We start from the raw sequence: 57,671 nt of genomic DNA on the forward strand, positions 1-57,671 counted from the left end.
GACCTATCCGCTGGACGTGCTGGGCGCGCAGACCGAAGGCATGATCGGCTACATGATCGAGCAGGAACTCGGCAACCTGCTGCCCTTCGAGCGCCCCTTCGCGACGCTGCTGACGATGGTCGAGGTCGATGCCAGGGATCCGGCCTTCAGCAATCCGACGAAGTTCATCGGCCCCGTTTACTCGAAGGAGGCGGCCGACAGGCTGGCCGCAGAGAGGGGCTGGGTCGTCAAGCCGGACGGCGACAAGTGGCGCCGCGTGGTCGCCTCGCCGGAGCCCAAGCGCATCTTCCAGTTGCGGCCCATCAAGTGGCTGGTCGAACACAACACCATCGTGATCGCGGCCGGTGGCGGCGGCATCCCGGCGGCCTATGGGCAGGGCGCCGACCACCACAAGCTCGCCGGCATCGAGTGCGTCATCGACAAGGACCTGGCCACCGAGTTGCTGGCGCGCGAACTTGGCGCGGACATGTACGTGATGCTGACCGATGCCCCTGCGGTCTACGTCGACTGGGGCAAGCCGGGGCAGCGCGCGATCCGGCGTGCCTCGCCGGACGCGCTGTCCGCCATGACCTTTGCCGCAGGCTCGATGGGCCCCAAGGTGGAGGCGGCCTGCCGCTTCGTGCGCTCGACCGGCAAGCGGGCGGCCATCGGCGAGCTGGCGGATCTCGGCCGCATCCTGGCGGGCGAGGCCGGCACGACCATATCCGCAGGTGCCGGGGCGATCGTGTACGCCTGATCACTTTGGTCGCGTGGAGGGATTGGGCGCTGGATGTGCGTGAGAGTGCCTCGATATGCCGGCTGCGACCTCTAACCGCGCGCTCCCGTACTGCCGGGAAAGTTGGCAATAGCGTCATGCATGCGAGCAACTCGATAGCGAAGAATGTGCAAAGGCATTGACAGTCCATCTCAGGAACCGCGATTCGAGCGCGAAGTTCCTTTCTACTATCTACTGATTGCCCTGGGACGGAGCGCGCCAGACCCGGTGACGTGCGCAGCGCCGCATGGTCATTGCGACAAGCGCGCTGCCATTTGGCCGGTATTTGTAATGTGGATGTCTCGGCGAAACGCCCGCGCCCAGGACAGTGAACATTGATTGTCTCTACACTGTGTATCGAGGACCGTCGCCTACCGGGATTCGCGGAGACGACGCACGCAGCCGCTGTGCTGGGCGGGGACCATTTCGTTACGCTCAAGTAGCCGCGTCGCGCCCACACAAGACCTGATGGCCGTTGGGATGATTGACTATGACTACCTTCGCCTTTTTGTCGGACACCAGTTTTCTCAAAGTTCCGCGGCAACGCGCCGACCGTCGCTATGCCGTGGCCGGAGTCGCTTGGGACGGCGCGGTGACGAACCGTCCGGGCGCGCGCTTTGGCCCGAGCGCCGTGCGCACCGCCAGCCACATGCTCTGTGACGGTATCCACCCGCACTTCGACGTCTCCTTGCTGGATGTGCTGACGGACTTGGGCGACCTCCCTTTGCCGAACACGAGCTTGGAATCGATGCGTGCCGTTATGGAGCCGCAGGTTCAGCAGATGATCCGACAGCACCACGTGGCTTGGATCGGCGGCGACCACTCCATCACGCTTTCCCTGTTGCGGGCGTACAAGGCGTGGCTTGGTCAGCCGCTTGCCGTCATTCATTTCGATGCCCACTGCGATACGTGGAAGGACCATTTCGGTGAGCCGAGTGGGCACGGTACATGGGTCTTTGAGGCTTTCCACGAAGGTCTGGTGGTCAAGGAGTGCTTTGTCCAATTGGGGATCCGCTCGGCAGGTACGCGGGAGGCGCGCGAGTTTGTCGCCGATCAGGGCGGTCTGATTTTCACTGCGCGCGAACTGCGCGGACTGGAGAATCCGTCGCAACTCAAAGCTGTGCTGGCAGATATACGCGGCCGGCTCGCCGCGCATGGCGCGCCGCCGTTGTATATGAGCCTCGACATCGATTGTCTGGATCCAGCATTCGCGCCGGGGACGGGTACGCCCGAGCCGGGCGGACTCACTGTCAACCAGATGCTCAGCTTGCTTGAGGAGTTGGCCGATATGCCCTTCGTCGGCATGGACTGCGTCGAAGTCGCTCCCGCCTATGACCACGCCGAGCTCACGAGCTACGCCGCAGCGGCGTTTGTGTGGACTTATCTATGTGGCCAAGTATTCCACCACCGCAAGGGCCGTGAAGCAACTCAACTTTGACCCGCGCCACCTCTTCAGCGGTCAATCCGAAGAGGAAGAAGTTGTGATCGCCGACCTCCTCGCGAATTTCGACGTTGGCGCCGCCCAGCTGTGAGCCGCCTGGGCTAGTCCCATCCGACATGTGTTGGTGCGCCGCATCCCTGAGGTCGCCTTCGACATCCCGGCTAAGGGAAGGGCTACGCCCGACGGGCGGGTCATTTCAGCGCCACCGCCGGGGCGGGAATTGCCGGCCCAACTGAACCAAAGTCCAGTGCCGGACCTGCGCGCATCGGCGTAGCATATGCATGATGGACCAGCCTGAAGCTTCAATCGCCGTGGTGGACGATGAACCGTCAGTGCGCGTGGCGATCGGGCGCATGCTTCGATCCGCAAATTTCCGCGTGTGTGAATACGCGAGTGGCGAATCTTTCCTGGAATCATTGAGCGGGCACTTGCCGCTGTCTGCCCTTCTTGACCTGCAGATGCCGGGGCTGTCGGGTTTTGATGTGCTGGAGCGCATGCGGGCTGCGAACGTTGACGTGCCTGTGATCGTGATCACCGCGAGTGACGACGCGAATCCTGATCGTGCCACCCGCACAATCGGCGTCAAAGCCTTGTTACGCAAGCCTTTCACAAGCGTTGAGCTGTGCCACGCGATTGGCATCGCGAGAGCCCACGGAGCTTGATTTGCTCGCTGGCCTGACGATGGCAAACCGCGGGGACGGGTGTTTTCCTTTTCCTAGGCCGGCAGTGGCTGAACAAGGCTCTGCGATGCGGATGAACCTGCTGGTCGGCCTCCCGCCGCAAGCAACTCGACGATTTCGCCTGAGCGCCGGCTGCGCCACGGGCATCCTCGCTTGGCTTCGGCGGCAAGGCCAGGATGCACCGACTGACGGGGACGTCGAACGCATGGGGCAGCGCGTTCCTCGCGCTGAGTCCCCGCGTGGGGCTGGCGCAAGGCCACCAAGCGCGCCTCGAAGCAGCCCATCGCCAAGGCAGCGCTGCACGTTCGCGCGTTTGCGGATCCGAGGACTAGCTGGCCCCATCCGGGCCTTCTTCGCCGGGGCGGACGACTCGGCCCCTGCTCGGCCGCTCGGCGGAACCGCGCACCTTCTTCGACCAACAGCGCGGGCTGGCGCACGCATACGCCGTGCTGGGCATGGCCATGAATGAACGGGCGGACGTTAGGCGAGCCCCCAGGAGGAGCGAGGTCGCGCGCACCGACGTGGCGCAGACCACGCTGGGGTTCAGCGATCACCAGATCCGCCCGCATCTGCGATCCGGCGATGCCGGACTGCATCAGGCCATCGTGCACCCGATGGTCGACCAGCTGGCGATCGAGGCGCTGGCGCGCATCGGCGCGGACAGCTCGCGCGCAGCGACGGGCTGGAACAGGAGCGTGCGCTGCTGGCGCGCCAGGGCGGCCGGATGGCCTCGTTCACGGGCGGCGAGGACCACAGCGATGCCGGCGGGCTGGCTCTTACCGGGTTCCACGGGGAATTCCCGTGGGACGGCTGCTGCTGTTCCTGAGTTTCGATTCGCGCGCCGACGAGCGACGGTTGGCAAGATGCGGCATCATGCATCGGTGCCACCAGGTTCCGCGAGCAACTCCGCCTGATCGCCGAAGCACTGTTTATTGGCCCGATGAACAACCTTCGCCCGCTGTCCGCCGTGGACAAGCCACCTGCCCACAGGCCAAGCCTGTGGACTGTCCAGTGTCAATCAGCTTGAGAACACGCGCGCCGCCTCCACGTCCCCATGACTCGGTTCAATGGAAGACATTCGCTGGATGTTGTACCAGGCGGATGTGCTCGTTGGGTGCCAGCTTTCGAATGGCATCATTCATCGCCTGCCGCAGTGCTTGGCCAGCGGGCGGAAGGTCTCTTCCGTGCTTTGTCACGAAGTACAGATTTCGCCTGAGTACGGGGTGCTGTAGCGGGCGAAACTTCAGTCCCGCATTGATCAGAGGCTGCGCAGCCATGGCTGGCAAAGTGGCGTACCCCAGGCTACGTACCAGCAATGGAAAGAGGGACGACATGGAACCGACTTCGTACGCAGGCTCAAGGCTGCTTCGCATCAGCTTGGGATTCATTTCGATCAATGCTTGTATGCCGTTGGCACGATCAAGTTTGACCACCGTGTTCGGGTCCAGCGCACTCCACTTGATGGGCCCCGTGGAATCATTCAGACAATGGTCCGCGCTGAAGACCGCCCCATAGGCGTCCGTCAGTACTAGGCTGGCCTCTAAGCCCTCAACGTCCTGGAAGAGCGTCGTCACAGCAAAGTCTGCTTCGCCGGCCAACACGCGTCTGCAGGCGCCTGCAGTCGTCTCATCGCACAGCCGCACTCTGATGCCGGGATAGATCTCGGCCATCTGGACAACGGCTGGCGCTAGGACATAGTTGATGAACGAAGCCGCAGCGGCCACCACCACAAAACCGCGTTGCCGGTTGGCAGTGTCCTGGAGTTCTTGCAGAGACTGCGAGAGTTCGCGCAGCAGGCGGTCCGTGGCGGGAAGGAACTTCTCGCCCTGTGCCGTGAGTGCCACCTCGCGCGTGGATCGATCCAGCAGACGGCATCCGATTTCGGACTCGAGCGCCTTGATAGCCGCAGTCAACGTGGACTGGGTCACGTGAAGCTTGACGGCCGCCCTTGTGAAGCTCGCCTCCCTGGCGACGGCAGCAAATGCTCTGAGCTGCTTGATAGTGAGGTTCATCTATCGATTCTATCGATGCAACCATCGAAATTATTCGTTGTATTGATTTTGCAGGGATGAGTAGACTGCACACCCTCCACCTGAAGGAAAGAAATGACAGAAGTGATCGATTGCCCCCCTGTCGTGCCCAAATACATTGACGGGGACGCTGCATGGACAGGGTCGGAGATGGCCAGCCGAGGTGAATGGATCGAGATGCTGACAGCCGCTGAACTCCAAGAGCTCGACGAGGCAATTCGTAGATTTAAGGCCTCCGGCGCTGAGCTCGGTGACATTTCCCCCGTTACTTTTGAGTTGCCCTTGCTGGCTCCTCGGCTCAGGGGCATCCTGAATGATGTCATCAATGGTCGAGGTTTCGTGATGCTGCGCGGCTTCGACGTCGATCGACACAGTGCCGAGGAAACGGCGATTGCGTACCTTGGCATCGGGGCACATCTCGGGAGCTTCAGGTCACAGAATGCAGCGGGCCATCTGCTAGGGCATGTGAAGGACACCGGAGCGGACGTCAGCACACCCTCGGTTCGCTTCTACCAGACCAACCGCGCCCTGGAATACCACACCGATTCTTGCGATATCGTGGGCCTTCTGTGTCTCAAGACATCGCGCGCCGGCGGGGAGAGTCGCATCGTGAGTTCGATTTCCATCTACAACAAGATGATACGTATCCGACCTGACCTGGTCGAACAGCTCTTCCACGCATTTCCGACGGACCGGCGAGGCGAGGTCCCCGAAGGCAGGTTGCCGTGGTTTGATATGCCGGTCTTCAACTGGCATGCCGGCCAGCTCACGACCATCTACGTGGGGCAGTACATCCGTAGCGCGCAGAAGAACTTTCCCGCGGCTCGGCGTCTTACCGAGAAAGAGATCGAGGCACTTGAACTGCTCGATGCGCTGACCAACGATCCGGACCTGAACCTGCAGATGGAATTCAGCCCCGGTGACATGCAGTTTCTGCACAACCACCAGATCCTGCACTCGCGCACGGACTTTGAAGACTGGCCGGAGCCCGCACGCAAGCGCCATTTGATGCGGCTCTGGCTGGCACCGAGGAACGCCCGTGCACTCCCCGAGTGTTTCTCGGCGCGGTACGGGTCTCTTGCTCCCGGCGATCGGGGGGGCATCATCACCAACCAGACCAGGTTGACCTTTGCGCTGAACGTGACTTGAAGCGGCCCGGGCGCTCTCCCGTTTCTGAAGGAAGTCGATGGACCGACGTACATTTTTAGTGGCAGCAACGGCGCTCGGCGCTTCCTGGACTTCGGGTCATGCTGCAGCGTCGCCTTGGCCGCAACAACCCGTGCGGCTGGTGAATTCCTATCCGCCAGGCGGTATCGTTGACATTTTGGCCCGTGCGCTTGCGAACGATCTGGGCAAGGCCATCGGCCAGCCTGTGGTCGTGGACAACAAGGCCGGTGCTGGCGGCAACATAGGGACTGCTTTCGTGGCCAAGGCCGTGGGTGATGCACACACGCTGCTGATGGGAGCCAGTGGGCCTTTGGCCATCAACGCATCACTTTACAAGAACGTCAATTTCGATCCGCAGAAGGACTTCACGCCCATCAGCCTCTTGGCTGCGACGCCGCTTGTCCTGGTGGTGTCCAAAAAGTCGGGGTTCGCAACCGTGAACGACCTCTCGAGCCGCCTGAAGGCAGGCAATCCCATGGCTTTCTACGGCTCTGCGGGTGCGGGGACGCCCCAACATCTGGCCGCCGAACTATTCCTGCAGAAGACGAAGCTGGTATCGACGCATGTTGCCTACAAGGGCGGCGCGCCGGCCGTCTTGGCCGTGCTGGGATCGGAAGTTTTGTATGCCTTTGAAAACTTGGCGCTGGTGAACCCGCATATCGCTTCGGGGGCCTTGACGGCCCTGGCTGTGACGAGCCTTGAGCGCGTGGACCTGCTGCCTGATGTTCCTACCGTTGCTGAAAGCGGTGTGCCAGGCTTCGAAGCCCAGGGCTGGTACGGCCTTCTGGCACCTGCGGGGATTCCTGCTGAAGTGACTGAGCGGCTAACTCAAGAGACTCTCAAAATCGCGCACTCTCCGAACTTCGAGAGACTGGTCGCCACTTTTGGCTCGCGCAGCGTGGCGCAGGGCCCCGCGGCGTTCGCCAAGCTGATCGCGGCTGACTCGGAAAAGTGGCGCAAGATCATTGTGGCGGGGAATATCAAGCCAGGCATTTAGATTGGAACTTATCCGTAAATAGGTAAACTGTCGATCCGAGCCGCATCTGGGTGCGGCGATGGATCAAGATCTTGGCGAAACGTATCGAGTCGTGGGTGGTAAGCGATGAGTTCTGGCAGCGGGTGGAGCCGCTGATTCCCGCGCGCTTGGCGGCAGAGAAAATCTAGCAAGCCAGGGGCCGGCCGACCACCAAAGCCGGCTCGACCGGTGTTTGAGGCGATCAGCTACGACCTCACGCCGGTGGCCGGCCTGGCGCTGGTAGGTCATCATCTGAATCGACTCGCGCCGGTGTTCAAGCAGCTCGATGCCGCATTGCCCGTGAAGAATGGCGTTGCCAACAGTGACATCCTGCGTAGTTACCTGGGCCTGCTGGTGCAAGGCAAGTCGGACTTCGATGCGATCGAGAACTTCCGCGGCGATGCCTTCTTCAAGCAGGCGCTGGGCATCGAGCTGCTGCCTTCCAGCCCGACGCTGCGCCAGCGCATGGACGCTCGCGCGGGCGACCTGTTTGACTTCCTGCCCCCGTTGATCGAGACGCTGCTGGCCAGCGCGCGGGCCGACTATGGTGTCTTGCCATGTGGCTGGCTGGCATTGGATGTCGACACGTTCACCATGGACAACGGTGACACCGCCAAGGACGGCGTGGGTCGTACCTATACCGGGGTCGATGGCTACTGCCCGCTGGCAGCGTACCTGGGCTCGCACGGGTTCTGCCTGGAGTTGGCGCTGCGCCCAGGGCGTGCAGCACTCGGCGTCGGAGACGTAATTCAACTTCGAGCGGGTGCTCCCGATGGCCCAACGCATGAGCGCGGAGGGCCCGAAGGCGCCGATCCTGGCGCGGCTGGACTCTGGCTTCGACTCCGCGGCGCTGATGCGTGAGATCGATTCGTACAACCGTGCCGGCATGCCTCAGCTGGACTGGCTGATCAAGTGGAACCCGCGCACGACCGATGTGGCGGCGCTGGCCGAGCGGCTTGAGTCCGACGCCACCACGCACTGGGAACATCCCCGCGAGGGCAAGCGCGTGGCGCAGTGGGATCAGGCGCTCCACATCAAAAGGCATCGAGCGGCCGCTGCGCCGGGTGCTGCGCCTGTCCGAGCGCACCATCGATGCGCAGGGCCAGTTGCTGATCGAGCCCAAGCTCACGCTGGACGGCTGGACCACCAGCCTGAGCGTCAAACAGTTCGATGCGAGGGCCATCATCGCGCTGTATGCCGACCACGGCACGCACGAGCAGTTCCCTTCCGAGTTCAAGGCCGACCTGAATCTGGAGCGGCTGCCCTCGGGCAAGTTCGACACCAACTATCTGGTGTGCGAGCTCGCGGGGTTGGCGATGAATATCCTGCGCCTGATGGGCCAGGCCGGGCTGTTGGGGCCCGATGCGCCAGTGCGTCACGCGGCCAAGCGCAGGCGCCTGAAGACGGTGATGCAGGAGCTCGTCTACCGCGCCGGGCGAATCATCGAGCACGGCCGGCGCATCATCCTCGGGCTCGGTGCCAACGATCGCGCGGCCAAGGCGTTCCAGCGGTTGCACGCGGAACTCTTCGCTGCCTGCGGCTGAGTGCAGCCGGCACCCACCACTCGGCCTCACGGATTTCAGAAGATCGCACTCAAGCGACGTTGCGGCGTGGGTCTGCGCACGCAAGACCAATCGGACTCGACCATCAACCCATGATGTCGACGGCTCTATCGCGTTGATTTCGGCATTGCCACCACTCGGGCTGTCGGATTGAGTGCTTCGGTCGCAACCGAGTAGCCCCAATGGGCCCGAAGAGCATTTCGGCTCACGGATCCAGGTCCATAGCCAGCTGTGACAGTGCTGCCCATCGGGGCGTAGTGCATTCAGTGCCGATGTCCAGCGCTTGCGTGTCGCAGTAGGCACCCTCGCCAGGATACCTTGACTTGTCGCTGCTTCGAGTTCGACCGCGCGGCCGCGACCATGGCCTGAATGACGCGGTCATGCACGATGAGAAGCCGGTGGTCGTAGAGCCACTGGCGGGCAAGGACAAGTAGCCGTTCGCGGTCGGTGCAGTGCGCGACTTCGTCACGCAGCACCCGCACCAAGGCACGGCGCTGGTGCTCGGTCATCCATTTGAAGCCCAGGCACTCGCACGCCTGCTGCTGGTGATCGAACAGGGTGCGTCCACGGGCGTACAGCGCGCGCAGCGAAACCAAGTCAGGTGCGGCAATGCCCAGTTCGTGGCCAAGTTGGCGAAGCAACTTGGGCGGCACGGCCCGCACGCTGTTCAGGGGTCGGCCGCTCATGCGCGCGAAGCCGATGTGCAGCGCCAAGCCCAGCTTGAGGCTGTCGCTGCGACGTCGCGCAAGCAACTCGTGCTCGGCGGGACTGAAGCTGAAAAACGCCCGCAACTCGAATTCGCTGAGCTCGCCCGGGATGTCGCGCAGGCCCAAGTACGACGTCTGCCAGCCTTGCATGGCCGCGCTCCTTGACGATTTGGGGGCCGGACACGATACGCCTCAGCGAAGTGAACAGTAATGCTCGCGAAATCAATGACTTACCGAACGCACCCCCGCGCCGTTGCTGGGGATTCATGCTATCACTTTTGACACCGAAAACAAATCGACCCCCACTAGCGAAAGGGTCCGCGCGCGCGGTTCAACCCGCACTCGGTCGCCTGTTTTAACCGCCTGCAACGGGTCCTCCGACCAGCCCTCGCTTATGGTCATGCGGGCCAGGACGGCGCCTTGCACCATCACCGGATTGAGCTTGCCGAACACCAAAGCCTTCGGGCCGAAGCCCTGCTGCAGCATGTCGTAGAAGGCCCAGCCCCCGGCCACGCCGCCCTTGGCGGTCGGGATGACGAGGATACGATCCTTGATCGACAGGCCCTCGGCGCTGTGGCCGATGCGCGAGATGACGCCGGTGGTGCGGTCCAGGTCGTAGCGCGGGCTGAAGCCCTCGCGCATCACGATGGCTTCCCCCTCGACCGCCTCGCCGAAGGCGCGAGTGAGCGCGATGGTGCGGCTCATTTCAGCTCTCCCGTGCAGGCGATGTCCACGCACTGCGCGGTGCGTCGCAGCACCGTGTTGAAGCGGTGCGCGGTGATGGTGTTCACCAGCTTGCCGGAGTTGGAGATCAGGTTGGTCCAGCCGTTCTCCTCGCGAATCTGGCTCAGGCGCTGCAGGATGTAGAAGCACACGCCCTGCAGGATGGTCACGCCGGCTGCCTCCAGCGTGGCGACGTACCCTAGGCGCTGGGCGTCGCTGTAGACCGCGTGGTTGGTCGTGATCACCGCGCTCATGCCGGGCGCGACCTTGCGACCTTTGAACAGCTCGGCCAAGTCCTGCATCTCGAAGATCGACAATTGCGGTCCGGAGAAGACCACGATGTTGGCGCCGCCCTCGCGGTACGAGTAGCTGCGGTAGATGGCCTCGATGTCGGCGTCGGTCACCGTCATGGTCTCGCTGGACCTGTTGCCACCGAAGGCGACTTCGCGCGTGCGCGCCTCAGGCGTCACGCCGACCATGTGGAACATGCCCATCGAGCCGTAGCTTGCAAGCGCAGCGCCCAGGTGCTTGAGCGCATCCGACAGCGGAGTCGTGCGGATGCCGTCGAACACCGGCACCGCCAAGTAGTCCTGGTGCGGATGGCCGACGATCTTGCCGAGAGCCCCCCAATCCGCCAGATCCTTCATCTGCGCCTGCACATCCACCAGGAAGGAACCGCGCCGCGCCTCGTCCAAATGGAAGCCATAGGCCGGCGTGCGGCCGGTGAGCGCGGCGGCGAAGCTGGACTTGCCGGCCTCGAAGTTGGTGCGCGCGCCCAGCACCGAGTTGGCATAGATCACGGTGCCGGTGTCGCCCCAGGCCACATGCTCGCCGACCTTGGGCTGGTATACGGTCTGGTAGGGGATGCAACTGTCGGTGGTGGCTACGCGCATATCCTGCAGGTGCACGATGATCTCGCGCTCCTTGCTCAGGGCTTGCGGGTCGGGCTGCAGGTTTTTGTGATCGCCGAAGTGCATGCACTGGGCGTTGCTGGAGGTGGGCACCACGCAACGAGACTTGTGCTCGCGCATGCCGCGCAGCACGTCAAGCCCGGCGTCGCCCATCACCTCGATGTCGCCCATCACGTGCGCATTGGTGATCGGCACCAAACGCTTGGCGCCGAAGAAGCTCCCGACCTCGATCTGGAACTGGATCGCGTCCTGTACTGCGGGGCCGAGATCGCCGCGCAGCATGGCCAGCTCCTCGTTGGTCAACACCAGGGTGCCGGTGTCGAAGCGTGTCTCTTCTGCGAGTTGCATGATGTCTTTGTCCTCAATCGGCCTTGGCGCCGGATTCCTTAACGAGCTTGCTGTACTTCTGCGATTCGGCGCGCACAAAGGCGGCGAACTCGGCCGGCGGCAGCAGGTCGGGCACCGCGCCCTGCACGGTGAGTTGCTCGGCGAAGGACTTGTCGGCGGCGACGCTGGCCACTCCGTGGGCGATCGCCTGCACCACCGCAGGTGGGGTGCCGGCCGGCACGAACAGGCCTTGCCAGTTCTCGATGTTGAAGCCGGGATAGCCGGAGTCGGCTACCGTCGGAATGCCCGGCAGCAAGGCCGATGGCTTGTCGGTGGTGACAGCCAGCGCACGGAGCCTGCCGGCCTTCACCTGCGGCAGTGCGGGCGGCAGGCCGGAGAAGAAAAGGTCCACTTGGCCACCCAGCAGATCGGTAATGGCAGGTGCGCCGCCCTTATAGGGCACGTGTGTCAGCTTGGTGTCGGACATCAGCCGGAATAGCTCGCCGGCCAGGTGCTGCGGGCCGCCAGTGCCCGAAGAGGCATAGTTGAGGCCAGCCGGCGTGGCCTTGATGTTCGCCACAAGTTCCTTCACGTTCTTCGATGGCGCCTTGGCATTGACCACCAGCACCAGCGGGGCGGACGCGACCTTGGATACCGGCAGCAGGTCCTTGGCCGGGTCGTAGGGCAATTGTGCGTAGAGGTACGGGTTGATGGCGATCTCTGCCGGCGAGGCGAGCAACAGCGTGTAGCCGTTGGAGGGCGACTTGGCGACGAAGTCAGCCCCGATGTTGCCGCCGGCGCCGGTCTTGTTCTCCACTACCACCGGGTGGCCCCACAACTGACCGAGGCGCACGCCCAAGGCACGCGCCACCACGTCGGTGGCGCCGCCCGGCGAGAAGGCGACGATCAGCCGCACAGGCTTGTCGGGGTAGGCGGCGCTTGCAGCGCCGGTCGCCAGCACGGCCAAGGTCATGGCGAGGCGACGAAGGTGGAAGTTCAGTGGCATCGGGGCTCCATTTGTCTTGTGGCCCCAACTATGGCGGCTCGACGCATGCTTGCATAATCGAGAATTAGGTGCCAGTGATAAGGCACGGTTATCACCACTTGATCGGGAAATCCACATGAGGGAAGCCACACGCGCACGCCCCACCCTGGCCGCCGGTGCGCTTCAGGGGCGGCTCAAGCTGAAGCACCTAGAGCTGTTTCGCCATGTCTGCGAGCTGCAGACGCTGCGCAAGGCGGCCGACACCTCCAGCATGACGCAGCCCGCCGCCACCAAGCTGATCCAGGACCTGGAGGACATGCTGGGCGTGCAGCTCTTCGAGCGCGACCGGCGCGGTATGAAGCTCACCCAGTACGGCGTGGTGGTGCGCCGGCACATTGCCATCCTGCAGGCCGACATCGGCAACATGACGCGCGAGGTGGAGGCTGTCGCCGACGGCGCGAGCGGCCACATCCGCCTGGGCATCCTGCCGTCGCTCGCCTCCGAACTGCTGGCGCGCTCCGTGGAAAGGACGATCGTCCAATGGCCGCGCGTGCGCTTCAGCATGCAGGAGGGCGCCACCACCGAACTATTGGCCAGCCTGGCGCGCAACGACTTGGACCTGTGCTTCGGTCGGGTGCTCGACGCGACGCAGGCGAAGTCACTGCGCGTGATGAACGTCTATACCGAGTCGTTCGCCATCGTGTGCGGCACTGCCAGCCCGCTTGCAAGGCGCCGCAAGGTGGGCTGGGACGAATTGGCGCGGGGCCGCTGGGTGCTGCCGGCCGCTGGCACACCGCTGCGCGAGCTGACCGACAACTTGTTCACCCGCCAGGGGGTGCTACGGCCCGAAGTGGCGGTGGAGTCCAGCAGCTTCGAGAAGATGCGCCACGTCATCGCGCGCACCTCGCTGCTGGGTGTGTTGCCGCGTTCCATCGCGTTGCAGGGCAAAGTGGCCCGTGATCTGATGTTGCTCGGGCCCGAGTTGAGTGGCGACTTCTCGCCTATCAGCCTGCTGTTTCGCAGCGAAGTTGAACAGCCACCGCTGGTGGAGCACTTCGCGGAGATCGTGCGGGAGAGCGCGGCGCAGCTCAAGCTTCGAGTGGCTTGAGCGGCTGCGCCAGAACGCCGAAGAGTCACCTGGGTGGTAGCCGGCGGTCAGCCTTCGGAATCGTCGTCATCGGACGGCGGGTTCGCGACCGGGAGAGCATCCATTTCCTGGGGGTGTGCAGTGCAGCTTCCTTTCACAATGGCTACTGTGAAAGCGGCGCTCGCACCTCAGCGCTGAAGGGCGGATACCTCCTCTCGAAGGACTCGCGTAGCTCGTCATTCAGGAGGTTGGGTACGAACCTGAAGCAGCAGATGGGGTGAGAGCGTTCGATTTGATGTCCGCGCAAGTTGGAGTCCAGTACGATTAGTCTTACTGTGTCATTAAATTGACGTGCTCCTTATGCTTGCCAAGTGCGAGGGGCTTCACCTGGGTTTGCTCATAGGCACGGATTCTGAATCGCACGTGGCCACCGGCTATGGTTTGCGCGGCGCTTGTGCATCAAGGAGCCGTTCCGTCTCCTGCTCCCACGCCTGCATGAGCTTCTTCGCCTTGCGATGGTTGGCGATGGCGATCTCCAGGATGACGGCTTGTTCGGGCGAGACCGTGCGGTGAACCAGCTTGCCGCCCTTCATGTGCCCCCATTTGAAGTAAGGGCCGTGGCGAGCGTCCGGATCGCTGGCGCAACGGCAGCCCGGCTTTCCACAGACCTTCGTGCGTTGTAGCAACGTACCTGAGCACAGGTAGTCGATCTCGCCGAGGGTGTCCCGGATTCGCGCGATGCGCTCGCGTGCCTGCTTGATGATGGTTTCGGGTCGATGCGCCATAGGCTTTACTTTCGTCTATCTGTCGCTAGTATTAGCAACAGAATATCAATATGCAAGTTTCCTGGCCTGTATGACCTGCGCACTGCGGGCCGTGTGCATACTGCGCAGCAAAGGGCGATCGATGGAAGACCTGAAGGATTTCGAGCAGTACATGGCCCACCTGAGCGAGGGCCTGGGACATTCAGATCGCCACGCCGGGCTGCGCGGGTACACCACGGGGCTGATGTCGCCGCTGCAGCGCAAGAGCGTGGAGCCGATGGCCGCGCACATGGATCCGCTGAATGTTCGTTCGCGCCACCAGTCGTTGCACCACTTTGTGGCCGATGCGAATTGGTCGGACGAGCGCATGCTGCTGGGGGTATGCCAATGGGTCGTGCCGTTGATGAATTTCAGCGACGGCGGCTGGTGGATCATCGATGACACGGGGTTTCCCAAGCAGGGGCGGCACTCGGTGGGCGTCGCGCGCCAGTACTGCGGGATGCTGGGCAAGCAGGACAACTGCCAGGTGGCGGTGAGCGTGTCGCTGGCCTGCGCGGCGGCCAGCATTCCGGTGGCGTGGCAGCTGTACCTTCCCCAGAAATGGGCCGATGACCCGCCCCGACGCGAGAAGGCCGGCGTGCCCGAAACGCTCGAGTTCGCCACCAAGCCTCAGATCGCGCTGCAGCAGATCGAACACTTGCTGGCCCAAGGGGCGCCGAGGCACTGCGTGCTCAGCGATGCGGGCTACGGCGTGGACACCGCGTTTCGAGAACGCCTGGACGAACTGGGCCTGCCCTACGTCGTGGGCGTGACAGGCAGCGTCACGGTGTGGCCGCCCGGGCACGAGCCCCTGCCGCCCAGGCCCTACAGCGGCAGGGGCCCCATCCCCCGGCGGCTGCGCCGCGGCGACGCCAGCGCCCCCGAGCACCGGCCCCGTACGGTCAGGGACGTGGCCTTCGACATTGATCCAGACGATTGGCAGGAAGTCACCTGGCGCGAGGGCACGAACGCCGCGCTGCGCTCGCACTTCGCCCGCTGAAGTACTGGTTGTCCACGCTGCCCGAGGACACGCCGCTGGAGCGCATGGTCTACGAGGCCAAGATGCGCTGGCGAATCGAGCGCGACTACCAGGATCTCAAGCAGGACCTGGGGCTGGGACAGTACGAGGGCCGTGGCTGGCGCGGCTTTCATCACCACGCCACTCTCAGCATCGCCGCCTACGGCTTCCTGCTGGCGCAGCGGCTGCAGCACCCCGACGAGGTCGGGGGTAAAAAAACTCCGCTCGCGAGGAGCCTGCCCTACCCACGCATTACAAACCTCGGGGAAGTCCAGAGGGCGCAGCGCCACGTCCCATCCTCCATCACGAGCTTGCGATTGCGTATCGGCGCTCTATTGGCGCGTAACCTACCTCGATGTCCCTGTTGTCTTCGGCATCAGCGGGCGTCAAATATCTAACACAGTAAGACTAGCAGGGTGCTGAAAGACCTCTGCAATGGTCGACGCGTGATAGCCCTCGAACGTTTGAAGTTGATCCCCCGACAGTTGCAACCCAAGACCCCAGACGATGCGCGGAGCCGATACCTTCACCGAGAGCTTGTTCACGATGCGCCGCCTGGAGGACTTCGTACCCGCCAATCACCCGCTGCGTCCTATCCGCGCGATGGTCAATGAAGCGCTGCTCAAGATGGACGACTTGTTCGCCGGCATGTACGAGGCCGACATCAAGGGCGGGCGCCCCAGCATCGCTCCAGAGAAGCTGCTGCGCGCGATGCTGCTGCAGATCTTCTTCAGCGTTCGCTCGGAGCGCCAACTCATGGAGCAGACTCAATACAACCTCCTGTATCGCTGGTTCATCGGCCTGGCCATGGACGATGCGGTCTGGGTTCCCAGCGTCTTCACCAAGAACCGCGAACGCCTGATCGAGCACGACGCCATCATCGAGCTGTTCAACCACATCGTCGAGACAGCTGGTCGCAAAGGCTGGCTGTCGGGAGAACATTTCAGCGTCGATGGCACCCTTATCCAGGCGTGGGCCAGCCACAGGAGCTTCGTGCGCAAGGACGGCAGCGATGATGATGCGGGCAACGACTCGACCGGCAGCACCAGCTTCAAAGGTCAGACCCGCAGCAACGAAACCCACGCCTCGCGCACCGATGGCGATGCGCGGCTGTACCGCAAGGGCAAGACCGCCAGCGAGCTGCGCTACATGGGCCATACCCTCTCGGACAACCGCCACGGCCTGATCGCCAACGCGATGGTCACACAAGCCGATGGCTTTGCCGAACGCGAAGCGGCCAAGGTCATGATCAGGGACGCCCGTCAGGCCACCACGAGTCCGGATGTCGAGGTCACGCTCGGTGCGGCCCGGCTTCATAGACCACGCTCACATGCCGCGCCGGGCCGTACTTGCGCAGCGTCTTGATCACCCCCTGCACGTCAGGCCCCAGGGTGCCGACGAAACGGCTGGGCTCTCGCCCAGCTTCACACACGGCAACCGAAATGCTGTCCTTGTGGGCATCCAAACCAACGAAGAAATTGATACTCTCGTCCATGGCTCGTCTCCATACGGTTTGCGGCTGGGAAACCCGCCGCATGTGGCTCGGCACACTCTCTGAGTGCGCAATCCACGATACCGGAGACGGGCGTTCCTTCGCCTATAGAGCGACCATCATGTCTAGCCTTTCGCCGGTCTGAATCGCGAATGTCTAATCGCGAGTGCTCGCGCCGCAGAGCAACCGTGATTGCAAAGCGCGGCATCTGGGAGAAACCTTCGCAGTCTGGCATTCGGGCACCTCCTGCTGGCTCAGGGTGGTGCGGACGGCGGACAACCGCTCTCGTTGCAGTTGGTGTTGGCGTCGGCGTAGACCCTCATCACAGGCGTGGCGCAGGAATTGCTTTATCCTGCTTGCCCAAATTGCTCACGATGGACCGCGACCCGCCTTGTGGTGGGGTTGCAGAAGCTCATGATGTTCCACAATGCATTGCGTATCGATGACACGATCGTCGCCTCAGGCTTGAATCTGCAGGCTGCGCATTCGTTTTCCGAGGCAATTTGCGGTCCGCATTCGGTGCGGGTGGCGGTGCCGAGCAAGTTCAGCCTGGTCTACAGCGGCCACCTGCTCAAGGGCATGTCGAGCACGGTCGGTTTTATCGAGCACGGGACCGAGCTTGGCGTCGGCGTCGACGCCAAGCAAATCCTGGATGTCTACAACATCAGCCTGCCGGTATCTGGCGAGCAGGAACTGCGCTCCTCGCATGGACGGGTCCGCTCTGATTCGGACTGCGCCCTCGTGGTATCGCCCGAGCAAAAGCTCCAGATCGACCTTGCGGGCAACTGTCGCAAGATCCTAGTCACAATCCCGCGCGCCTCGTTGGAGCAGATGCTGGGCGACATGCTTGGCCGTCGCGTGGATGGTCTGGTGGTCTTCTCTGAAGGCATGAGGGCGCGTGAAGGCACGTCCGCCGCCTGGTGGCGGATGGTGAAGAACTACCTCGCGGAAATCGAGGTTGGCCGCGGGTTGTACGGTTGCAGCTTCGTCAGCCAGGGGATCGAGGCGACCCTTGTCAAAGGGCTGCTGATCTCGCAGCCGAACAACTACTCGGACCGCATCCGGCAAGCGCTGGGTGCCAAGGTGCCGGAGTACATGACGCGTGCCAGGGCCTTCATCGAATTGAATTTCCGTGAACCGATCCACCTGGAAGACATCGAAGCCGCGGCCGGTGTGTCGCGCATCAAGCTCTTCGAGAGCTTTCGCAAGCACACCGCCCTGACACCGGTCGCCTACCTGAAGGACTTCCGCCTGCGCCAGGCGCGCGCCCAGTTGATGCAGGACCAGTGCAGCGCCAATGTGTCGTCGATCGCCTTGGGCGTCGGCTTCAACCACCTCGGTCGCTTCTCGCTCGACTACAAGCGCGCGTTCTCGGAAACACCTTCCGAAACCATCCAGCGACACGCGCGCCGTTAAAATTCATCCCGGGCATGCCGCGGCCACCCGCGCGGATCGACGGCCCCCCAGGACTACCAATGAGACCTGCCTCGCGGCGCGCGCCCGAGGCAGGCATTCGCGCGTCCGGAAGGCGGCCCCGACGCCGCTGCAGATTTTGTGGACAACGGTCGCCGACTAAGCGGATAGCCCAGGCGCCGCCGCGGCGATTCAATGCGTGCATGCACCAAGTACCCGAGGGCCTGCACACATGAACACCACCATCGTCGTCGGCAATCCCAAGCCGCGATCACGCACCGCAAGTGCCGCCGCCCAGCTCGCCAAGGCATTCGCCGGTCACGACGGCGCCACGCTCATCGACGTCGTCGATCTCGGCCCGGCGTTGCTGGGCTGGAATGAGCCGGTCGTCGAAGCCGCCGTGCGCCGCGTCGCGGAGTCCCGCCTCGTCATCGTCGCAAGCCCCACCTACAAGGCCACGTACACCGGCCTGCTGAAGCTGTTCCTCGACCAGTTCGCAGGCGGCACCGGCATGCAAGGCGTGGTCGCGCTTCCGCTGATGCTGGGCGCCGGGCCCGCGCACGCCATGGCGCCAGACCTACTGCTCAAGCCGGTGCTGGTCGAGCTCGGAGCCACCTGTCCCGCGCCAGGTCTCTACCTGATGGAGAGGTCCTTTGAGGACGGTGCGGCCATCCAGGCCTACGCCCACCGCTGGGCCCCCATCGTCCACACGCTCTTGTCGAAGGAGGTATCGCACCATGTCTGAGTCTTCCATCACCTGGCTGGCGGCCGATCCGCCGTTCACCCTGCTGGCAGAGCACGACGGCGAATCGGCGGGCATGCTGCGCAAGGCCTACGGCTGCTTCCCCACCGGCGTCGTGGCCGTGTGCGCGTTGTGCGACGGGCAGCCGGTTGGCATGGCGGCGAGCAGCTTCGTGCCGGTTTCCATCGACCCACCGCTGTTGTCCTTCTGCGTGCAGTGGACGTCCAACACCTGGGCGCGGCTGTCCAAGTCGACGCGCCTTGGGATCAGCTTCCTCGGTGCGAGCCACGACGCCGCGGCACGCAAGCTCGCATCGCGTGCAGAAGACAAGTTCGACGGCTTCGGCCTCGGGGCGACGCCCGGCGGTGCCGTGCTGGTCGACGGCGCCGTGGTGTGGATCGAATGCAGTGTCGAGTCGGTCGTGCCAGCGGGCGACCACGGCATCGTGCTACTGCGGATCATCGCGCTGACGATGCGCCCGCACGTCGAACCGCTGGTGTTCCATGGCAGCACTTTCCGCCAACTGCAGACGGCAATGCCCCTGAGCAGCCGGGCGCACGCTTGAATTCCGTCAACCAGGTTTCCCGACCCGTGCCGCACCGGCACTTTCCTTGAGCGAAGAGGCTAGCAATGTCCACCATCCAACGCGCCGTCGATGTCGGCGTCTTCATTCCCGTCGGCAACAACGGCTGGATCGCATCCACCAATGCACCCAAGGTCCCTGGCAGCTACGAGCACAACCTGCAGGTCACGCTGCTGGCCGAGAGGCTGGGATTCGATTTCGTCCTGAGCATGGCCAAGTGGCGCGGCTACGGCGGCCCGTCGAAACATTGGGACGTGACGCTCGAGTCGCTCACCACGATGGCAGGCCTGGCACAGGCCACCAAGACGATCGACATCTGGGGCACGGTGCACATGATGATCTTCCCGCCGGCCATCGTCGCAAAGATGGTCGCCACGCTCGATCAGATCTCGGGCGGCCGCGTGGGCCTGAACCTGGTCTCGGGCTCCAATCCGCACGACCTCGGCCAGCTCGGGCTGTGGAAGCCGCTGGACCATGCCGGCCGATACGAACTGGCCGACGAGTGGATCAGGGTGGTCAAGCGCCTCTGGAGCGAGGACCGCGTGGACCACAAGGGCACGTTCTTCGAGCTCAACGACTGCATGTCCAATCCCAAGCCGTCGAAGCGCCCGACCATCATCTGTGCAGGCGCATCGGACCGCGGCTTCCAGTTCACCATCGACAACTGCGATGCGAGCTTCTTCACGGCGAGTGACGACGACGCGTCGATTGCGCGCGGCAAGCGCGCCAAGGAACTCGCCGTCCGGGCTGGAAAGCCCGACTTCAAGTCCTATGGCCTGTTCATGGTCGTCCCGGGCCGCACGGACGCCGAAGCACAGGCACGTCTCGACCGCTTCGACGCCGGCGTCGACCGCGAGGCGCTCGCGACGCAGACGGCGGAGTACTCCTCCGACGTGAGCGCCAAGCAGAACTTCGCGGCGCAGTTCTTCATCGACCAGGGCGCGCGCGTAAGCTCGGTGCTGGGTGGCACGCTGACCGGTTCGGCCGAGTCGCTCGCCCGGCGCATGGCGCGCACCATCGTCGAAGGCGAACTCGACGGCGTCACCCTCATCGTGCCGGACTTCATCGAGGACCTGAGGTTCATGGCCGAGGAAGTGTTCCCGCGCATGGAGGAACTGGGCGTCTCGACGAAGCTCGGCAAGAGCCTGGAAACCGCATGACCATCGCAGCGCAAGACGCGAATCGCATGCGCCGCCCGGGCCCTGCGCACATCGCGCCCGTGCCGCCCGAATGGCCTTGGGAGCACGACATGCCTCCGGCGCCCGCGGTGCGCGCCGGCCGCACGGTCTACCTGTCGGGTCAGCTGGCGCTCGATGCGCAGGGACGGCTGGTCGGCAAGGGCGACCTGCAGGCCCAGGCTCGCCAATGCTTCGACAACATCGAGGCGATCCTGGCACGCGTCGGCGGGCGCATGCACGACATCGTGAAGATGACGAGCTACTTCACCTGCCAGCTCGACGCGCGCAGTTCGCAAGACTACTGGGCTGTGCGGCGCGATGTCTTCGGCGGCTACAAGCCGGCCAGCACTGGCGTACAGGTGCAGGCGCTGCTGCTGCCCGATTGCCTGCTGGAGATCGAGGCCATCGCCGTGCTGCCGGAGCCTGCGCCATGAACGCGCCCACCGCGTACTTCACCCGCGGCGGTGTGCGCATCGCGTACGACCGCGCCGGCGACGGCCCGCTGGTCGTGTTCCTGCACGGGGTGGGCGGCAACCGCACCAACTGGGTCGGTCAACTCGCACGCCTGGGCAGCGGCTTCACCTGCGTGGCATGGGACGCGCGCGGCTACGGCGCCAGCGACGACCCGGAGGAGACGCTCGTCTTCGACGATTTCGCGCGGGACCTCGAATCCCTGCTCGACCATCTAGGGGCTGAGAGGGCGCACCTGGTGGGCCTCTCGATGGGCGGCTACATCGCGCAGGATTTCCACGCGCGCTTTCCGGCGCGCGTGGCCTCGCTGACGCTGGCGTCCACCAGCGCCGGCGCCAACCTGCTGAGCGCAGCCGAGCGCGAGGACTTCCTGGCGAAGCGGTTGCGCCCGCTCGAATCGGGTGCGTCGATGGCCGACGTGGCGCGCGGGCTCGTGGATGTGCTGGCCGGCCGGCGTGCCGACGCGGCCATCCGCGCGCGCCTGCGCCAGTCGCTCGAGGCGTTGCGTCCCGACGCCTACCGGCAGACGTTGCGCGCGCTGGTCACGACCGACTTCCGCGACAGCCTCGTGCGGATCCTGGTGCCCACGCTGGTCGTCGTCGGCGAAGACGACCGCGTGCTGCCGGTGGCAGAGAGCCGCTACATCGCCGAGCGCGTCAAGCGCAGCCGCATGGTGGTCATCGAGCGGGCCGGCCATCTCTGCAACATCGAGGCGCCCGACGAATTCGACGCCGCCCTGTTGCAACTCCTTTGTGAAAACCACACGCGGGCGAGTTCGCTTGCCTGCGACCAGCCGACGTGATCCCACCCGCCCCCGACAGGACCATGAACAACCCCGCGACATCCCAGGGCGACCACGCCATCGAGTTCCACGGCGTGGGCCATCGCTTCCGCGCCTCCGACGGCAGCGTGGTACACGCGCTCCACAACGTCGACTTCACGATACGGCGCAACGAATTCGTCGTGGTCGTGGGGCCCAGCGGATGCGGCAAGTCGACGCTGCTGCGCCTCGTCGCCGGCCTGATCGCGCCGCACAGCGGGTCGGTGCGCATCTTCGGAAAGCCTGTGACCGGGCCGCGAGACGACATTGGCTTCGTGTTCCAGAAGCCAACGTTGCTGCCGTGGATGAACGTGATGGCGAACCTGACGTTCCCCGGCGTGCACCAAGGACGCAAGCTGACTGCGGCCGACACTCAGCGGGCCGAGGAACTGCTCGAACTGGTGGGGCTCAAGGACTTTCGCCGCAAATTCCCGGACGAGCTCTCCGGCGGCATGCAGCAGCGCGTGGGAATAGCGCGCGCGCTGCTCTCGAACCCGGAGATCCTGCTCATGGACGAGCCCTTTTCCGCACTTGACGCGCTCACCCGCGACGCACTGAGCCTCGAACTGATGCAGTTGTGGAGCGAGCGCAAGAGCACCGCCGTGTTCATCACGCATTCGATCGCCGAAGCCGTGCTGCTGGCGGACCGCATCGTGGTGCTGGCGTCGCGTCCTGGGCGCATCCGCGAGATCGTGCCGGTCGAGCTGGCGCGTCCCCGCTCGCTGGCGACGACGCGAGAGCCTCTCTTTCACGACTTGTCGGACCGGCTGCGCGAGCAGCTGCTGAGCGGGCACGCGCTCCACGCGGAGGCCCTGGCATGAGCACGTTCGGAGAGGCACTGCCGATGCGCGCGCTGCCTGCGGCGCGGCTGTGGCGCATGCCGCAAGCCATCCTTCCGCTGGCGGCGGTGTGCGTGATCCTGTGCGTGTGGGAAGCCGCGAGCAGGTGGCTGGGCCTGCCCGAATACCTTCTGCCAGCACCTTCGGCCATCTGGCATGCAGGCCTGGCCGTCGGTGCTGCCACCTGGATCGACCACATCCAGGCCACGCTGCGCGTCATCGTGCTGGGCTTCGCACTGGCCTTCGCCGTGAGCCTGCCGCTGGCCGGCGCACTGCACCGCTTCGAGCTCTTTCGCAAGGGCTTCTATCCGCTGCTGATCGTGGTGCAGTCCACGCCGGTCGTCGCGGTCGCGCCGATCCTCATCGTCACGCTGGGCGCCACGGACTTGGCGCGCGTGGTCATCACCGCGCTGATCAGCTTCTTCCCGCTGGTGGTGGGCATCTCGACCGGTCTGGCCCAGACACCGGCGGAGCTGATCGAGCTGAGCCGCTCGCTCAAGGCCGACGCGCGCAACGAGTACCTGCACATCCGCTTGCCCTTCGCCATGCCGTATGTGTTCTCCGCCATGCGGGTGGCCATCACGCTGGCGGTGATCGGCGCGGTGATCGCGGAGTTCGTGGCGTCGGAGAAGGGCATCGGCTACTTCATCCGCTTCTCCACCTCGTACTTCAAGGTGGCGCAGGCCTTCGCGGCGCTGGGCGTGCTGGTGCTGCTGAGCCTGGCGCTGTTCCAGTTCGTCAATGCGGCGCAGCGCCTCTTCTATTCGCGCAGCCTGCCGCGGCGCCACGGCGAGCACTGAACCATGGCTTGCACAACCCTTGCAGCCCGGCCCGGGGAGCGGTTGCGCCTCCTCGTGGAGTCGGTCCGCACAGAGGCCGAGGGCATCAAGCGATTCGAGCTGGTCTCACCCGACCGCGGTGTGTTGCCACCCTTCGAGGCCGGAGCGCACATCGACGTGCAGACCCCGGCCGGCCTGGTGCGCCAGTATTCGTTGCTCAACGACGACCGGGAGCGCCATCGCTACGTGATCGCAGTGCTGCGCGACAGCGCAGGACGGGGCGGCTCCGTCGCCATGCATGACGCGGTGCATGCCGGCATGCAACTCACGATCGGGCAGCCGCGCAATGCCTTCGCGCTGGACGAGTCGACGGCACCCGCGGTGCTGGTGGCCGGGGGCATCGGCGTGACGCCGCTGCTGTCGATGGCCCGCAAGCTCTGGTGGCAGGGACGTGGCTTCCGCATGCACTTGGCGACGCGGTCGGCTGCGCGCACGCCCTTCCCGAAGGAGATCGGCGAGTCGGCGTTCGCGCACCGGGTGTTCCTGCACCACGACGACGGGCCGCCCGCATCGCGCCTCGACGTCGGCCGCCTGGCCGATGGCCTGCCGCCGAACGCGCACCTGTATCTGTGCGGTCCGGCCGGGTTCATGGAGGCCGTGGCGGGTGCCGCTGGCAGGCGCGCCGATGTGATCGTGCACACCGAGTTCTTCGCTTCGCCCGCTGCACGGGACGAAGGTGGCGGCGCCTTCGAACTGCGGCTCGCGCGCAGCGGCACGGCCATGGTGGTGCCGCGCGGCGTGAGCATCCTCGAGATGCTGCAACGCCATGGCAGCGATGTGCCGACCAGTTGCGAACAAGGCATCTGCGGCACCTGCATGACCACTGTGCTCGACGGCGAGGTCGAGCATCGCGACCACTTTCTTTCCGCGCGCGAGAAGGCGTGCGGCAACCGAATGCTCGTGTGCGTATCGCGCGGGCGGCCGGGCACCACCCTCACTGTCGACCTCTAGGAGAAAAGTTCATGTTCCTACCCGTCAAGAACGCCGGCGCCAAGGGCCCTCGGCCCGCCCACAGCGGATTCAGCGAATCCGACTGGGGCATCCTTGCTTCGTTCTGGCATCCCGTGGCGCTGTCGAGCGAGGTGACGGACAAGCCGTGGGGTACCACGCTGCTCGATGTGCCGGTGGTGCTCTATCGAACGCCCGAGGGCGTGAGCGCGGCGCGCGACGTGTGCCCGCATCGCAGCGCCCGACTCAGCCTGGGCACTGTCAGGGATGGTCGCCTGGTGTGCGGCTTCCACGGCTTCGAGTACGCCGCAGACGGCGCCTGCACGCGCATTCCGGCGCTCGCGGCCGACACGCCGATCCCTCGGAAGCTGTGCCTGCAAGCCTATCTGTGCCAGGAGCGCTACGGCCTCGTCTGGGTCTGCCTGTCGAAGGTGCCGCGCGCGGGACTGCCCGAATGGCCGCACATCGAGGATGGTTCGGGCATCGTCGCGGTGGTGCCACCGGGCACCTGGAATGCCTCGGCTGCCCGCCACATTGAGAATTTCACCGACCTGTGCCACGTGCCCTTCATCCACACCTCCACCTTCGGCGGTCCCGAGGTGGTGATCGAGCCCTATGAAGTGCAAGTTGACGGCATGAAGCTCGCGTTCGAGGCGCCGGTGGTCGAGCGCGTGCGCTATGTCGGCGAGGACACGGGCTACGCGCAGCCGCAACTCAACCACGCGATTTACCGCTACGAGACCATCCTGCCCTTTTCCACGTCGGTCAAGGTACACCATCCCGAGAAGGGCACGACCTACCGGGTGTTCGACGTCGGCTCGCCGGTGACGGCGAGCACAACCCGCATCTTCCAGATCGTGGTCGACGAGGGTCGCACGGTGCCAGCCGAGGCGTTGATCGACTTCACGGAGCGCATCAACGGCGAAGACCTGTCGCAGGTCGTCGCCCAGTCGCCGCAGGCCTTGCCACTGGACCTGCGCGACGAGATCCACATTCCGGCCGACCGCATGTCGGTCGAGTACCGGCGTGCGCTGGCGGCGCTGGGACTGGGGGCCGACATGGCCCGCTGAAGCCCCGGTCGCACCCGATCCAACCGAAGAGCCCTTGAACGGTCCCCACACGCGCGGGGCGCCGACGGGTTTCCCTTGCCCGCAATTTCATCAACGAGGAGTAGTAGTCCATGAAGAGCCAGTGCCTGAAGTCCATGATGGTCGCCGCAGCATTGCTGCTGGGCGCCGCGAGTTCCGCGGTCGCAGCCGACAAGATCGCCTACCAGCTGGGATGGATTCCCAGCGGCGCCAACGGGATCGAATACCTTGCCAAGGCGGAGAACTACTTCGCCAAGGCCGGACTCGACGTCGAGATTCGCAACGGCAACGGCTCGGCCGATGCCATCACGCGCGTGGCCGCCGGCTCGGCCGACATGACGGCAGTAGGCATCGAGTCGGTCTACGCCGCCGTCGCCCAGCAGAAGCTGCCGATCCGCGTGATCTACAGCATCTACAGCAAGAAGCCGGATTCGATTCATCTCTGGGCCGCCATGCCCTTCACCGGCCTCAAGGACCTCGCGGGCAAGAAGATCGCGACCTCGGCCTACTCGAGCATCAACGTCGTGTGGCCGTTGTTCCTGCAGAAGAACGGCGTCGATCCGGCCAGCGTCAACCTGCTCAAGGTCGATGCGGTGGCGCTCGCGCCGCTGGTCGCTAGCGGCCAGGTCGACGGCATCCTCGAATGGGTGACGGGCGCGCCGACCGATGCGTTGGTGATGAAGTCCGCCGGCAAGGAAATGCGCGTGGTCAAGTGGTCGGACTTCGGCTACGACAGCTATGGCTACGTCATCGTTGCCAACGAGAAATTCCTCAAGGAGCGCCCCGAAGTCGCCAGGCGCTTCCTCGATGCATTCGTGAAGGCCAGCGCAGCGGCAGTCGCCAATCCTTCCGCGGTGGGCGTCGCGATGGCCAAGACCGTCTCGGGGCTCGACGCCAAGGTGTCGGGCGAGGAGTTCGGCGCCTCGGTGCCGTTGATCGACAACGAGATCTCGCGCAGGGACGGGCCAGGGCGCTTCGACGCAGAGCGCGTCAAGACCACCTGGGGCTGGGTTGCGAAGTCGCAGGGGCTGTCCGCCACCGCGCTCGACCCGATGGCAGTGATCGACCAGAGCTTCCTGCCGGGCGCCAGGTGAAGCGCCGCCACCCATTCCCCACGAACCGCAACGAGACCGACGACGCCATGCCCGATTTCAGATCGACATTCCCCCGCGCGCTCACTGCAGCAATTGCCCCGATTCTTGCCTGCTTCGGCGCCTCGGCCCAGGCGGAAGACTATTCGCAGACCAGCATCCAGCTGGCCTATACGACCAGAGACAAGAACGACTACATCATGGGAACGGGCGCCTCGGGCGGCGACCGCACGACGCTGCGTTTCGAACACTTCGGAACCTACTCGCTCGGCGACAACTACGTCATGTTCGATGCATACAACGGCCAGAAGCTCGGGGAGGGCAACAGCAACCAGCAGAACTTCTTCGTCTGGAACTCACACATGAGCCTGGGCAAGCTCACGGGCAAGGAGCTCTCGTGGGGGCCGATCAAGGACGTGCTCGGAATGCTGCGCCTGGAGGACGGCAGCTATGGCAACTACCGTGCAGGCTCGCTCGGCGCCAGCGTGTACTGGAAGCTGCCCTTCGGCGAGCAATCGCTGCTCGAGACCTCGATCCTCGCGCGTCAGAAGGACTACTCGGTCGGCCCGAGCCAGGTGCGCGAGACGCGGCCGCTGTACCGCGTCTACTTCTATGTGCCGTTCCAGGTCGCGGGAATCAGCGCGAGCTTCAGCGGCCCGGTGTACCTGAGTCCCGCCGGCGGCGGCGCGAGAGATTTCTACATGGAGCCAGAGGTCTTCGTGAGTTTCGGCCCAAAGGATGTCTATTCGATCGGCGTGCGCATCGAGTATCACCGGGTCACGGGCACGCTGGCGCTCAACTCCGCCGGCGAAAGATCTCGCACGACCACCAACTTGGCGCTGCGCTGGAACATGTGAATTTGGCCTGGAATTCGCCTTTTGGAATTCTCCGCACACTTACTTGCTTCTGCGATTGCCGCGGCGAAGGGCCATGACTCCCGAAGTCAAGTGGGTCGACGCACTTGCCGCTGTCATCCATCGTTCTCTCTGAGAAAGCCCTGGTCGCCTTGACTATGGCTTTCCGATCAGGGCGATCGCCTTGGCCCTCACTTCCGACAGTTCCGCTGCCGAGACAGTTCCTTTGCGGGTGGCCCTGCGCACGATCCAATCAAGACTTTTCACCTGATCGGCCAGCGCCGCGCCAGCTCTCGCTCCAGCAATCAGCACCTCAAAGGGGTAGCCTTTATTCTTACTGTGTTAGTAAATTTGGTCTCGCTGATGTCGTAGGCAACAGGGACACCGGGGCAGGTTACGAGCCAAGAGAGCGCCGATACGCAACCGCAAGCTCGTGATGGAGGATGGGACGTGGCGCTGCGCCCTCTGGGCTTCCTCGAGGTTTGTAATGCGTGGGTAGGGCAGGCTCCTCGCGAGCGGAGTTTTTTTACCCCCGACCTCGTCGGGATGCTGCAGGCGCTGAGCCAGCAGGAAGCCGTAGGCGGCGATGCTGAGACTGGCGTGGTGTTCTGTCTTCCTTTTTTCGCCAAAGGCGAGCTATCTCGGTTGGCGTGCCTTCATTCCCTGTGCAGGTACGTGCCTTCCGCTAGATTACGCACCGGAGTGTCTGGAAAGCGGCTTGAAACCTCTTGTCGTGCTGTGGGGGCGATTCTGGAGCGGCTTTGTTGTACCACGGGTTTCGCGCGCTTCAGAAGAAGTCATCCGGCTTTCGGATGGGTCAGCTCACGTCGTCGGGCTGCCCGCCCCTGCTGGATTTTGAAAGTGCCGCAAGGCCGGCAGAGGTGGCTCCGGTTGTCTGAACACGCTTTGACCTGAGATAAGTGGATTGGCTGCTGGTTTGATCTTTCAATCTTCAGGCCCCTGCCAGGCCGCCGGAGGCGCCCCGGTTGAGCCATGTACTCATGGTTCAACCCATCAGGCAGCCTCCTTCATCGCCGGCAGCGGGGCGAAGTAGAACTCGTCGGGTGTGCGCTTGTCCAGCGACGAGTGAGGTCGCCGGACATTGTAGAAATCGATGTAGCGCGCGATACCTGCCTTGGCCTGGGCGACCGAGTCGTAGGCGTGCAGATATACCTCTTCGTATTTCACCGACTTCCAAATTCGTTCGACGAAGATGTTGTCGCGCCATGCCCCTCGGCCATCCATGCTGATTTGCACGCCACGGGACTTCAACGCGTCGGTGAACTCATCGCTCGTGAACTGGCTGCCCTGATCGGAGTTGAATATCTCGGGCCTGCCGTACTTGCTGAAGGCCTCCTCGAGCGCCTCAACGCAGAACGATGCATCCATGCTGATGGACACCCGGTGCGAAAGCACCCGCCGGCTTGCCCAGTCCACGATCGCGCACAGATAGACCCAGCCGCATGCCATCGGGATGTACGTTATGTCGGTTGCCCACACCTGGTTGGCGCGGTCGATCTTCAGCCCACGCAGCAGGTACGGATAGACCTTATGGGTCGGGTGCCGTTTGCTCGTGTTGGGCTTGCGGTAAAGCGCCTCGATGCCCATGCGCTGCATCAGCGTTGCCACGTGCCGGCGCCCGACTTTGAAGCCCTCGCGATTGAGCATGTCGCGCAGCATCCGGCTGCCCGCGAAGGGATGCGCCAGATGGATCACGTCGATGCGCTTCATCAGGCTCTGATCGGCCTGTGAGGCGCCGCGCGGCAGGTAGTACACGTTGCCTCGGCTGATGCCCACCAAGGTGGCCTGGCGGGTGATCGGCAGGGCATGGTTGCGGTCGATCATCGCTTTGCGCTCAGCATGCCGGCCTTGGTGAGCGCGCCGGATAAAAAATCGTTCTCCAAGGCGAGCTGCCCGATCTTGGCGTGCAGCTCCTTGAGGTCGATCGCCGGCGGCGCCGACTCTGCACCGAACACGCTGGCGGCGCGTTCAAGCAACTGGGTCTTCCAGTCGACGATCTGGTTGGGGTGCACATCGTGCAGCTTGGCCAGCTCCGCCAGCGTCTTCTCGCCCTTGATGGCGTCCAGTGCCACCTTGGCCTTGAAAAGCGGTGAGTGGTTACGGCGTGGTCTCTTGCTCATGGTCTTCCTGCTTTCTCGGGCCTCGGGCCCGGGGTGATATTGCAGTTTGACCACTTATCGTTGTGTTCGGATTTCCGGCGCCACCTCTGGCATGCCGCTCGAACAACGCCCGTGTGCTGGACCTGGTTCGCATAGCAAAGCCAAGCGTGGTCGTGTTGTCGGCCATCTGGCAGTTCTACAGCGACCCAGGACTGACCGCCACAGTGGCAGCGCTCAAGGAAGCCAGCGTCGGGCGGGTCGTCGTCCTTGGGCTCGGCCTGACACGGAAAAAGGCGCCGGCGCGATTCGTCCTGCAATTGTGGCGAGAAGACCCGCTTCACCGCATGCCGTCCCCACGGCTCGACTACGGCAGGTTCGGCGTCTTCGAAGGCGCTGAGTTCCATGAGCTCTGGAGAAAGCGCGAAGCGATCGAAAATGCCATGCGCAAGAGCGCGCAGCACGCGGGCGCTCAATTTGTCTCGTTGCTTCAATTCCTCTGCAAACAGAATGACTGCCTGATGCGCGCTTCAAGCGAAAGTGGCGAATCTTTCTACATTGATACCGGCAGGATTCGCTTGCCCTTCGCCATCGTGCGCATCGCGCTCATCGAGTAGACGCGTTGAGCGCTCAACCGATCAGATCCATCAATCGGAGGGCCAGCGCGAAGTCCTCTTCGACCACTTGGAAGCGCTGCTCGATGTCGGCCTCGCCGGTCGCAGCGAGCACGTAGCCGATGCGCTGCAGTTTGACCTCGCAAAGTCCCGATTGGAGAAAGCCCGGGTGGATCGTGGTCGCTCGCAGGCCGCACACAGTGATGCCTTCTGCCGAGAAGATGCTGCCGTGCAGAGCCGATCCGTACTCACCGACGATTTGGCGGGCTTGCTGGAAGAGGGCGATCTGGTCGAGGAGGGGATGCTGTTCCGGGCAGATGACCTTGAAACCGGCTTCGGCAGCTTGCTGCTCGATCGCATCGCGGTTGAGAAGGAGCCTGCCGTCGCTGCCCGCAGCGCGGCGCGATAGGAAGAGCCGCTCGAATCCCGCGGGCGGTGTCGGAATGTCGTTCCTTGCTGCGATGCGTTCCACCAGGAATCGCAGGGCTTGCGCCATGTCCGGGTGCACCCGGCTCGAATAGCGGTACATGGTCGGAAGCAGGAGTTGACGCGCCAATACGGTTTCCTGGTAGGGATGAAAGCGCACCAAGCGGCGTGGCTCGATCCCGAGCAGTGCCAGGAGTGCTTCGACGAAGGGGGGCACTGTGGACGGCAGCAGGTACTGCATGTCTTCGATGCGAAAGCCAGCTTTGTGCAGGATGTGCAACCGCGGCAGAAAGTCGATGAGCCAATGACCCCAGATCTGATGCCCAGGGCCGGCGAGTAGAACCAGTGGCGCCTCCACGACACGGCTGGGTATTCGTGTCGCGGTGAGCTCGCCGTAAAGCGCGCACTGGCTGACGGCGTCTGGGGAGACATTGGTCTGCGGCGACACAAGGAAATGTCCATCTCGCGACACTAGGCTGTGAGAGGAAACCTCGACATCGTCCAAGTGATAAAGCCCGACCGAAGGTATATGGTGCTCGCCGTGATAGAAGCGCGCCAGGCTCGGTGAAATGCCGCCGAGCACGAACGCCGGCGCTGGCGGGCACGAAGCTACAGCGGGGCTCAGCTCCAGATACTCTGCAGGAAAGTGGTCCGGCGTAAGTGGCGCAAAGCGCGTCTGTGCCACGCTGGGCGTCTCCGGCGGTGCGGCGCGCTCGATGCTGTGGGTCTGTGCAGGCCTTTTCCAGGGGGCTCTGCGCCAGGCGTCGCGCAGCCGCTGAATCATCCGTTTGCCTTGACGAAGGACGCCAGAATATTGTCTTGCCGTGCGATGGTTTGCAGCGCCGGCAGCGCCGGCAGCGCCTCCAGGGCGTCCTTCAATGTTGCCAACGATGGGTCGAATTCCGCCTCCCAGCTGTCGGACACTTCCAGCCCCAGCATCCGAAGACCCGCCATCCGGGCGACGCGCACCAGATCCTCCGGAGAATATTCGCGAACGTGGGCGGGATCCATCAGCAACAGCTGACCATGGAGCCACTTGTGCAGAGTGATGTACGAGTTGGCATTGGGCGTGGTCAACACGACGCAGCCGCTGGGGCGAACCACCCGCGCGAGTTCGGAAAGCAACTGCAACGCACCCGAGTAGTTGAAGGCCTCGAGGTCGCCAATGGCGGAACTCTCCTTGTCCTTGATGTGTTCGATGGTCTCCGTGCACAACACGAGATCGAAGTCATCGGAGGGCAACGGCAAGGGCTCGCGCAGGTCCGTCTTGGTCTCGAAGGCTTGCCATGGCGCTGTGGTTTGCAGGTAGGCGGCGACCGGTCCAATGCCGCCGATGTCGAGCACCTGGCCGCCGGGCGCGAGGCCCTGGCGCACGACAAATGCCCAAGTCTGGAGGAAACGTTGTCGATGCAAGCGGAAATAGTCGGCCTTCGCCAGCCACTCGCTGTCATAGTATGCGACGAAGGCGTCGTCCGGTGGGTTCGCCGTCATAGTGATCGTGATGGGTCTCGCTGAAGGAAGGGTTGTCATGGCCTCGAGCCACGCACCGGTGTTGGGACGCGCCGAAGACGCGTGGTCAGTCGCGCACGGCGATGATCGAGACGAAATCCGAGACGATTCGACCTTCGGCCATCAAACGATCCTCAAGTTGGAAAAAGCGTTCCATATGGGCCGCATCCGTGGGATTGTTGGCGTCGAAATTGTGCGCGATGCCGCTCAATCCGATGCTCAACAGCCCACCGCCGAGCTCGCGGAGTTCTTGGATGCGGAAGTGGCGTCGCACGGCATCGACGATAACGGACGAGCAGACCGCTTCGGACGGATCGACCGCCACGACCTCCTCGACCGTCGGTCGGCGCAGGTGCCCACGCTCGACGCCGGAGGGCAGCTGGCGATAACGTGCGGGAAGCGAGTCCAGGAATTCATTCATGCCTTCGACCTGCGCGTCGGGCCATTGGAATCGATCGGCACCGACATACTCTTGCAGATGAAAGACGCCACCGGGGCGCAGCGCGCGACGCACCGAAGAAAACAACCGATCGAGGCCGGCGATGTGGTGGACCGAGTGGCTGGCGAACACCATGTCGTAGCCTACTTCGGGCAGATCCTCACGTTCGAGGTCCGCGACTTGGTATCGAAGACCGGACAGGCCGAGTTCGGACGCCAACCGGCGCGCTTCGATGATCGCACCCTCAGCAAGATCGAAACCATCGATGGAATTCGCGATGCCCAGCTTCGCCAGCCCTCTTTCTAGGGCCCCAAACCCGCAACCGAGTGATGCGACATGCTGCACCGGAAAACGCCAGCCGGCCGATTCAAGCACATCCATCAGGTGGTCGTAGTCGTTGCGCGCGGCATCTCCCGAAGCCTTGACGTTGAGTCGCGCCGCCACCATCGGATGCGCCATCCAGAAAAGGCCATCGGACTGCGCGCGTTGTTCAGGCGGCACGCTCCATGTGGCGACGGTTTGCTCCTTGCTGGGGTCGGGTGGCGGGGAGGCGCTTTGTGCGAGGTCGAGTTGGTCCTGGCCGTGTTCCATCTTCAGGAGACCGTTGATCGTGGCTTGGAAGCGGCGCGGGTCGCATTCCTGCGCAACGCGCGCCAGGGCGGCTTGGCGAAGCCGATCCCATTTGCCAGAATTCGTGTAGACACCGGCGCACGCTTCCGCAAAGCCCTCGCGCGTGTCGGCGCAGAGCAGTTCGATGCCGTGGCGCCAGTCCACTTGCCTTGCGATGAGCAAGCTCGACACAACGGGCAATCCCTTGCTGGCCGCCTCGTGGACCTTGTGAGCGATCCCTGCGGCGAAGCGGGTGGGGGCGACAAAGGCGCGTGCGCTGGCGTAAGCCTCATCGAGGTCGCCCACGCGGCCGTGGAAACGCACGCGTGGGCTCTCTAGCTGTGCGCGCAGCCGCGGGGCACAACTGCCCACCACACGCAACTGGTAATCAGTGCCGATCAGTCGATCGAGCTCGGGCATCACCTGCTGCACGAACCAGCGGATCGAATCGGCGTTCGGCGAATCGTCTTCTTCGAGTCGTCCGACGAAAAGGAAATCGCGCCTGCTTGCGAAATCCCCCCCCAGGGCATTGGGGGCGAGCGCGTGCCCGAGAACCCGGACATCGGCGCAGCCCTCGTTTCGAAAGCTCTGTGCCTCGGCTTCGCTGACAGCTAGCACGATGGAGGCGCTGCGCGCCAGACGCATCTCCGTCTCCAAGCTCATCGATGTCGGGTGGGGTGGCGAGGCGTGGGCACCCTGGAGCGCCTGGCGCGCACTTTCGCGTGCCGCAAAGATCGCCTCGGCATCGTAGATCACCTGCGTCGACGCCAACAACGCGGGGACCTCGCGACAGCAGTCGCGGAAGGTGATCATGTTGTGCGGTCGGCTCACGAGCACGGTGCTGTAGTAACCCACCCGGCTGCAAAGAAATTCCGTCAGGCTCGGCCGGTCCTTGCCTGCAATGAATTCCACTTCCGGCGGCAGATCGCGCCAGACGGTCGTGACGTCGAAGTCCGGGAAGTTAGTCGGGAAATGGGTGATAAACGCGCCGGCACCGTGCAGTCCATGAAGCAGCCGGCAGGCCCGGGGATTTCCCCCGCCCAGGCTCGGGATGGGAATCCGGTCGTCGATGACCAGCACGCGCTCGCCGGCATGAGGGCGCATGCGTGACAGCAGCATGCTCTCGCCATGCGGCCAATGCTGCTGGGACAGGGCAACCGCGTGCCGCTGCGCAAACAGGGCCCGATGATCTTGCATGAGGCTCGTGGCGGCCTCGGTCGAAGTCGCGCTGCCGAACTCAAAGTGGAGGATCTCGGCCATCGGCTCATAGACGATGCGATGGCCTGCCGCGCGCAGGCGCATGCACAGGTCGGTGTCTTCGTAGTACGCGGGCGCAAAGGCAGGATCGAACCCGTCAAGTGCCTCGAAGAGTTCGCGCCGGACCATCAGGAATGCGCCCGAGCAGTAGTCGACGTCGCGCCTGAAGGCAAATGCCGGATCCGCCGGATTTTCGCCGCGACCATAGCCCAGGCAGCTTCCGTCGCGCCAGATGATGGAGCCTGCTTCCTGCAGCGTGCCGTCCAGCAGCACGATCTTGGCGCCGATGGCGCCGATGTCGGCCTGCGACTCCAGCAGGCGGCACGCCGCCGACAGCGCGCCTGGTCGCACCAACGCGTCGTTGTTCAGAAACAGGAGCTGCTTGCCCTTCGCCTCGCGAGCGCCCCGGTTCGCGCCGCGCAGGAAGTGCAGGTTCTCGCTCTCGAAAACAAGTCGGCAACCGTCGACCTTTTTCATCATTGCCGGTGTGCGATCGCTGGATGCGTTGTCGACGACGATGATCTCGACGTCGATATCACAGCAGTCGCGCAGAGCCTCCAGGCAGCGGAGCGTCAGGGCGGCTTGGTTGTGCAGCACCAGAACGATCGAGACTGCCGGTCGTGCGCTGGCGGGCAGCCTAAGTCTGTCGTTGCTGGCGAGAAACCGGTCCAGACCCACTTCGCTTTGTTCCCGAAAATCCTGCTTGATCTGAAGGCTGCCGATCTTGGGGTTCGTCGGGCTGGATGCTGCAGCGGATGCCAGGGGATTCGCAAAGGGACGGCCCTGCTTGCGGCCGAAGACTTCGTAGTGATACAGCGCGTTGATGTCGAGCCGCGCCACATCCTCGTTTTGTCTCAGGTACTCGCTTGTCGAGAACCAGGGGCTTGGGTCCCGTCCTTCAGCGCCGCCGAATGCAGCGAAATGATAGGCAGCGTCCAAACCGGATCTGGCGACGTCGGAATAGTGCGACGCATACCAGCGCGCGTCGAACAGGATGGATTGACGCACGATGCGCGCGACAGGATCATGTGTCGCGCGCCAGCGGCGCAGGGCGGGTTTGAGCCAGTTGAGCAAAGCGGGGTATTGCTTTGGTGTCGGCGTGCGGCGTGGCGACGGATAGCCTGGCAACGCATCCCCGACGGTGCGTGGGCCGATGATTTCTTCATGCCGCTGCAGAAGGCTGGCCATCATCTGGCCGATCGACGCGGCGGATTCGCGCGCCTGATGTTGCAGCCGATCACACGCGGCCTTCAGTTCGCTTCGTTCGCCCAGCGCGCTTTCAAGTCGCTGCAATGCCGAACTCTCGCGTTGCCTAGCGTCGCGCTGCTGCCGATCCAGCGCGTCGTGTTGCAGTTGCATGGTACGCGCTTGTTCGACAAGGTGATCGCGCTCCTTTCGCAGAGCCCCCTGCTCGGCCCGATGCGCGCCTTCGAGGTCGGTCGAACGCGCCGTGGCCTCGCGAAGCTGCTTGGACAGCATGTCGCGTTCGGTTTGAAGCGCCTGTTTTTGGGCTAGGTGGGAGCCTTGCATCTCACCTTGACGCGCAATCAGCGCATCCCGCTCAGTCAGCACGTTGTTGAGTCTGTTTTTCAGCGCTGTCGCTTCGCCCTGCGCCATGTCTCGCTGACGGCCGAGCTCGCCCAACTGTTGTTGCGTGGCAGCGAACATTTCGGCTGATTGGCGCGGCAGGCCCGCGCTCTGCTGCTGGAACGACGCACGTGCCTCGTCTTCGCGGGCAAGTGCGCTCCAGGTGCCCCCAAGCTGCGCGAAGCGCTCCCGAATCGCGTAGATCGACGCGCCATCTGCACTGCACAGTCGAGCTACCGCGGCAGGCGTTCCTGGACCATGAGCGATCACCCCCAGCCCATGACCATGCAGGAACTCGAATGTCGCGAACTTGTCTTGGAATTCCTTGAATAGTCGGTGGACGCCAAAACCGTCGCGACGTACGTTCGTATCGTGCAGAAGCAGCACGGACTTCGCAGACAATTTCGGCTTCCAGACCTCATAGTCGTGGCGGACAGCCTCGTAGCTGTGATAGCCGTCGATGTGCAACAGGTCGATGGACCCATCGGCAAACTGTTCAACCGCCTGATCAAAGTCGCACCGGATCAGCTCGGAAAATGTCCCGTAGCGCACCTCGTTGAACTGGACCACCTCTTCATAGACACTGTCGCCCACCTCGCCGGCGTGCGGGTCGCCTTGCCAGTGATCGATGGCATAGCAGCGCGTCGGCAACGCCCCATGTACGACCCCCTCGCAAAATGCGCTGTAGGACACGCCATGGTGGGTCCCCAATTCCACCAGCAGGCAAGGCTCGCAGGCGGGGACGATCCAGGAGGCGAAGGGCACGTGCGCCCACCACCCGCTGCGCTTGCCGATGCGCTGCGGCCGCCTGAACATGCCCGCCAAGGCAGGCGAAATGATCTCGTCCAATGAGGTGGATGCCCGCGCTGAATTGGAAGCGGCCGAATTCGACGGCGCCGCGGCCGCAAGTCGCGCAGTCCGGTAGTGAACGAGGTCGCTGCCGGCAACCAGATCGTCGTCCTCAGATTCTCGTGCCTTGGCCATTTCAACTCACCCCATCTCGGAAACTACTCGATGTGCAGGGGTCGTGCCGACCACAAGCGCGTAATCGGCATTGCAGCGCACTATCCTTGTCTTGGCAAGGCCAATGGACCGGCATTGCGGGGTGCTGTGGACTGCATTGCCGCAAGCAAGCACCAAGCAACCATGTTGTGAGGTTTGCCGGCGTGACGCTTTTCTATTTCACGTGGTTCTGTGCCGGCGAAGGACACGCGATCACTGACCTCGGACGTCAAGAGTCAGCCGTTGGGCACTCAACCACGCGTCGCCGAGCCGCGCGCCACGCCACTTTGGCTTCGAACTTATGAAGCAGTCACCGGGTATCGAAGTCGGTGCACGTGCCGCACAAAGGGGTTCTCGGGGCGCGCTGACCGATACCATGGGCGGGCAGGTGCAATTGATGCTGGCCACGTTGTTACTCAGCAGTCCGTAATATAGGCGACAGATGGCATCTGGAAGAACGACCGCACCAGTCGCCGGTTCTTCTGCATTTGGCGCAGCTGTTGCTCGACTCGGATGGCCAGTTTCTCGCCGCGGCGCGCAGCGCGTTACGGGCCACGCCTGTTCGCTTGACATGACTCCACACCAGCTCGTCCGGGCTCAGGTCGGGTGCGTAGCCGGGCAAGATGTGCATGGTGAGCTTGCCATTGGTTGAAGCGATGTATTCGCGCACGTTGCCCGGGGCGCTCGACGACCGGGGTCTTGCCCCGCACCGGCCAAGTCTTGCCGTGCACCGTGTCTGCGCGAAAGCCGGACTCGTCCCAGAAGTAGACGTCGGCCTCGGTTTGCCTCGCAGCAGCAGCGATACCGGGGTAGGTCTCACGCTGCCAGCGCTCGATGGCTTGCGGGTCGCGCTGGTAGGCGCGCTGCAACGGCTTCTGCGGCGACATCCCCCAGCGCGCCAACAACCTGCCCTCAGCCGTGACGCCCAGCTTCACGCTGAACTTCTGCTCGATCAGGGTGGCGGCGATCTGGCGCGTCCACAGGCCGAAGTCCAGTCCGTACTGTCGCGGGTCGCGTCCGTTGATCCAACGAAATACTTGCTCCTGCTGCTTGATGGTGAGCTTGGCCGGCCGGCCCGTCGCCGGCGTGGACGCCAGCGCATCGACCTCGGGTGGGTTGCGGTAGCTGTCGCGGGAGAGCCCCACAAGCCTGCATGCGCGCCGCTCGCTCAGATCGCATTGATCGATCATGGTGGCGATGGCGGCACGCTTGGCCTGTGGGGCTATCGCTTTACCCCCAAGGCGGTGTTCAGCGCATGAATGTCCAGGTGGGCTTCGGCCAACAGCTTCTTGAGCTTGTTGTTCTCGGCCTCGAGTTCACGCAGCCGCCTGGCATCGGGCACATCCATGCCGCCGTACTTGGCGCGCCATTTGTAGAAGGTGGCGTCGCTGAAGCCGCCCTTGCGGCACAGCTCCTTGATCGGCAAACCGGCCTCGGCCTGCTTGATGAAACCGATGATCTGCTCTTCGGTGAATCTACTCTTTCTCATGTCCGTCATTCTCCAAGTTGACGGACTTCACTGCCATTACGCTGGTACGGCTGGGAGGGGGCAGGTCAGTCGCGCCGTGAAAGCCCGACTTGCTCGCCCCGGTGCGGTCGCTCGCGTGGTGAGCGTGATCCTTGGGATCGCAGCCCTGTCGACCTGCTGGCGCTTCGACGGCACCAATTCGCTTGGGTGCGCCGGGAGACCGGCAAGGAGTAAGTGGTGAAAGTCCACCGCAATGAAGGAATAGCGAACCGCATTGGCCCCGAGCCGTGCGCAGGCATCCGCGAGGGTGTCGGCGAAGCGTCGGTAGGGGAACGCAGCGTATGACGTCGCGTGCATTCAAGACCTATTGCACAGGCTGGCGACTATTTCTCTCTTGGGCGAGTACCAGTGGGGAATTGATGTTGGCTGTACGCAGCGTGCTGTTTGGGGTCAGGACATTGCCCGGTACAGGATGAAGCTGCCTGGGCCAGGCCGCACGCCATGGTTCACGAAGGAGTTTGTCGATCAGATCCTGCAGGAGACTCATTTGAGCTTGGCTCGAGCAGATCGGGAGGCGTGATGGGCACGGTCATCAGCTTGCCATCTCGGGGTCGCTCGGTGCTTCCCGATGATGCGCCTTGGATCCCGGGGAGCGCTCAGAAAACGCCAACAGGCAGTGACGTTCGCGACGAGCGCGAACCGGGCGCACACTACCTGTCACTCGTCGTCAAGCATCCGGCTCGCCTTGCTGCCCAGTGAGCTCTCGGCGCGGAAGTAACCCATCACGGTCGTGACGCTGTGATGCCCCGTCATCGCCATTGTTTCGGGCAGCGACATCGCCTGTCGCCCGGACTCCGTCACAAAGCCCGCCCGCAGCGAGTGCGCAGAAAAATCCCCCTCGACGCCGGCGAGCACACACCGCTCCTTGACGATATCGCGCACCGCGGCGGGTGCCAGGGGCTCGCCCAGATGCCCGCCCTTGCGGATGCGGCGGAAGAGGGCGCCTTCCTTGATCCCGCTGGCAGCCAGCCAGGCCTGCATCGCCAGCGCAGCGCTGCCCACAAGCGGCTTCACGTCTTCCGGGCGTTCGGCGCCGGTCTGGTTCGTCTTGGAGTGCCCCAGGGTGTAAACGTAGGCGATTGCGCAGGCATGGGGATTGACCCGCCGCAGGTTTTCAAAGGTCGCCCCCGCCACTTCGGAGCGACGCCGCCCGCCCGAAGCCCACGCAAACAGGAGCAGCGCGCGATCGCGCTTGCCGCGCAGGGTGTCATCACAGGTCGCCAGCACCGCCTGCAGCGGATCCTTTGTCAGCGCGCGCTGCTTGTGCGCGCGCGCGCCACGTTGCGCGTAGGCACGGCGCGTGCGGCCCAGCAGTTCCCGCACCAGGGCATCGCCGCACGGATTGTTTTCCTTCGCCAACTGATGTGCTTTCGAAAGCACCGCCACGCGGTGCACCAGCGTATTGAGCGCCGGCCACCCCCAGCTTTGCCTTGTACCCGTTGGCCACGAGCGCCTGGTCGATCTCGGGCGGCAGTTCATGCACGAGTTTGGACTTCGTTCTGGCAGCGGATTTCGAGCTCGCCGGCGTTTTCGCGTCCATCGCGTTGCCGTTACCGTCACGCGCGTACGTGGGCTGCCGGCTTCGTGCGTTGGTACAACCATGATCATCGACACAGCGGCATCCGCTACGTCAGCCCAGCGCAGCGCCACGACGGTGAAGACCAGGCCATCCTTGCTGCGCGTCACGCGCTGTACACCTGTGCCCGCGCGCTCAACCCAGCGCGCTGGTCAGGCCCCACACGCAACTGGTCGCCTATCGGCCCAGTGACCCTCAACCCCGAACGAGACTGCATCGTTCAGGCAAATGCGAGGGTGCCAGACATACAGCCGCTGGCTGCATGAATCAGGCGACAACTGCCTTGACGCGCGCCGCCCTTCAGGCGCGGCTTGTCGCACGTGATCGGCGACCGTGCTCCCTTGCCAAGCCATTGCTGCGGGGCATCCCGGTGACGCAATTCCTCTCGACGCTTGCGAACCAAATTTGTCACTTCGTCCTTGTGCGAAGCAAATCCGTCACTCTGCAAAAGCGGCGCTGGGTGCCGCCGTGTGGTGCGACCCAGTGGCGCCCAACGTTCATTGCCAAAAGTGGGGGGGTGTGAAACCTCTTCGCGCCGGGCGCGACAATCACTCAACGCATTGGGCACCCAGAGCAGGAAATTCGCTCAATGTGCGCGAAGCTTCTCCTGCAGCCAGACCTTGATCAGCGACTGGTACGGCACATCGCGGGCATTGGCCGCGACCTTGATCGAGTCCAGCAAATGCTGGGGCAACCGCAGCGAAATCGTCTTCGTCGTCGGCTTCAAATTGGGCAGGGTGACCTTCGCAGCTTTTGACCAGTCCAGGTGATCCGATGAGTCATGCTTCTCCCAGTACGCACGCTCTTGCGCTTCGCTGGTGAACTTTGGGATGGCTTTAGTCTGCTTGCTCATAGATGGCGCGCTCCTTTCGGTGCATGTCCCTTGCCGAGATGACACGGATCAACAGATTGGACTGACGCAACGTGAACGTGACATGCAATGCTCTCCCATCGTCGGTCTTTCCCAATGCGTGGAACCTAGCTTCCAGATGGCTATGGGCCACGTCTTCCAGGAGCAGCAAAGGCGCGTTGAAGAAGAGTTGCTCGGCTTCTGCCGTTGACACACCGTGCTTTTCGTTCTTGCGCGCATTGCCCTTGTCCCATTCAAACCCGATGACGGGGCCCAGCTCAATCATCTTTGTATATTACCATCATGTACAGAAATCGGGCTTTCGTCTCTGCCGGCGCGATTCATCGTCAATCCTCATCGAGCATGCGGCTCGCCTTGCTGTTGAGCGAGCTTTCAGCGCGGAAGTAGCCCATGACGGTGGCCACGCTGTGGTGCCCGGTCATCGCCATGGTCTCCGGCAATGACATGGCCTGCTTGCCGGCTTCCGTCACAAACCCCGCCCGCAACGAGTGCGCAGAAAACTCTCCTTCCACCCCCGCCAGCGCACAGCGCTCCTTCACGATGTCGCGCACGGCCGCCGGTGCCAGCGGCTCGCCCAGATGGCCACCTTTGCGGATGCGACGGAAGAGGGCGCCTTCCTTGATGCCGCTGGCGGCAAGCCACGCTTGCATCGCCAGCGCCGCGGTTCCGACCAAGGGTTTGATGTCCTCGGGACGGTCCTGGCCGGACTGGTTGGTCTTGGAGTGAGTGAGGGTGTAGACAAACGACTTGGCGTCGACGCGCCGCAGGTTCTCCAGCGTCGCGCCGGCGACCTCCGACCGACGCCTGCCACCGGTGGCCCAGGCAAACAGGAGCAGGGCGCGGTCGCGCTTTCCGCGCAGCGTCTCGTCGCAGGTGGCTAGAACGAGTTGCAACGGATCTTTCGTGAGTGCGCGTTGCTTGCGCGGGCGGGAACCGCGTTGGGCGTAGGCACGACGTGTCCTGCCAAGCAATTCGCGCACGAGCGCGTCGCCGCAGGGATTGCTTTCCTTGGCCAGCTGATGTGCTTTCGAAAGCACCGCCACCCGATGCACCAGCGTGCTGAGCGCCGGCACTCCAATTTTTGCCTTGTACCCATTGGCCACCAGCGCCTGATCGATCTCCGGCGGCAGCTCATTCACCAGCCCGCTTTTCAGATTCGCCGCTGATCTCGAATTCGTAGTTGTTTTTGCTGCTGATTTCACGTGGGCCGCTGCGCCTTCGGTGTCTGCGTTATCCGCGGAGTCCTCGTCGACGGTGTCGGCCTTGCGCGCTGCGTGATCGACGATGAACTGGATCACAACCGGAACGGGCACCGGCAATTGCAGCGCCTGACCGTAGCGCGCGGCGAACCAGGCGCACCAGTAGCGCATGGCCGAGGCATAGGAGGCACGCGTGTTGGCCGATTCACCCTGGCGCAGGAGCGCCCGCGCCGCCGCCTCGGCGGTTTGCGTAAGCCGGGTTGGCTCGAGTGCCGGGCGCCATTCGGGGGCGTTCACGAGCGAGGGGTGCGGATTGGAGGGATCGCTAGAAATATTCATACATATGACATATGATCTGCTACATCATACGCCGATAGGTCACGATAACTATCCCTTATCGAGGGTAAATATTACGGGGAAGGGCGGTCGTTCGCCTGAAAGTTGCGAGGTTCAAATGGCTGAGATTCAACAGTTTCGACGTGGTATTCAGGAAGAAGACGTGTTCGGGGCCGCGGATGCGCTCCTGGCCGAGGGCTTGAGGCCCACCATCGAGCGCGTGCGGCTCAAGATCGGGCGCGGGTCGCCCAATACCGTCAGCCCGATGCTGGAGAAATGGTTCGGCACGCTGGCGTCACGGCTGGCCGGTGGCGAGAACCCCGCGGCCAATCTCGCGGCGGGCAATGACGCGGACGGTGTGCCGGTGAGCGTGCGGAACGCGACCCGGCTACTCTGGGAGACGGCGCGGCGCGAAGCTGATGATGTTCAGCGGCAGGAGCTTGGGAGCGCCCGGGCGCAGCTCGATGAAACGGCCAATGTACTAGCGGTTGGCCAGGCCGACCTGGCGCAGCGCGAAGCTGCGTTTGAACAGGCCCGGGCCAGCCTGGACGCCGCGCTGGCCTCCTCGCAGCAGGCGCGCGCGACGCTGGAGCGACAACTGGCCGAACAGACGGCCGAGGCTGCACGGCTGCGGGCCATGTCAGAAGCGGAGATCGCCCGGCTGAACGCCCTCCTCCAGCAGTCTCACGCCAGCAAGGAACTGCTGCGGCAGGAGCACACGAAGGCGCTGGCCGAGCGGGACAAGGATGCCAAGGCGGAGCGGGAACGCCACGCCGCCTTGGAACGCCACTCGCATGAGGAGGTCGACCGTGCCCGCCAGGCCTCGAAGCAGCTGGAAGCCGGCTTGGCCCGGGAACAGCAGCAGCGCTTGCGCAGTGAAGAAGCCGCAGCCCAGACGCTGGAGGCCGGCCGCCGGATGCTGCGCGAGACACAGCAGGCGGCCCAGCAGGTCGAGCGCGAGCTTCGCGATCAACTCTCCCTGCAGGTGAGCCTGCTGGCGCTGGCGCAATCGGAAGGCTCGGCGCTCCAGCAACGACTCGACGATGCTCTGCGGCAACTCAGCGAAGAAAAGACATCACATGAGGACACTCGCGCGCTCCTGGTCGGCGCGATAGGCGCCGGGCGCAAGGTTGCCACTCGTGGATCCGGCGCTCGCTTAAAAGCCAAGCGACTTCGGGGGTAGTTGCTATTAATAGCGGCGCGATCGGATTATTATTCCACGTTGAAAAAATCAGGATAAGCAATGGCAACTCTTTCTCTCGCCGAAATCGATGCCCAGATCAAGGAGCACGAGGGGCAAATCGCGCAGCTGCAAGCCACCGCCGCGAAGCAACGCGAGGAAGAAATCGGCCGGGTCGTTCAAGAGTTGCGGCGGAAGATTGCTGAATACCGCATATCCGCGAAAGAACTCGGTTTGACCGGCAAATCGTCGGTGCCGGGTCGTCGTATCGCTCCGGCGGGCGCGACTCCCACGGGTCCCACTTATACGGGGCCGAAGGGCGAAAAATGGGTCGGTGGCTCGCGCGGGCGCAAACCGCGCTGGCTCGCTGAGCAGTTGGCAAAGGTAAAGGTCCCATCCGAGTCCACGTAGACCCATGACGCGGCCCCGGATTTGCAGCGAGGGTTCCGTCAGCGCCATCGCTTCTGCTAGGAAGCCGCATCGCCAAGACTGATGCCACGCCACCGCAAGGCTGCGGCTACCCGCGAATCGTTAATAGTCGAGGTTGTCGATCCCCTCACGTCAGACCTCTCGCCGTATTTCAATGGATCAGAAGTCGGCCCTCCGAAGGCCGAGATCCAGGTTCGAATTCTGGCGGCGGGACCATGTGCCAGTAGGTGTTGCCGGGCCGTTTAAGTAGCACCCTTTTGGTCATCAAAATGAGTTTTCGTCGCCGTCTCATTCATGGGTAATCGTCCTTTTCGTGCATGTATGGACCCCGCGCCATTTGCAAGCTCTTTTCGGGGTGATCGTCCTTTTGGTGCGGCTTGTCAAGGTTAGGGCAAAAATACCATTACGGATCAACGACTTGAGTGAAGGGCTTCTCGCGCAAATCATCCGAAATGCAAGCTGCTGATTTCAATGGCGTTTTTACTCGCCGCCCGTGGCAATCCGCACCGAAAGGACGATTACCTCACATCGAGCTGGGGCAGACCGTTACCAGCACGCGCGTGCCAAAGTCGCTACACCAAAGCTGGTCATATACGAAAAACATCAGTGTGTTCGCCAAGAAGAATCGCACCAGCAATCTTAAAGAATTCTGTTCCCACGCCGGCATGTTGCGCTAACGTCTGAACGTCGCGCAAGCGACGTTGTACCGATGCGTTCTGAAGCGCAGAGCTTCCAGCCAGTCGAAATGCTTCTCCAGCCACGTGGACCGCAACAGGCACAGCGTATGAGCTTGCCGTGCGCATACGCGCGCGTTCAATGAGCGAAAAAGACTCGCCGGACAACGCCTTCGTCCACGCCCGATTTGCGTGGTCATATACAAGCGCTCGAGCGGCGCCTAGGTTCGCATCGAGTTCACCTATGCTGTTTTGGAACAATGAAGACCGTGCTACTTTCTCGAATCCATACGCCGAAATCCTACCTTTGGACGAGATTGAGCAGAGGTCATTAAGCAACGCAGTTGCAGTTCCGAGCGCCACTGCGGCAATGAAGAGTGCAAGTGGCGCAACAGAAGGCAATTTAAATGCGGGCGCGCTTATTGATGACGTAGCGCCAAAGAGCTGGCATGTCCAGTCATCAGCGAAAAATACACTATCAGCACGGAGGTCATGGCTCGCTGTGCCCCTTAGTCCGAGGGTGTCCCAAGTTTCAACGATCGCCAGCGCTGAGGACGGGCAAATAGCAAGCCGCATTTGTGGCCTCCCATTGTCCATTAACTGATACTCCCCGCCGTGCCGAACCTTCGCCTGCACGGCGAAAATGTCACAATGGTGGCTGCCACTTGCGAACGGCCATTGACCGGAAATGGAATAGCCGCCGCTTTCAGGCACTGCGTCCCCTCTTGGTGCATGAGATCCGCCGCATATTACATCCGGTCCATTGTCGTAGATAGCTTCAAATGTCGCATGCGGCAGAAGACCTAGAACCAACACATTGCTCGCGGCGATCATCACGCACCATCCGGTCGAGGCATCCAAACTAGACAAAACCTCGATGACTTCTAAGGTTTCAGCAAGGGACATCTCTAAACCCCCGTAGAAGCGGGGAACCATCATTCTGAAACAACCCGCCTGGCGCAACTGAGCTAGCAAATCGCGGGGAATTGTGCCGCCTCGCTCGATATCAGTTGCGCGCTCCTCAATCGTCGGCGCCAGTTGGCGGATGGCATCAACAACTGATGTACGCATCGCCATATCACCTTCCGGAAGCACGCGTCTCGCGAATATTGGGAAGCACCATCGAAAACTGACTTAGAAATTCCGCCACTACTTTCTTATTTCTGGCCAATGCGATGCGAATAAGTCTCGCACCATCTTCTGGCCGTTCCCAGTAAAACTGTCGACAGGGCAGTACGTGAACTCCACGACTTGTCAAAAACTTGTACGCCTTCTCAGCCTGAAGCGAGGTCGGAAGCTGCAGCCTGCAGACACTGATACGGGCGTCGCAATCTGGGACCTTAATATCTTCGAAGCCGTCTAGGGCATCTACAATCATCTTCCGATTCTCAGCGATCAGCGCGTGCAATCTTTCGAAACCTCCTGCAGCTCCGTCAAGCGAGAATACTTCCACTAATTGCAAGAGAAACGGAGAAACAGTTAGCAGGACGTCACTGAGGCAATGGTGGACTTTCTCTCGAAAGCCCTCACTGACTGCAAGGAATCCAAGCTTTAACTCTTGGAGCGGCCACAACTTCCCCGTGTCTTCGACCAGCACGTACTCGACGCCTGTGCGCTCGAGCACCGCATAGTGATCAAACTGTGCACGAATATCGAATCCACGAAAGGACACATCAAGACACAGGACCTTCCCCTTGCGAAGGCAGTAGCAGCAAAGCCCTTCCAGAGCACTCTGAGTAAGTACCCATCCTGTTGGATTGTTCGGAGTCGTTATGAAGAGGCACGTTGCCTGCTTGTCGACCTCGTCGGAGAATCGAATCTCAGCAATTTCGCTCTCGCTCATGGACATGACCGGAACCACTTTGGAGAGAATGGCGTGGATGTTGTCGAACGTAGGATGCAGCATTGCGACACGATGGCCTCTTAGCGCGTTGGCTAGCACCATGGTAGCTACTGAAGAAGAGTACACGCTATAGACCCGGCCGGCCTGGACAGGTGCCATATGCTGCCCAAGAGCAGTAAGGAACGCGGTTTGCGCTTTGCGTTCAATCTCGGAGAAAATCTGCTGACGAGAAAACCAGAAAAGATCCGGAAATTGTGCGACCACATCACACTGTGATTTTGTCAAATCTTGGCGCGGGTGCCCGTCAGCGAGGTTGAGCTCCGCGCCGATCGCGCGCAGTTCGAGCTCGGTGAGATTGAGATCTGTTGTCATGTATACACTACTTATGCTCACCAAATCCAAAAACTAAGTGTCCTCTGGCAGGGCCGGACCAGCCCAGCTCGAGGCGGGACTCACTATGCGCCCTCCTCGGGCAATGTACTCAATCACATGTGCAGACCATCCGAGTGTTCGCGATGCTGCAAATACACAGGGGAAAAGTTCCGCCGCAATCCCGACCCCGCTCAATACGCCACCCGCAAAATAGTCCATGTTCGTAAAGTTTGGTCGGTCAGGATGTCTCCGGTTGAGCTCGCGCAGGACAACGTGTTCGACAGCAAGCGCCAATTCGTGATAAGCAGGGTTGGCAAGGCGGCAGACGTCAGCCAAAATTCTTGCTCGTGGGTCGTACTTGCGATACTCCCGATGGCCAAAGCCCATAATGCGCTCATTACGGGCGAATCTCTCAGCCACGAAAACCTCCGCGCGCTCCGGCGTACCCACTTGCTCGAGCATCCGCGTCGCCTCGGCAATCGCCCCACCATGCGCTGGTCCCTTCAGTGCACAAATTGCAGCGACGACGGAGGACCACAGATCGCTGCCCGTCGATCCAACAACTTGCGCCGTAAATGTAGAAGGGCTGAGCGCATGATCTGCAGTGACAACAAAATAGGCTTCTAGCCAACGAACCTCCGCCTCTTCGGGCTGTGTCCCGCGAAGCATATACATAAAATTCGCGACATGACCAAGTTCCGAGTGGGGAAGTACTGGAGTAAGACCAAGTCGTTGACGCTGGAACGCTGCAATTGCCGTTGCGGCTACTGCCGTAATCTGGAGGGCTTCGGACGGATTGATGTGTTTTGAGTTGCGCTCTGCTCCTTGAGCAGACAACACTGTACGCAACGCGTCCATCGGATCCGCTACCGGCGGCAGACCGGATAGGGCTAGGCGTGCTGATTTGCCTAAATGCCGCGCCTTAGCGAACTCCTCGCGAATTCGTGAAAGCTCCGAAGGATTTGGTGACCAGCCATAAAGCAGGAGAAATGCAACCTCTTCATAGCTCTTATTGACCAAAGACTCGATGGCATTGCCGCCGCGATAGATCAACCGACCATTTTCTCCATCGACGTGGCTGATTTCGGTCTCGGCGACGATGACGCCCTCAAGACCTGATCGGAACTCTGCGTTTGCTTTCATTTTTTCGCTCTATCTGCCGTTTGCAAGCAGAATTTGCCCGCCAGTAATCGTTTCTGAGAAGGAGAAGCGATATCCACGAATAATCTCAACTGGGCGAAGCAAACTCAGCTCGTCGTGCGGTGAATCAAAAAATTCAACTTCTGCAGCACCCGACCACACATTGCCAATCCGCTGATCCGTTGAGCCACCGGTTACCAATTCGTCAACTGGAAGTCTGTTCGGATCCCAAGCTGGGAAGCATCGCGAATGCACCAACGGAGCGAGCATGATGGGCGGTGGCTCGGCCTTTTCGGTGAGCGTTACACGTACTTCAGCTAGCCGTCGGTCGGTAGCAGCCAGGGTCCCTGAGAAACATGACCCCGGCCCCACGCCGGGCGAAGCGCGGCCAGAATCAAACGTGCGAGTGATTCCAATGCTTCCCATCTTCTTTGGGTATCCTTGAATTAGCCCACGAACGAGCGAAAAATCTCGGTCAACCCAACAAAAGGGGCATCGAACTACCGATTTCCCCTGCCAACGAGCCGATAAGGCAATATAAAACTCACGGTATTGGGATCGAACAGGGTCCAGAAGCTCAATGCCAGCGTCTGTGCAAGACTGCCAGTCCCCGAATATTGCTGCCGCTAAATCGGGGATCTCACCTTCCTCCAAGCCAGTTGGCAAAAACGCTTTGACTGCGTTCCGGTCCGCCCGGTACTCAACCAAAAGGACATCGCCGGAGAAGTGCCATGGCGGAGGGGGAACCAAGGACGAGCGCCCAGATGGGGATAACGGAAGCGTGTAGCCCGAGAGTTTCATGTCCATCATTTCCTCTAGAGTCACGCCTGCGGCGACAGTTAGTAAACGATTCTTGATCCTGAGGATATTCTCTGCTCGCGAGATTTACGAAGATCACGTGTGACGTTTAGTCTCAATAACCAACGGTCCTTCCCATCGTACCGAGCTCGAAACGCGTCGCGCCCATGTACCGCCCGATAGTTGTCTACGAAACAGATTTCACCAGGCTGCAGTGCATAACCTTTCAGCCCAGCAGCTACGCTACGATAGAGGGCTCCCATAGACTTTGCGGCTCTCACATCGCCGTCCAGGGGCTCCGAAAAGAACTGATCGAGCCGCATATAAGGCGAATCCGGATCGCCGAAGAGTAGCGGGACTGGATTGGAGTCAGCAATCATCTTCTCTATTGACGCCTTTGCTCTCGCAAGCAGCTGAAGCTGTTTTGCCCCCCCCTCTTTTGCGCTGTTCGCGTTTAGATGCGATTCGTCCGGCACGATTCGGAATCGAGGCTCATACAGCACGGCATCCTGCCGCACGTCGGGATGAAGGTCATGAACACAAGTGAACGTCGTCTTAGTGTTGCACGGATTGCGAAGGCACATTAATCCAACGTAGTCGGCGCGCAGTGGATGAAATGAATCCTCCGTGTGCCAAGTAAGAGTCTCGGCGCTACTTGATGCAAGTTGCTCCATTTCGTCACATGGCGTTGGCACGATAGTGTGCACTATGCGACCACCATGCTTGGTCGCCCATCCGAATGGTGAGCCAAGAAGGCACGCGCAAAGGATGAAGAACACTTCGGCAGACCGGGCGGTGTCTAAGGCGCCTCTCCAATCTGAGGGTGTCGTACCCAGCGCGTCATCGTCAATGGGAAATCCGCGCACCAAACAAATGCACGCCGGCTCTTCTAGCCGAAAGCGATTGAGTTCACTACGCAGACCTCGGGGCAGTTCCTGTGCATAAGTCTCAGTCATCCCCGGCAGCGTGTGATTCTTTTCGCTCGAGAAACTATGGACTAGCTCTTCGCAGAGCTGAACGGCTGCGTCACGTTCATCGCGCTCTAACTGAACTACGAAAAGGTGTGGCAACCGATCAATGCCCATCCCGTAACCTCCGCTCCGTTAAAGCCATAGACGTCATTTCTCTAAATTCGTTTTGCCGCGATCCGGCTGCCGAAACCCATATTCCACGATGTCATCTCTGACAAAAGAACACCCCCACCGTGGTAGAACCTAGAGTGCTATGATTCGCCAGCCGGTTTGCGCCGATATTGATTGGTGCAAAGCACCGGACGCACCATCCCCGATTCCCACTATTACACCTGGTACCCGCTGATGTGGAGCAATCGCAGCACTCACTGCCGCAGAGTTTGCCGAAGTTCGGTTCTCATAGCCGTCCGAAACGACCACAACCATCGGAGTGGCGCAGCCCTTGTACAACCATCGATTACGACAATGCAAAAGCGCTGTCGTAAGTCCTTCAAGTAGCGGGGTGCGGCCACGGGGACGCAGTCGCTGAACTAAGTCATTAATGGGCTCCGAGTATTTGCCAAACGGAATGGCCAAATGTGCGTTAACGCCTCCAGCTACGACCAGTGCGAGCCGATCACCGCGCCGGCTCTCCAAAAGAATGTGCCTTATCAGTTCGCGGGCTAGGTGAAAGGAGCCGTCCTTACCCATTGACCAAGACGCATCCAAAACAAAGACGCGTGCAATATTGGGACGGCCTTGTCGCGCTCGGCGCACTACATCGGATTCAAGTAGCTCTAGTGGCAGTAGCTTGGTGGCTAATGCACCACTTGATAGTAGGCGGAAAATGGCCGTGCGTACGGTAGCTAAGATTGCCAGGCAGCCAGGGATCCGCATAGGCAAGATTGAGGCAGCGGCTCCGCCAACTGCGCTACCCGAACATAGCGGCGCCAAATTGCTGGTGCGACCCATGCGCTCCAGCAGCCAAGGTCGGGTGGAAAGTCGAATTGCACTCGTAAGCCTGCTTATAGAACGGAGTTCCAAAACCAACGCGCGAACGGCGGGCAACTCGACTTCGGAGTGAATACTGCTCGTCGCATCGAAGCCTCCGCCAGGGTTGAATTGCTTCGAAGTGGTTCCTGAGTCATGTGACCCAGAAGGCTCACCGCTGAGGCCATCTTGAGGCCCATCGTCTGGGTCGCTGCTTTCGGCCTCATTCGCCGAGACTAGCGTTCGCCATGGCTCACCTGAGGATATTAGGAGCTTATCCAATGAGTCGAATGCATCATCCAACCCCAAACGTCTATTCACGGTTCGCAACACCTCGCGCGGATCCCGGCAGCGATGGGCCAACGCCAGGGCCGACGCTATGGCGACGTCATGGGAATTCACCTCGGTGCGTTGCGCCAGCGCAGCAATCGCCGCGGCTGAACGCAATATAACGATGTCTGCGCGGTGACTCTCCACGCCAAGCTCCGCAGTGATCGCCGCGACGCTTCTTAGCGTATCGGCTCGACGAAAGTTGACTTGTGGTAGCAATGCGCGAGCAGCTAATATCTGCTTCGATAGCACCGAATCAATCTCTCGGAGCCGGCGCGTGTTCGTGTCCCCGTCGGCGTCGAGTTGGCAGTTCATTATGTGCACTCGGAGTGTTACGTCCCTAACTCCCTCCACGTCAACACACAATCCAAAACGGTCGAGGATCTGTGGACGCAGGTGACCCTCACTTGGATTCATTGTCCCAATAAGAGAGAAGCTCGCCGGGTGGGACAACGAGAGGCCTTCCCGTTCGACGCGATGGACTCCGGAACTCGCCGCGTCTAGAAGCGCGTCAAGGAGATGGTCGGGGACAAGATTTACTTCGTCCAGGTACAGGAACCCGCGATGTGCTTGGGCGAGAAGTCCGGGTATTACTCGGCTTGTGCCATCTTTGAGAAGCGCTTGAAGGTCAACAGTTCCGAGCAGACGGTCCTCGGTCGTACCAATTGGCAATGTGATAAAGGGCGTCTTGCGCCACACCAACTCAAGCTTGCCTTCAGCGAACAGTTTCCTACAGGACTCGCAGGTGATCCCCGGATGCTCAGCATCGCAGTTATAGCTGCAACCGTCTACTGACCTAATCTCCGGCAGTAGGCGCTCGAAAGAGCGCACGGCCATTGACTTTCCGGTCCCGGGCGCACCGCGAACAAGCACCCCGCCGATGGCGGGCTCGATGCTGCTGATCAGTAACGCTGACTGTAATCTCAGTTGACCGACAATGGCACTAAACGGAATGCTGCGGCCCCGCGCACCCCCTCCCTCCATGCGATGTTCAGGCATTTCGTTCTATTTCGATCTATTTCGCGAACTGCTCCTTTGAACGAAGGATCGTCCGTCGGGCATGAGATCGGCGTCAGGAAGGGGCTCGCCTCTTTTTACGCCTTCAACATCAAAGTTTGAGCCCGGCTGTGAATGTGCGACAGCGAAGTCAAGGAATTCCTCTTCGTCAATCTCGAGGATTTCGATTACCTTATCAAGGCTTGCTGGACGACGCCCGTCACTTGATCTCCCGAGATTCAAAGCCTCTTCGCTTGACATTTTGCCCAGCCGTGCCTCAAGGGATCCGATTCGCGCGCCACGTCCATAGCCCTCTTTTATAAATCGAAGGTAGTCATGCGCACCAACCAGAAAGCAATCAAACTTTTCGTACTCGCGTCCGATCGGCACACCTTCCTGCGATGCCCCTTTCCAACCAAGCTCCTCCGCAATCACACTAGCTTGGCGCGCCTCGTCCCATAGTATGTAGTTACTAAGGAAAATGGCGCGAACGCCCGACGAGGAGATTTCGTCCATGGATGGGAACTCAAACGGCCTCAATGCGATTGGATCTAAGTCCGAAACGGCCTCGGCCATTCGATCAAAATTGATGGCAGTGACTAGTTCGTACCATTCTTGATTCACGACGTCTAGGTTGGACGGGTCGCGATACGTCCTGCCAGGATAGGCGTAGTATTCTTTCAAGCTGTGTGCATAAACGACTAATGGAATACCCCTCTCGATCGCTGTTCGAACGGGAAAGGCGGAAATCCCGGCAGTGCAGTGCCAGCATACTGTTCCCGCCAGACTCAGTCCGACTTGCATTAGTCGTTGCACAGTTCGAATCGGCGGCCGAAATGTCACTTGATCGACGCCAAGTTCATCGAGTACCCGGGCGCAGTTTTCCCACGCACTCTGTCGCAAAAATCTATTGTCGACTGTAATCGCTAAACAGCGAAGGCCAAGCACCCTTGTTAGATAGAAGAGAACATATGTGCCGTCTTTGCCTCCACCGAATGGCACTACTGCATCATAAGCGGCCTTACCTCGAACTCCTTCAACGAGATCGCGGAGTACGCGCTCCTGGGAATCCCAGTCAACTTTGCCGTTCTTGAATTCGTGGTGCCGGCATACAGAACAGATGCCATCGTTATCGAATTCAACACCGCGCCGAGTGCTTGGCAGGGCGCATCGTTTGCAGTAGGCGTTACTCATGAACTTGTTAACCCTCTCGGTGCACCTTGCGCAATTCGTTTCGTTCGTGATCCGGCGCGACTCAGAATATAGCGGCTTGAAACGGACTATTCCCCTTACACGTGCGCATCATTGGCCCCTTGGGTTGTAGTCCTTGTGGAGTCTGACATTCATCTTGAGGATACGCGGACAGTGTTTCTACCAGCCCCTCCCCCGCGGTGAAGTCTTCTACCTGATCCAGCCTCGTTGCCCAACGGTCTGCGTGCCTTGGATTGGTCTTCCAACTGGCCCAACAGTCTCACTCTGGAGGTCTGCGGCGACGACCTCCGGAAATCTCCTTACATCATGGTCGCCCGTGGCGGCGGCCGAGCCGGACCGAGCGCCGGGGTGTTTGGTAGGCAAGGTGCCGCACGACAGGAACAAGTTGTTGAAGGTGCTGGCCAAGGTCGGCACCGCGGATCAACTGCACGTCGCTTACGAGGCTGGTCCTACGGGCTTCGGGCTGCAGCGTGCCCTCGAGGCCAAGGGTTACCTTTGCGAGATGATAGCCGCGTCGCAGATTCCGCGACGACCCGGCGACCGGATCAAGACCGACTCACGCGACAGTGTCCAATTGGCCGAGTGCTCGCGCGCTGGCCAATTGAGCGCCGTGTGGATCCCCGATCCTGACGATGAAGCGTTCCGTGATTTGTCGCGTGCGCGTGAAGACGCGGTCCAGAGTCGCATGCAGGCCCGCCATCAACTCAAGGCCTTCGTGCTGCGCCATTACGTGCGCTACAAGGGCAAGACCTCCTGGTGCGGTGCCTACGACCGCTGGCTGGGGACACTGAACTTCGGCGCCGGCGCCGCCCAGACAGCGTTCACCGAATGGCAAGCCGTGACGGCAGCGGACGATCGCGTCGACCGCCTGACCGAATCACTGGAGGCCTCGATCGCTGGCTGGCGCTTCGAACCGGTGGTAGGTGCGGTGCAGGTCTTTGCGTGGCGTGGCCGCGATCACGGCGATTGGCCTGGTGGCCGAGATCGGCGACCGCGGGCGCTTTGCCCATCCGCGCAAGCTCATGGGGTATCTGGGACTGGTTCCATCTGAGAGTCCCAGCGGCGAGCGCACGAGCCGAGGCAGCATCACCAAGACAGGCAACGCGCGCACGGCGACTTCTGACCGAGGCTGCCTGGAACTATCGCTTCAAGGCACGCATCGGCAGACGGGCACAGGTGCGACAACAAGAGTTGTCCGAACCCATACGAAGAATGGGCATGACGGCGCAACTGCGGCTGACTCAGCGATTTGCAGCATTGAATGCGCGTGGCCTGCAAACCAACAAGGCCTGTGTCGCGGTCGCAAAAGAGCTGGCGGGCTTCGTCTGGGCGATCGGCATGCAGGCGCAGCGGGAGAACTGGAGGCAACCTAAAGAAGAAACCTCCGGGATCGATCTGGTGATGCGGCACGAGCAGCGATAGGGCAACCCTCGAGCCCGTTACCAGGGCACCGCAAGGATGATCCCCGACCTCAGAGCGAGGTAGGCCCGCGACGAATCGATGAAGTGCAGGTAACCAATCCGCGGATATTGAGCCTGATTCATCGTCGCTGCAAACGCTCGAGTCGCATCACCCCATCGATCCCAAAAACATGCCTGACCCCCTATAACCTGCAGTCGCTATTGACAGTGGCGACCATATGAGTCTAGGACGTGCGTCGCGGCACAGCCGAAACACCTACCAACGCACATGATGCCAACACCGCGCCATTGATGCCAGCGCATTCGTGTGTTGCGGCGATCCTGTGCGGGCGCCTGTGGCGCCTTTGGTCTTTGTTGTCCGTCCTTGACAGATCAGCTCAAGCGCTCTAAAAGCGCGTAAGAGGTGCTGAGTAGTACCGTTCGCGTAACCGACCGCCGGAGGCGACATGACAACATTGAACGAATCTATCCAAGCTCTGGTTAAAGCGCACGCGTTTAGCGTGCCTTCCGTTGGCGGCTATGTCGGTGCCGTAAGGTTTGTGGCGTCGAAGGACGCCAAGGCCTTCGCAAGCGACCTAACAAGAATTGTTGTGGCTCGAGCATCTTCAGAAAGCTAAGTTACCTGACGAAGAGTGGGGCGTAACAATGCACTCCGACCTGGCAAACTACCGTCGAGACGCGTTAACACCGACGCTGTGCAATGCGCTCCGCCACGACTATTACAAAAGCGCGTGGCATGATGCGCTCGAGCAGGGTTCCGCTGAAATAGTCGATGACCCGATGCGCTTTCTGAGTAGGTTGCCGCCGTTAGGCAAAGGGACACTTCAGACAGGTCTACCGCCGCTACTCGAGAAGAATGAAAAGATCGCGTTTGCGATACACACGACAGGCTCCACAGGCCCGGTTACTTACAGATATCGAAGCGACGCTGAGCTTCGAGAGATTGCAGGATTCTTCCAGCAAGTCGCCGAGACCATTAGAGGCGATAGGCGGCGCCCATTGGTATATATGCTTTATGGTCCCTATCATGGTAGGGATTTGTCCGGATTAGGGGGCTTTTTCCCCCAGGCTGCTCCTTATTACTTCAGTGGCGCAGTTTGGGACGACATTTTTATACGCCAAGGAATTGAACTGCTGCGAAAGCGATTTGACGTTCCAGGTCTTGACGATCGAATTAGCCAAGTACATGGCGCCGTTAGGTTGCTGCGCGTCTTCACTCAGTGCATGATTGACGCTGGAGTGCGTGCAACTGAGACAGGTGTAGAGACACTTGTATCGTTCGCTGGCTATTTGGCCTCTGAGTCTCGTAACTTCCTTCAGCGCTACTGGGGTGTAATGCCGCTGGAAATTTTTTCCTTCTCTGAAGTAATGGGCGGCGCATCAAAGTGTCCAATGTGTGGCGCGCTAAATTTTGACCCGCACTTGCTGCCGGAGGTGCTGTCCTTCACGTCTGCGCAAGCGGTCGATGAAGGCGTAGGACGACTAGTTGTAACTGAGCTTTTGCCGTTTGGAAGATCGCAGCCGCTCATTCGCTACTATAATGGCGATATTGTCCAACGTGTTAAGTCGTTGTGCCCTGTCTGTGATCAGACCGATCGAATTATTCATCTCGGTCGCGATAATGAAAGTATTATTTTGTCTGAGTCCGACAATCGCGAGGTTATCATTGGCTCAAACCAACTTCGCGAAATTGCGTATTGTTCTGAAATTGCGCGTACTGCCGAGTACCCTCACCTTCGAGCGCTGAAGGACCGCACAACGCACGTTGGAGCGCCTTTCGTTGCTTGCGAAACTATTGCAGGCATGAATGGCGGGAAGACCGAAGTACGCTTACGATTCAGGCCGCGCCAGATTGGCGGAAGTCGAAGCAATTTGGAAGACGAGGTACGTCAACGAAGCATGCAGATTGCACCAGGCCTAGGAGCGGCAGTGGAATCCGGTAAAGTTGACTTCCGCACTCATGCGGATGATTCTCTTGATTCGGTGCTCTGGAAGTAGACCTGATTCAGCCGGAGCGCGTGCCGGCTGAGTTTGATCCTATTGTGTTGAGGCCACAGGATTTTCTACTTTCCAAACATTCATTGTGGCTCTCAGTAGGCAGCTTCAATCGAGCGAGATGAGTGCTCGCTCGAACGTTGTCATTCCGAACGTTGGCCGGTACTCGCATAAGATCGTTTCGAAGCTTGGAATTAGATTGCTGAACACTTCGATTGCGCGAGCAATGGCGCGAGTCGCAATGGACGACCCAATACACGCGTGCGCACCGAATCCGAACGCCAAATGCTGCGACGAATGTGGCCACCTCCAAGGATCAAAAGTCGAGGGATTCGCATAAATTGAGGCGTCATGATTGGCAGTCAAAAGTTGAAGCTTTACAAAGTCATTCTGAGAAACATGTAAACCGTCCACAACGAAGTCGGAAGCTGCTCGTCGTGCAGCTATGTGAAAAGGTGTTGAAAAGCGGAGGCACTCATCGACTATCGACGGAACAAAGTCGGGGTTGCTCGCGATCGCTTGCAGCCTTTTGTCGCAGCCGATAGCGAGTATGGCCGTAGCCAAGCCGACCGCTACAGGCCGGTATGTGCCTGTCAAAATTTGCAGTTGTACAGCGATCAACTCGTCGTTGTCCAGCGAAGGACTCGGCCGTCGAGATTGCGTTGAGAGCTCGGAACCCATACGCAGGCTTCCGAAGCGACGA

At 61.8% G+C, this 57,671-nt stretch carries 43 protein-coding genes, 1 tRNA gene and 13 pseudogenes (1 of these 57 running past the window's edge); 29 read left to right on the top strand and 28 right to left on the bottom strand.

The window, feature by feature from the left end; all coding sequences use genetic code 11:
* A partial coding sequence (locus tag HCU76_RS31945) for a carbamate kinase (protein WP_218511536.1) occupies nucleotides 1-736 on the top strand: 736 nt, incomplete at its 5' end.
* Nucleotides 737-1,244: 508 nt separating this feature from the next.
* Nucleotides 1,245-2,192: an agmatinase gene (gene speB / locus HCU76_RS31950; protein WP_213956644.1), complete on the top strand. Its 948-nt coding sequence runs from the start codon at nucleotides 1,245-1,247 to the stop codon at nucleotides 2,190-2,192.
* Here speB and HCU76_RS37350 read toward each other — a convergent pair.
* A pseudogene (locus tag HCU76_RS37350) lies at nucleotides 2,188-2,280 on the bottom strand (glycogen/starch/alpha-glucan phosphorylase); the annotation flags it as partial. The gene speB and the pseudogene HCU76_RS37350 overlap by 5 nt on opposite strands.
* 199 nt (nucleotides 2,281-2,479) lie before the next feature.
* Between HCU76_RS37350 and HCU76_RS31960 the strand changes: the two are divergent.
* Nucleotides 2,480-2,857 (top strand): response regulator transcription factor, encoded by a 378-nt coding sequence (locus HCU76_RS31960; RefSeq protein ID WP_213956645.1) that lies wholly within the window; start codon nucleotides 2,480-2,482, stop codon nucleotides 2,855-2,857.
* Nucleotides 2,858-3,470: 613 nt separating this feature from the next.
* On the opposite strand, the gene HCU76_RS31965 is transcribed toward HCU76_RS31960, so the two are convergent.
* Nucleotides 3,471-3,665, bottom strand: coding sequence for a hypothetical protein (locus HCU76_RS31965; protein WP_213956646.1), 195 nt, complete (start codon nucleotides 3,663-3,665; stop codon nucleotides 3,471-3,473).
* Between the two features lie 274 nt (nucleotides 3,666-3,939).
* Nucleotides 3,940-4,887 carry a LysR family transcriptional regulator gene (locus HCU76_RS31970; protein WP_213956647.1) on the bottom strand — a complete coding sequence of 316 codons (948 nt, stop codon included), beginning with the start codon at nucleotides 4,885-4,887 and terminating at the stop codon, nucleotides 3,940-3,942.
* A 93-nt stretch (nucleotides 4,888-4,980) separates the two neighbouring features.
* Here HCU76_RS31970 and HCU76_RS31975 point away from each other — a divergent pair, with 93 nt between their 5' ends.
* The 4 genes and pseudogenes from HCU76_RS31975 (at nucleotide 4,981) to HCU76_RS31985 (ending at nucleotide 8,631) form a co-directional block, all read left to right on the top strand.
* Nucleotides 4,981-6,054 carry a TauD/TfdA family dioxygenase gene (locus tag HCU76_RS31975; protein ID WP_213956648.1) on the top strand — a complete coding sequence of 358 codons (1,074 nt, stop codon included), beginning with the start codon at nucleotides 4,981-4,983 and terminating at the stop codon, nucleotides 6,052-6,054.
* Nucleotides 6,055-6,091: 37 nt separating this feature from the next.
* Nucleotides 6,092-7,069 carry a tripartite tricarboxylate transporter substrate binding protein gene (locus HCU76_RS31980; protein WP_218511537.1) on the top strand — a complete coding sequence of 326 codons (978 nt, stop codon included), beginning with the start codon at nucleotides 6,092-6,094 and terminating at the stop codon, nucleotides 7,067-7,069.
* Nucleotides 7,070-7,140: 71 nt separating this feature from the next.
* Nucleotides 7,141-7,303 (top strand): annotated as a pseudogene (locus tag HCU76_RS36960) (IS5/IS1182 family transposase); the annotation flags it as partial.
* Nucleotides 7,277-8,631: pseudogene (locus tag HCU76_RS31985) on the top strand (IS1380 family transposase). The pseudogenes HCU76_RS36960 and HCU76_RS31985, both read left to right, overlap by 27 nt.
* Before the next feature lie 237 nt (nucleotides 8,632-8,868).
* On the opposite strand, the pseudogene HCU76_RS31990 reads toward HCU76_RS31985, so the two are convergent.
* From HCU76_RS31990 to HCU76_RS32005, 4 genes and pseudogenes are all read right to left on the bottom strand, one after another.
* Nucleotides 8,869-9,506, bottom strand: a pseudogene (locus tag HCU76_RS31990) (DUF4158 domain-containing protein); the annotation flags it as partial.
* Between the two features lie 114 nt (nucleotides 9,507-9,620).
* Nucleotides 9,621-10,061 (bottom strand): aconitase X swivel domain-containing protein, encoded by a 441-nt coding sequence (locus HCU76_RS31995; RefSeq protein ID WP_213956650.1) that lies wholly within the window; start codon nucleotides 10,059-10,061, stop codon nucleotides 9,621-9,623.
* Nucleotides 10,058-11,299 carry an aconitase X gene (locus tag HCU76_RS32000; RefSeq protein WP_305729962.1) on the bottom strand — a complete coding sequence of 414 codons (1,242 nt, stop codon included), beginning with the start codon at nucleotides 11,297-11,299 and terminating at the stop codon, nucleotides 10,058-10,060. The genes HCU76_RS31995 and HCU76_RS32000 overlap by 4 nt, the downstream gene beginning before the upstream one ends.
* Before the next feature lie 52 nt (nucleotides 11,300-11,351).
* Entirely contained in the window at nucleotides 11,352-12,323 is a 972-nt protein-coding gene (locus tag HCU76_RS32005; protein WP_213956652.1) for a tripartite tricarboxylate transporter substrate binding protein, read from the bottom strand.
* Nucleotides 12,324-12,438: 115 nt separating this feature from the next.
* On the opposite strand from HCU76_RS32005, the gene HCU76_RS32010 reads away from it, so the two are divergent.
* On the top strand, nucleotides 12,439-13,410 hold the full coding sequence (locus HCU76_RS32010; RefSeq protein WP_213956653.1) for a LysR substrate-binding domain-containing protein: 972 nt from the start codon (nucleotides 12,439-12,441) through the stop codon (nucleotides 13,408-13,410).
* 413 nt (nucleotides 13,411-13,823) lie between these two features.
* Here the strand turns inward: HCU76_RS32010 and HCU76_RS32015 are convergent, their stop codons facing one another.
* The gene (locus HCU76_RS32015; protein WP_213956654.1) at nucleotides 13,824-14,174 is read right to left on the bottom strand and encodes a DUF6788 family protein; all 351 of its coding nucleotides are present in this window, start codon (nucleotides 14,172-14,174) and stop codon (nucleotides 13,824-13,826) included.
* Between the two features lie 121 nt (nucleotides 14,175-14,295).
* On the opposite strand from HCU76_RS32015, the pseudogene HCU76_RS32020 reads away from it, so the two are divergent.
* Both HCU76_RS32020 and HCU76_RS32025 read left to right on the top strand, forming a co-directional pair.
* Nucleotides 14,296-15,556: pseudogene (locus tag HCU76_RS32020) on the top strand (IS701 family transposase).
* A 161-nt stretch (nucleotides 15,557-15,717) separates the two neighbouring features.
* Nucleotides 15,718-16,515, top strand: a pseudogene (locus HCU76_RS32025) (IS5 family transposase); the annotation flags it as partial.
* Here HCU76_RS32025 and HCU76_RS32030 read toward each other — a convergent pair.
* Nucleotides 16,514-16,705, bottom strand: a pseudogene (locus HCU76_RS32030) (IS110 family transposase); the annotation flags it as partial. The pseudogenes HCU76_RS32025 and HCU76_RS32030 overlap by 2 nt on opposite strands.
* A 327-nt stretch (nucleotides 16,706-17,032) precedes the next feature.
* On the opposite strand from HCU76_RS32030, the gene HCU76_RS32035 reads away from it, so the two are divergent.
* The 12 genes from HCU76_RS32035 (at nucleotide 17,033) to HCU76_RS32090 (ending at nucleotide 27,571) form a co-directional block, all read left to right on the top strand.
* On the top strand, nucleotides 17,033-18,118 hold the full coding sequence (locus HCU76_RS32035) for an AraC family transcriptional regulator (protein WP_213956655.1): 1,086 nt from the start codon (nucleotides 17,033-17,035) through the stop codon (nucleotides 18,116-18,118).
* 229 nt (nucleotides 18,119-18,347) lie between these two features.
* Nucleotides 18,348-18,860, top strand: coding sequence for an NADPH-dependent FMN reductase (locus tag HCU76_RS32040; protein WP_213956656.1), 513 nt, complete (start codon nucleotides 18,348-18,350; stop codon nucleotides 18,858-18,860).
* Nucleotides 18,853-19,422, top strand: coding sequence for a flavin reductase family protein (locus HCU76_RS32045; protein ID WP_213956657.1), 570 nt, complete (start codon nucleotides 18,853-18,855; stop codon nucleotides 19,420-19,422). The genes HCU76_RS32040 and HCU76_RS32045 overlap by 8 nt, the downstream gene beginning before the upstream one ends.
* Nucleotides 19,423-19,487: 65 nt before the next feature.
* Complete coding sequence (locus tag HCU76_RS32050) at nucleotides 19,488-20,600, top strand: LLM class flavin-dependent oxidoreductase (protein WP_213956658.1); 1,113 nt, start codon at nucleotides 19,488-19,490, stop codon at nucleotides 20,598-20,600.
* Entirely contained in the window at nucleotides 20,597-21,052 is a 456-nt protein-coding gene (locus HCU76_RS32055) for a RidA family protein (protein WP_256354631.1), read from the top strand. Before HCU76_RS32050 ends, HCU76_RS32055 begins: the two co-directional genes overlap by 4 nt.
* A complete protein-coding gene (locus HCU76_RS32060; RefSeq protein WP_213956659.1) occupies nucleotides 21,049-21,891 on the top strand; it encodes an alpha/beta fold hydrolase in 843 nt (280 codons plus the stop codon). Before HCU76_RS32055 ends, HCU76_RS32060 begins: the two co-directional genes overlap by 4 nt.
* Before the next feature lie 23 nt (nucleotides 21,892-21,914).
* Nucleotides 21,915-22,730, top strand: a complete 816-nt coding sequence (locus HCU76_RS32065; RefSeq protein WP_213956660.1) for an ABC transporter ATP-binding protein — start codon at nucleotides 21,915-21,917, stop codon at nucleotides 22,728-22,730.
* Nucleotides 22,727-23,548: an ABC transporter permease gene (locus HCU76_RS32070; RefSeq protein ID WP_213956661.1), complete on the top strand. Its 822-nt coding sequence runs from the start codon at nucleotides 22,727-22,729 to the stop codon at nucleotides 23,546-23,548. The genes HCU76_RS32065 and HCU76_RS32070 overlap by 4 nt, the downstream gene beginning before the upstream one ends.
* 3 nt (nucleotides 23,549-23,551) lie before the next feature.
* A complete protein-coding gene (locus tag HCU76_RS32075; protein ID WP_213956662.1) occupies nucleotides 23,552-24,538 on the top strand; it encodes a PDR/VanB family oxidoreductase in 987 nt (328 codons plus the stop codon).
* Between the two features lie 11 nt (nucleotides 24,539-24,549).
* Nucleotides 24,550-25,605 (top strand): aromatic ring-hydroxylating dioxygenase subunit alpha, encoded by a 1,056-nt coding sequence (locus HCU76_RS32080; RefSeq protein ID WP_213956663.1) that lies wholly within the window; start codon nucleotides 24,550-24,552, stop codon nucleotides 25,603-25,605.
* 110 nt (nucleotides 25,606-25,715) lie between these two features.
* Nucleotides 25,716-26,717 carry an ABC transporter substrate-binding protein gene (locus HCU76_RS32085; protein ID WP_213956664.1) on the top strand — a complete coding sequence of 334 codons (1,002 nt, stop codon included), beginning with the start codon at nucleotides 25,716-25,718 and terminating at the stop codon, nucleotides 26,715-26,717.
* A 47-nt stretch (nucleotides 26,718-26,764) separates the two neighbouring features.
* Entirely contained in the window at nucleotides 26,765-27,571 is an 807-nt protein-coding gene (locus HCU76_RS32090; RefSeq protein WP_213956665.1) for an outer membrane protein OmpK, read from the top strand.
* Nucleotides 27,572-27,724: 153 nt separating this feature from the next.
* Here the strand turns inward: HCU76_RS32090 and HCU76_RS37355 are convergent.
* The 3 genes and pseudogenes from HCU76_RS37355 to HCU76_RS32100 all read right to left on the bottom strand — a co-directional run.
* Nucleotides 27,725-27,889: pseudogene (locus HCU76_RS37355) on the bottom strand (toxin MazF); the annotation flags it as partial.
* Between the two features lie 73 nt (nucleotides 27,890-27,962).
* Nucleotides 27,963-28,186 (bottom strand): annotated as a pseudogene (locus tag HCU76_RS32095) (IS701 family transposase); the annotation flags it as partial.
* 396 nt (nucleotides 28,187-28,582) lie between these two features.
* Nucleotides 28,583-29,709 (bottom strand): IS3 family transposase gene (locus tag HCU76_RS32100; protein ID WP_213956666.1). Its coding sequence is split into 2 segments (ribosomal slippage): nucleotides 28,583-29,463 and nucleotides 29,463-29,709, totalling 1,128 coding nucleotides; the frame shifts between segments, so codons are not numbered across the junction.
* A gap of 62 nt (nucleotides 29,710-29,771) precedes the next feature.
* On the opposite strand from HCU76_RS32100, the gene HCU76_RS32105 reads away from it, so the two are divergent.
* Nucleotides 29,772-30,302: an SGNH hydrolase domain-containing protein gene (locus HCU76_RS32105; protein WP_345944705.1), complete on the top strand. Its 531-nt coding sequence runs from the start codon at nucleotides 29,772-29,774 to the stop codon at nucleotides 30,300-30,302.
* Between the two features lie 13 nt (nucleotides 30,303-30,315).
* Here HCU76_RS32105 and HCU76_RS32110 read toward each other — a convergent pair whose 3' ends face one another.
* From HCU76_RS32110 to HCU76_RS32140, 5 genes and pseudogenes are all read right to left on the bottom strand, one after another.
* Complete coding sequence (locus HCU76_RS32110) at nucleotides 30,316-31,509, bottom strand: DUF563 domain-containing protein (RefSeq protein WP_213956668.1); 1,194 nt, start codon at nucleotides 31,507-31,509, stop codon at nucleotides 30,316-30,318.
* Entirely contained in the window at nucleotides 31,506-32,255 is a 750-nt protein-coding gene (locus tag HCU76_RS32115; protein ID WP_213956669.1) for a methyltransferase domain-containing protein, read from the bottom strand. The genes HCU76_RS32110 and HCU76_RS32115 overlap by 4 nt, the downstream gene beginning before the upstream one ends.
* Before the next feature lie 46 nt (nucleotides 32,256-32,301).
* Nucleotides 32,302-37,110, bottom strand: a complete 4,809-nt coding sequence (locus HCU76_RS32120; protein ID WP_213956670.1) for a class I SAM-dependent methyltransferase — start codon at nucleotides 37,108-37,110, stop codon at nucleotides 32,302-32,304.
* A gap of 434 nt (nucleotides 37,111-37,544) precedes the next feature.
* Nucleotides 37,545-38,617 (bottom strand): annotated as a pseudogene (locus HCU76_RS37360) (transposase).
* Nucleotides 38,618-39,313: 696 nt separating this feature from the next.
* Nucleotides 39,314-40,157 (bottom strand): annotated as a pseudogene (locus HCU76_RS32140) (site-specific integrase); the annotation flags it as partial.
* A 77-nt stretch (nucleotides 40,158-40,234) separates the two neighbouring features.
* Here HCU76_RS32140 and HCU76_RS32145 point away from each other — a divergent pair.
* Nucleotides 40,235-40,498 (top strand): annotated as a pseudogene (locus HCU76_RS32145) (IS3 family transposase); the annotation flags it as partial.
* Nucleotides 40,499-40,818: 320 nt separating this feature from the next.
* Here the strand turns inward: HCU76_RS32145 and HCU76_RS32150 are convergent.
* The 3 genes from HCU76_RS32150 to HCU76_RS32160 form a co-directional block, all read right to left on the bottom strand.
* Nucleotides 40,819-41,085, bottom strand: a complete 267-nt coding sequence (locus HCU76_RS32150; protein ID WP_213956674.1) for a BrnA antitoxin family protein — start codon at nucleotides 41,083-41,085, stop codon at nucleotides 40,819-40,821.
* A complete protein-coding gene (locus tag HCU76_RS32155; protein ID WP_213956675.1) occupies nucleotides 41,069-41,368 on the bottom strand; it encodes a BrnT family toxin in 300 nt (99 codons plus the stop codon). The genes HCU76_RS32150 and HCU76_RS32155 overlap by 17 nt, the downstream gene beginning before the upstream one ends.
* A 61-nt stretch (nucleotides 41,369-41,429) precedes the next feature.
* Nucleotides 41,430-42,599: a site-specific integrase gene (locus HCU76_RS32160; protein WP_345944706.1), complete on the bottom strand. Its 1,170-nt coding sequence runs from the start codon at nucleotides 42,597-42,599 to the stop codon at nucleotides 41,430-41,432.
* A gap of 157 nt (nucleotides 42,600-42,756) precedes the next feature.
* On the opposite strand from HCU76_RS32160, the gene HCU76_RS32165 reads away from it, so the two are divergent.
* From HCU76_RS32165 to HCU76_RS32175, 3 genes are all read left to right on the top strand, one after another.
* Nucleotides 42,757-43,821, top strand: a complete 1,065-nt coding sequence (locus HCU76_RS32165) for a DNA-binding protein (RefSeq protein ID WP_213956676.1) — start codon at nucleotides 42,757-42,759, stop codon at nucleotides 43,819-43,821.
* A 60-nt stretch (nucleotides 43,822-43,881) separates the two neighbouring features.
* Entirely contained in the window at nucleotides 43,882-44,229 is a 348-nt protein-coding gene (locus HCU76_RS32170) for an H-NS histone family protein (protein ID WP_213956677.1), read from the top strand.
* A gap of 158 nt (nucleotides 44,230-44,387) precedes the next feature.
* A tRNA-Arg gene (locus HCU76_RS32175) sits at nucleotides 44,388-44,463 on the top strand.
* A 371-nt stretch (nucleotides 44,464-44,834) separates the two neighbouring features.
* On the opposite strand, the gene HCU76_RS32180 is transcribed toward HCU76_RS32175, so the two are convergent.
* From HCU76_RS32180 to HCU76_RS32210, 7 genes are all read right to left on the bottom strand, one after another.
* Entirely contained in the window at nucleotides 44,835-45,998 is a 1,164-nt protein-coding gene (locus HCU76_RS32180) for an acyl-CoA dehydrogenase family protein (RefSeq protein WP_213956678.1), read from the bottom strand.
* 1 nt (nucleotide 45,999) lies between these two features.
* Nucleotides 46,000-47,136, bottom strand: a complete 1,137-nt coding sequence (locus HCU76_RS32185; RefSeq protein WP_213956679.1) for an aminotransferase class I/II-fold pyridoxal phosphate-dependent enzyme — start codon at nucleotides 47,134-47,136, stop codon at nucleotides 46,000-46,002.
* A gap of 33 nt (nucleotides 47,137-47,169) precedes the next feature.
* Complete coding sequence (locus HCU76_RS32190) at nucleotides 47,170-48,279, bottom strand: citrate/2-methylcitrate synthase (RefSeq protein WP_213956680.1); 1,110 nt, start codon at nucleotides 48,277-48,279, stop codon at nucleotides 47,170-47,172.
* A gap of 9 nt (nucleotides 48,280-48,288) precedes the next feature.
* Nucleotides 48,289-49,086, bottom strand: coding sequence for an acetoacetate decarboxylase family protein (locus tag HCU76_RS37365; protein ID WP_371319941.1), 798 nt, complete (start codon nucleotides 49,084-49,086; stop codon nucleotides 48,289-48,291).
* A 29-nt stretch (nucleotides 49,087-49,115) separates the two neighbouring features.
* The gene (gene gntD, locus HCU76_RS37370) at nucleotides 49,116-50,159 is read right to left on the bottom strand and encodes a guanitoxin biosynthesis L-enduracididine beta-hydroxylase GntD (RefSeq protein ID WP_213956682.1); all 1,044 of its coding nucleotides are present in this window, start codon (nucleotides 50,157-50,159) and stop codon (nucleotides 49,116-49,118) included.
* Between the two features lie 129 nt (nucleotides 50,160-50,288).
* Entirely contained in the window at nucleotides 50,289-52,343 is a 2,055-nt protein-coding gene (locus HCU76_RS37375; RefSeq protein WP_213956683.1) for an ATP-binding protein, read from the bottom strand.
* A 6-nt stretch (nucleotides 52,344-52,349) separates the two neighbouring features.
* Nucleotides 52,350-53,534, bottom strand: coding sequence for an N-acetyl sugar amidotransferase (locus HCU76_RS32210; RefSeq protein WP_213956684.1), 1,185 nt, complete (start codon nucleotides 53,532-53,534; stop codon nucleotides 52,350-52,352).
* Between the two features lie 334 nt (nucleotides 53,535-53,868).
* Between HCU76_RS32210 and HCU76_RS32215 the strand changes: the two are divergent.
* Nucleotides 53,869-54,974 (top strand): annotated as a pseudogene (locus HCU76_RS32215) (IS110 family transposase).
* Nucleotides 54,975-55,618: 644 nt separating this feature from the next.
* A complete protein-coding gene (locus HCU76_RS32220; RefSeq protein ID WP_213956685.1) occupies nucleotides 55,619-56,971 on the top strand; it encodes a hypothetical protein in 1,353 nt (450 codons plus the stop codon).
* A 105-nt stretch (nucleotides 56,972-57,076) separates the two neighbouring features.
* Here the strand turns inward: HCU76_RS32220 and HCU76_RS32225 are convergent, their stop codons facing one another.
* Nucleotides 57,077-57,671: the 3' portion of a cytochrome P450 gene (locus HCU76_RS32225; RefSeq protein ID WP_218511541.1), read on the bottom strand. Its footprint extends 341 nt past the window's final position; only the last 595 of its 936 coding nucleotides appear in the window; its start codon lies beyond the right edge, outside the window; the stop codon is at nucleotides 57,077-57,079.

Source organism: Variovorax sp. dw_308 (assembly GCF_019207085.1).
Taxonomy (GTDB): domain Bacteria; phylum Pseudomonadota; class Gammaproteobacteria; order Burkholderiales; family Burkholderiaceae_C; genus Variovorax.

Coding starts and splice junctions, on each gene's coding strand:
- HCU76_RS32210 (WP_213956684.1), bottom strand. CDS start 53,534: ATGAGTAACGCCTACTGCAAACGATGCGCCCTGCCAAGCACTCGGCGC.
- HCU76_RS32165 (WP_213956676.1), top strand. CDS start 42,757: ATGGCTGAGATTCAACAGTTTCGACGTGGTATTCAGGAAGAAGACGTG.
- HCU76_RS32150 (WP_213956674.1), bottom strand. CDS start 41,085: ATGAGCAAGCAGACTAAAGCCATCCCAAAGTTCACCAGCGAAGCGCAA.
- HCU76_RS32075 (WP_213956662.1), top strand. CDS start 23,552: ATGGCTTGCACAACCCTTGCAGCCCGGCCCGGGGAGCGGTTGCGCCTC.
- HCU76_RS32185 (WP_213956679.1), bottom strand. CDS start 47,136: ATGACAACAGATCTCAATCTCACCGAGCTCGAACTGCGCGCGATCGGC.
- HCU76_RS32090 (WP_213956665.1), top strand. CDS start 26,765: ATGCCCGATTTCAGATCGACATTCCCCCGCGCGCTCACTGCAGCAATT.
- HCU76_RS32180 (WP_213956678.1), bottom strand. CDS start 45,998: ATGGCGATGCGTACATCAGTTGTTGATGCCATCCGCCAACTGGCGCCG.
- HCU76_RS32170 (WP_213956677.1), top strand. CDS start 43,882: ATGGCAACTCTTTCTCTCGCCGAAATCGATGCCCAGATCAAGGAGCAC.
- HCU76_RS32005 (WP_213956652.1), bottom strand. CDS start 12,323: ATGCCACTGAACTTCCACCTTCGTCGCCTCGCCATGACCTTGGCCGTG.
- HCU76_RS31960 (WP_213956645.1), top strand. CDS start 2,480: ATGGACCAGCCTGAAGCTTCAATCGCCGTGGTGGACGATGAACCGTCA.
- HCU76_RS37375 (WP_213956683.1), bottom strand. CDS start 52,343: ATGCCTGAACATCGCATGGAGGGAGGGGGTGCGCGGGGCCGCAGCATT.
- HCU76_RS32085 (WP_213956664.1), top strand. CDS start 25,716: ATGAAGAGCCAGTGCCTGAAGTCCATGATGGTCGCCGCAGCATTGCTG.
- HCU76_RS32010 (WP_213956653.1), top strand. CDS start 12,439: ATGAGGGAAGCCACACGCGCACGCCCCACCCTGGCCGCCGGTGCGCTT.
- HCU76_RS31980 (WP_218511537.1), top strand. CDS start 6,092: ATGGACCGACGTACATTTTTAGTGGCAGCAACGGCGCTCGGCGCTTCC.
- HCU76_RS32065 (WP_213956660.1), top strand. CDS start 21,915: ATGAACAACCCCGCGACATCCCAGGGCGACCACGCCATCGAGTTCCAC.
- HCU76_RS32040 (WP_213956656.1), top strand. CDS start 18,348: ATGAACACCACCATCGTCGTCGGCAATCCCAAGCCGCGATCACGCACC.
- HCU76_RS32220 (WP_213956685.1), top strand. CDS start 55,619: ATGCACTCCGACCTGGCAAACTACCGTCGAGACGCGTTAACACCGACG.
- HCU76_RS37365 (WP_371319941.1), bottom strand. CDS start 49,086: ATGATGGACATGAAACTCTCGGGCTACACGCTTCCGTTATCCCCATCT.
- HCU76_RS32120 (WP_213956670.1), bottom strand. CDS start 37,110: ATGGCCAAGGCACGAGAATCTGAGGACGACGATCTGGTTGCCGGCAGC.
- HCU76_RS32115 (WP_213956669.1), bottom strand. CDS start 32,255: ATGACAACCCTTCCTTCAGCGAGACCCATCACGATCACTATGACGGCG.
- HCU76_RS32060 (WP_213956659.1), top strand. CDS start 21,049: ATGAACGCGCCCACCGCGTACTTCACCCGCGGCGGTGTGCGCATCGCG.
- HCU76_RS32015 (WP_213956654.1), bottom strand. CDS start 14,174: ATGGCGCATCGACCCGAAACCATCATCAAGCAGGCACGCGAGCGCATC.
- HCU76_RS32155 (WP_213956675.1), bottom strand. CDS start 41,368: ATGATTGAGCTGGGCCCCGTCATCGGGTTTGAATGGGACAAGGGCAAT.
- speB (WP_213956644.1), top strand. CDS start 1,245: ATGACTACCTTCGCCTTTTTGTCGGACACCAGTTTTCTCAAAGTTCCG.
- HCU76_RS31970 (WP_213956647.1), bottom strand. CDS start 4,887: ATGAACCTCACTATCAAGCAGCTCAGAGCATTTGCTGCCGTCGCCAGG.
- HCU76_RS32190 (WP_213956680.1), bottom strand. CDS start 48,279: ATGAAAGCAAACGCAGAGTTCCGATCAGGTCTTGAGGGCGTCATCGTC.
- HCU76_RS32045 (WP_213956657.1), top strand. CDS start 18,853: ATGTCTGAGTCTTCCATCACCTGGCTGGCGGCCGATCCGCCGTTCACC.
- HCU76_RS32050 (WP_213956658.1), top strand. CDS start 19,488: ATGTCCACCATCCAACGCGCCGTCGATGTCGGCGTCTTCATTCCCGTC.
- HCU76_RS32070 (WP_213956661.1), top strand. CDS start 22,727: ATGAGCACGTTCGGAGAGGCACTGCCGATGCGCGCGCTGCCTGCGGCG.
- HCU76_RS31995 (WP_213956650.1), bottom strand. CDS start 10,061: ATGAGCCGCACCATCGCGCTCACTCGCGCCTTCGGCGAGGCGGTCGAG.
- HCU76_RS32080 (WP_213956663.1), top strand. CDS start 24,550: ATGTTCCTACCCGTCAAGAACGCCGGCGCCAAGGGCCCTCGGCCCGCC.
- gntD (WP_213956682.1), bottom strand. CDS start 50,159: ATGGGCATTGATCGGTTGCCACACCTTTTCGTAGTTCAGTTAGAGCGC.
- HCU76_RS32110 (WP_213956668.1), bottom strand. CDS start 31,509: ATGATTCAGCGGCTGCGCGACGCCTGGCGCAGAGCCCCCTGGAAAAGG.
- HCU76_RS31975 (WP_213956648.1), top strand. CDS start 4,981: ATGACAGAAGTGATCGATTGCCCCCCTGTCGTGCCCAAATACATTGAC.
- HCU76_RS32055 (WP_256354631.1), top strand. CDS start 20,597: ATGACCATCGCAGCGCAAGACGCGAATCGCATGCGCCGCCCGGGCCCT.